A 57671-nucleotide genomic window follows, 5' to 3' on the forward strand; every position below is an offset into this window, starting at 1 on the left:
CTGTTTCATCGTTGGGGGCGAAGCCTTGCACGGCGAGACGCTGGAGCCCTGGCGCACGCACATGCCGGGATTGCTGATCGTCAATGAGTACGGGCCAACAGAAACCACGGTTGGCTGCTGCGCGCATTTTCTGCGCGCCGGCGACATTCGACCAGGCCCGGTGCCGATTGGCCGTCCAATTGCCCTCACGCGGTTGAATGTGTGTAACGGGTCCGGTGCGCCGGTCCCGGTCGGCGTGGTTGGCGAACTGCGAATTGGCGGTGCCGGCGTGGCCCTGGGCTATGTCGGCCAGGCCGGTCTCACCGCGGAGCGTTTCGTACGCGGACCGGACGGAGCCCTGGTCTACCGTTCAGGGGACCGAGTGCGGCATCGTCGTGATGGCACGCTCGAATACCTCGGCCGCGCCGACAATCAGATCAAGTTGCGTGGCCACCGTGTCGAGCCAGATGAGGTGGAGGCTGCACTGCGTACACACCCGGCGGTGGCTGAAGCGGCCGTGGTACTTTATCGCGCCGGTCCGGGTGATGACCGACTGCATGCGGCAGTGCTGCTTTCGCCGGGGTGCGACCTCGATCAGGCCGACTTGCCCGAGGCTTTTCGCAGCCATCTCCAGGATAAACTGCCGCCGTTCATGATCCCGAGCGCCTTCAAGATCGTCGAAGAGATCCCGCTCACCGCCAATGGCAAGGCAGACCGCGATCGTATCGCCGAGATGCTTGCCGGCGCCGCCCCGAGGCAGCGGCGGTGCGTGGCACCGCAAACCGCCCTTGAGACATTGCTGGTCAGGTGTTTTTGCGACGTGTTGAAGGTGCCGGAAGCTGGCGCGACCGACGATTTCTTCGCCGATCTCGGAGGCCACTCGCTCCTGGCTACGCGACTGGTTTCGCAACTGCGAGAGCTGTTGCAGATCGAGATTCCGCTGCGTCGCGTGTTCGAGGCCCGATGCGCACGCGAGCTTGCACGCGCGATTGCCCCTGACGAGTCGGCACGGCAGCGGCTGGAAGCGGCCGCAGCCATCGTGCTGCAGGTGCTTGAAATGAGCGATGCCGACGTACGCCAACAATTGCATGAGCAAGGAGATGGCGCATGCGTGTGATGCTAGATGTATTCTCCGGTCGTCCCAACCCGACATGGCAGGTGCCGCCGGCTTTGGCCCAGCATTTCAGGCAGCTGATGTCGCGCCAGGGCGGGCCGGTCTCTGCCACCCCGATGCCGGCGCTTGGCTACCGCGGTCTGCTCGTCGGGAGTGGTCCGGAAGACGCCGACGCGCCAGCAGCCTTTTATGTCGGCGTGCCACCGCTTGCGACAGTGGAGACCAGGGAGGAGCTCGTCTCCGCACGACGGGCGCGGCTGCCGGATGACGAGCGCGAGGCCGTTTTGGCGCTGTTGGAAAGCGCCCGACCGATCGTTGCGCGTACAGTGATCGATGAAGCAGCGCGCTCCGTCGAATGGCGGGGCGACGGGGTGGCGCCACGTGCTGGCCGCAGCGCCGCGCTACGCGCCAGCCACGCGGAGGCGGCCACAGCTGCCGAACAGCCGGAGGTCGGCCCGCCCTGTGAGCCGATCCTCGCCGCTTATAGCCCGTGGTTCTGGAACACAGCTTCCGTGCGCCTTCGCAACAATTGCTACAATTATGCCAGCAACTATGTTTCCAATTTCGTAGCGCAGCCCGGACGCAGGGTTGGCCGCCAGTATGACGAGTTCAGCTGCGAGGCGGTTGCGCGAGCTGCAATCGCCGATGGGTTCAGGGCCAACTGCGACGGCCCGGCGCGGCTGGCGGCGCTGGCTGTCTGGCCGGGACACGATTTCCATTGGTACCGCTCGCATGGCGCCTTCTGGGCCCACAAACTGGGCATCTACAGTGCCCGCAACGTCGACAACCAGGGCCGCGTCATCGCCGGCGCACTGACGCCGGCGACGTGCGACCGCGGCCCCTACACACAATTTTGCAGCTATCTGTTCGTACCGCCGGGCGTGGAGGTTTTGTAGTGCGCGTGGTGTTGGACATGTTCGCTGGCAGGCCGAATCCTTCGTTCGGGCTGGCACCAATTGAGGTCGCGGAACTGGCCGCCCGGGCGCGGGCATTGTCGGTTCCAAGCGCCGCGCCAGCCGGGCCTCAGGCGGGCTGGCGAGGGTTCGTCGTCCTGGGTGACGGCCTGCCCGGTTCGGAGCCGATCTGGATGCGCGTCAAAGAAAAGGTGGTCGAGATGCAACGTGGCGCCTGGCAGGACAGCACCGGTATCGAGGCATTGCTTGAGACGTCCGCGCGACGTCATGGCTATGGCGCGTTGCTGGATGAAGCGCGCAAACGGACCAACTCTGGAGCTGTGTCATGAACCCGGAGCAACAATCGCCTTGGCAATGGACCCATGACGGTCCCCAGCTTGACTTCGCCCGTGCTTTCGCGCGCTTTCGCGGCGTCCTGGAATCTGCCTGGACCTCGCCAGAGGATGGCGCGGCCGTTGCCGAGACCTTCGCCCGCTGTGCCGAAGCAATGCAGGAGCCGCTCCAGGCCCCCGAGGTGGCGGAACGCATAGCTCAGTCATTTGCCACCTATCACGAGGCGCTGCGTGCGGCGACACTGACGCCGGAAGCGCGAAAGATGGTGCGGGAGGCACTGCACGAATACGTGGCCGACCTCATCAAGGCCTGGGCTGCGGTCCCGCCTGACAATTTGGCGGCTGCGGATCTTGTGTTGATCGCGCAAAGCATGAGCTGGATCGCCAATGTGGCGGTCGACATCGAAAATGCCTGAGCCGCCGGACGTCGGCAAGGTCGACTTGTGGCTGCTCGACGTGCGGCCGTGCATTGCGGCGGAAGCCGATGCGCTGGAGCTGCTCGACGATGAAGAACGCGGGCGCGCGGAGCGGCTGCGTTGCCCCCGGGCGCGGGCACAATTCGTGCGCACGCGAGCGGGATTGCGCCGCATCCTGGCGAGTTACTTGGCGGTGCAGCCACAGTCCGTCCCTTTTGCGTATGGCGCTCACGGCAAGCCTCGGATGCCATGGGGACGGTTGCGCTTCAATGTTTCGCATGCGCGTGGGGCGGCGCTCCTCGCATTTGCATCTGAGTGCGAGGTCGGCGTCGATCTGGAACGCATCGAGACCATCGATGCCGCCGAAATCCTGACGACATGGGCATCGCCACGCGACTATGCCGCCTGGAGAGCCGCCTCCCCCGGCGACCGCCTGGCCGCCCTCTACCGCGGCTGGGTGCGCAAGGAGGCCATTCTCAAGGCGTGGGGTTGCGGATTTTCCGTGGCGCCTCAAGAGCTTGACGTACCCATGAGTGCGACGGCCGGGGAACATATCGTCGTCGGTACGGCCTTGCACCGACCCAACTGCCGAGTGCTCGATGTGCCGGTAGGCAGTTCCTGGACCGCGGCGCTCGCAGTGGAAGGCGGTGCACCTTGTACGGCCTCGTTCATTGTCCAGCCTGCGTAAGACCGACCCGGCTGTCTCGAAAGATGCCCAGCAATTTGGTTCTGGAGAACAGCTTTCCTTGACGGGAGCGGCTAAGCCACCAATGTACGGAGGCCCTCTTGTCTGCAGGAACTTTCGCTTATGACAGCCTCGATCTACGATATTCCGTTCAACCGCGCCGACGGCTCAGCCACAAGCCTTCGTGCATATACCGACAGCGTCCTTTTGATCGTCAACGTCGCCTCCAAATGCGGCTACACCAAGCAGTATGATGGGCTGGAGGCGCTCTACGGGTCGTACCGCGAGCGTGGCCTGGTGGTGCTCGGCTTTCCGGCCAATGACTTCGCCGGCCAGGAACCGGGCACCGACGCCGAAATCCAGGAATTCTGCCGGCTGACCTATGGTGTCGAATTCCCTGTGTTCGCCAAGATCGTAGTCAAGGGACCCCAGAAGCATCCGCTCTATAAAGCGTTGATCGAGGCGCTGCCGAAGGCTGTCTTCCAACCGGGTAGCACGCTGGCGGCCCGGATGGCGGGGAAAGGTGCCGCGCCCGAACCCGACGAGGTGAGTTGGAACTTCGAGAAGTTTCTGGTCGACCGCAAAGGGATCGTTGTCGCCCGCTTTGGCTCCGACACCGAGCCGCAGGACGAGGCGATCGTCGGCCCTGTCCGCAAGCTCCTGGCGGTGTGACGTAAGATACAGCCCGTTGGTGCGGCCCTTCCATGGCTGCGTGCTGCAAGGTTCTTGGCACCGCTGCGTAGAAGCTACAGTGGTAAAGCCACCCATCAAACCCGAGGAGAGTAGGCCATGGATCTGCAACTGGACGGAAAACGCGCCCTGGTCACCGGCGGCAGCAGGGGAATTGGTCGTGCCATCGCCCGGCAATTGGCCCTGGAAGGCGTCGATCTCGTTATCGCCGCACGCAACGTTGCCGATGTGGACATTGCCGCGCGCGAACTGGCTGCAGAGACCGGACGCAAGATCGTCGGACTGACCGTCGACACGCAGGACGACAGGTCGGTCAGAGCGCTGGTGGCCGCAACGGTCGCGGCGCTCGGCGGCCTCGACATTCTGGTCAACGCCGCGGCCAAGCCGGGCGGACAGGCACCGCCGCCGAAACTGGCCGAGATCACCGACGACCTGTTCTGGGATGACGTGAACGTCAAAGTGATGGGCTATCTTCGCATGGCGCGCGAGGCTGCTCCTCACATGGCTGCCGCGGGCTGGGGCCGAATTATCAACATAAGCGGCCTCGCGGCGCGCCAGACTGGCTCGATCATCGGCTCGATCCGCAATGTTGCCGTCTCTGCCCTGACCAAGAATCTCGCCGACGAATTGGGCCCGAAGGGGATCAACGTGACGGTGGTCCATCCTGGCCTGACCCGCACCGAAAAGACCGCTCCCCTGGTCGCCGCCCGCGCGGCTTCGGCAGGCGTTTCGCCCGAGGAGATCGAACAGCGTCTTGCCGCCAATGTCACGATCGGTCGCCTCGTCGATATGGCCGAGATCGCCGACGTCGTTGCATTCCTCGCTTCGCCGCGAAGCGTTGCCATCAACGGCGACGCGATCGCCTGCGGCGGCGGGGTCAAGGGGCCGATACACTATTAGCCGGCAACGGCCGGCGGCTGTTGCGGTCGGCTACTTGTGCATCAAAAATTCTCCAGCCAAGGCCGCAATTCGATCTCCCACGTCCAGGCGCTTCGATGCTGCTGATGGATCGCGAGATAGGCTTCGGCGATCGCGTCCGGCGAAAGCCAACGGTCGGGCGGGGTCGAGTCCGGCGACCGCACCGGGTCGCTGGATGCTATGCCGCCATCGATGACGAAATGCGCCACGTGGATGTTCTTTGGCGCAAGCTCGCGCGCCATCGACTGCGCCAGCCCACGCAGGCCAAACTTCGGCATTGCGAAACCGGCGGAATTGGCAAAGCCCTTGACGCTGGCCGTGGCTCCCGTGAACAGGATCGATCCGGCGCCTGCGGCCTGCAACCGACGTGCTGCTTGCTGACCGAACAGAAAGCCGCCATAGGCACCCACGAGCAGCGCTTTTTTCACCTCCTCCGGATCGAGATCGGCAATGCCGCCGCGTACGCGGCCGGCCGCATTGAAGATCGCCAGAGAGAGCGGGCCGATGCCATCCACCGCACGGAACAGGTTTTCCACCGATGCCGGGTCCGACACGTCGGTTGAGATCACGTCGGCGCCGGTCTCGGTGGCAAGCGCGTCGAGCTTCGCAACATTGCGCGCCGCCAACACCAGTTTGAATCCTTGGCCGCTGAAGACCCTCGCCAACGAGGCGCCAAGACCGGATCCCACGCCTGCGATAACGGCAACTTTGCTTGTCATGGTTTTCTCCGACGTTACGCCTTTGTGATGGGGATAAGCCCTCAGTCAGGCAGATGAATAGCTCGCTGGTTGTAAAGGATCTTGCGGATATGGGCCTGTTCCTCCGGCGTAAGCTTGCTCTGGTCGGTTGACAGGTCGGCGCCCACCGCAAGGCCGCGCTGCACGCCCGGGCGCGCGCCGACCTCCTCGAACCAGCGTTTGAAATGCCTGAACTCATTGATGTCCTGGCCCTGTGCCTGCCAGTTGACGGTCCAGGGATAGCTGATGATATCGGCGATGGTGAAGTCTTCACCTGCAAGGTAACGGCGATCGCGAAGTCGCATATTGAGTACGCCGTAGAGCCGGTTTGCTTCGTCGGTGAAGCGGCGCACCGCATAGGACTGGTCGCCTTCCCTGTCGCCCAGCCTGCGGAAATGACCCGCTTCTCCCAGCTTCGGCCCCTGGTTGGCCATCTGCCATATCACCCACTGCGCGACATCGTACTTGGTGCGCAGGTCCTGCGGCCAGAGCTTGCCGGTCTTCTCCGCAAGATAGAACAGGATCGCGCCGGACTCGAACACGCCGACGGGCGCGCCGCCGTCTTTCGGTTCGTTATCGACGATGGCCGGCATGCGGTGGTTGGGATTGAGCTTTAGGTATTCAGGCGTGAACTGGTCGCCATGTGAGATGTCCACGGGCTTCAGTGTGTAAGGCGTGCCTGTCTCCTCCAGGAAGATCGAAATTTTTTTGCCGTTGGGCGTCGGCCAGTAATAGAGATCGATCATGCTGCGTCCTGCCTGCGCTGTTGGGGAAGCGGCATCAGCTTCGCGCCATTCGCTCATAAGCAAGCTAGACGAAATCGAGATCCGGTTCACGAAGCGACGATCTACGGATGCACGATTTTGAGGAAAAATTGTCTGTATGAGGACGGAGGCTGAGCAAGCTCAGGACGCGCTTGACCGTGGCCCGCGAGCAGCTACGCCACCAGCGCCGCCTAAGCCGGAATAAACACCGTCAGCCTGATGCTGGATAATGGACAATTTGCTTACGTTAGTCGTGCTCGCGTCGTGCGTGGCGTGGCCAGGAGCAGGCTCGTTTCGCTGCCCGTTATGCCGGCAATCAATCGGATGCGCCGTAGCACAGCATCGAAATCAGTCAGTGATGCCGTCCCGAGTTCGACCACCAGATCCCACCGGCCATTGGTGGTGTGGATGGTCGAGACTTCCGGGAAGCCGCCCAGCGCCCGGACCACGCGGTCGGCGGCATGGCCCTCAATCTCGATGAGCATGATACCGCGGATGCGCTGATCGACGGCGTCGGCGCGCAGCACCACCGTGTAGCCGATGATGTCGCCGGACCGTTCCAGCCGCTCCATACGCGCCCTGACCGTAGCGCGCGAGACGCCGAGATCGATAGCCAGATCCGATACGCTGCGCCGCGCATCATGCCGCAGCAAGGTCACGAGCCGTTCGTCCAGCGTATCCATCAGCTTACCATTTTGAGCAGTTCTGCTGCCAACACGATAAACAATGCATTTCGAATTGCCAATTCTGCCTGTTCATATCGCCGGCTCGCCATGGTTCTCTCACGGCATTCGAACTTGGCCGTGGGAAAAACAATGCGTTGCAAAATCGTCGGGGCACCGGTGCAGGACGGCGCCGGCAGAATGGGCTGCGAAATGGGGCCGAGTGCGCTCAGGACCGCCGGACTTGTTGAAGTGCTGTCCGGCCTCGGCCACGCTGTCGAGGACATGGGTGCTGTCCAGGCGATGCCGGCGAGACGCATTTCGCATGGCAATCTGGCGCTGAAGGCCTTGCCCGAAATATCGGCGTGGACATCCGCCATTGCCGCGGCCGCCTACGCGGCGAGCGAGGACGCCATGCCGATCTTTCTCGGCGGCGACCATTCGATCTCGGCCGGGACCGTGTCGGGCCTCGCCCGCCGCGCCGCTGAGACCGGGCGGCCGCTGTTCGTGCTGTGGCTCGACGCGCATCCGGACTTCCACACGCTCGACACCACCGCCAGCGGTAATCTGCACGGCGTTCCGCTCGCTTACGCCAGCGGCCAGCCGGGTTTCCACGGCTATTTTCCGGATCTACCGGCAGCGGTCGATCCCAAGCGTATCTGCACGATGGGCCTGCGCAGTGTCGACCCGGCCGAGCGCAGCGCGCTCAACCAGGCGGGCGTGACCGTGCACGACATGCGCGCCATCGACGAGCATGGCATCGCGCCGCTGCTGCGCGCGTTCCTGGCGCGGGTGTCTGATGAAAACGGGCTGCTGCATGTCAGTCTCGACGTTGACTTCCTCGACCCCTCGATCGCGCCCGCAGTCGGCACCACGGTTCCCGGAGGCGCGACGTTCCGTGAGGCGCATCTGGTGATGGAGATGCTGTCAGATAGCGGCCTCGTCTCCAGCCTCGACCTGGTCGAACTGAATCCCTTTCTGGACGAGCGTGGCCGCACCGCAACGCTGATGGTCGACCTGACAGCGAGCTTGATGGGCCGCCGTATCATGGACCGGCCGACCCGCAGCCATTCCGGGAGTTTTTGATCATGACCACGGCAAAGCTGAACATCGTCCCCTTCGTCAGCGTCGACCGCATGATGAAGCTGGTGAATGTCATCGGTGTCGAGCGCTTCCTGACCGAACTCGCTGGCTACATCGAGGAAGACTTCCGTCGCTGGGACCTGTTCGACAAGACGCCGCGCATCGCCTCGCACAGCCATGACGGCGTCATCGAGCTGATGCCGACAAGCGACGGTCGCCTCTATGGCTTCAAATATGTCAACGGCCATCCGAAGAACATGCGCCAGGGCTTGCAGACGGTCACCGCCTTCGGCGTGCTCGCTGATGTCGGTAGCGGCTATCCGATGCTGCTCACCGAGATGACCATCCTGACTGCGCTGCGCACCGCCGCCACGTCCGCTGTCGCGGCCAAGTATCTGGCACCGAGCGGCGCGCGCACGATGGCCATCATCGGCAATGGCGCGCAATCGGAATTCCAGGCGATCGCCTTCAAGGCGCTGACCGGCGTAGATCGGCTGAGGCTGTACGACATCGACCGGTCCGCCTCGCGCAAATGCGCCAAGAACCTGGCTGGCATGGGTTTTGACATCACCATCTGCGAAACCGGGCAGGAAGCGGTCGAAGGTGCCGGGATCATCACGACCGTTACCGCCGACAAGCAGTGCGCCACCATTCTCACCGACAACATGGTCGGCTCCGGCGTCCACATCAACGCTGTCGGCGGCGACTGCCCCGGCAAGACCGAACTGCATAGGGACATCCTGCTGCGCTCCGACATCTTCGTCGAATTCCCGCCCCAGACACGCATCGAGGGCGAGATCCAGCAGCTGGATCCCGACCATCCGGTGACCGAGCTCTGGCAGGTGATTGCCGCCAAGGCGCAAGGCCGCCGAGACGCCAAGCAGATCACCCTGTTCGATTCCGTCGGCTTCGCGATCGAGGATTTTTCCGCGCTGCGCTATGTGCGTGACCAGCTGCAGGCGACTGGCCTCTATGAGGAACTCGACCTGCTCGCTGATCCGGACGAACCGCGAGATCTGTTCGGCATGCTGCAAAGAGCGGCCATGCAGCCGGCAGCATAACGAGGTTCGCCCCGAGAACAGCAGGTCCCTGCCTTGCCAGCCGAGCCAGATTTCCTTTTACGTTTGAACAGAAGTTTAGACGTTCAGGAAACTGGATCGAAGGTGCGAAAGACAATTCTTTACGATCCGTTAACCGCGTCGATACTTTGGCACAAATTTCCGTTACGGAAGCCAAAAACCAGGTGCATTGGTCGCCAATCCGTTTTAGTTTACATTCTATAAATGCGTTATTCGGCGAAGTTGACTTTGAGTTAGCCACGCTTTTTGTGGTGGGTCCTCGCTGTAACGATTCAATACAAAATTGATCTTGCAAAGATATTGCCTGTAAAGAGCGATGAGGCTGCCCCTTCGGCGGCCGGGGGGCTTTCGTGCATTTTCTTTTGCTCGTCTTGCTGAAGAGACCCGTCTTCAATCCAGCGATCATCTTGGCAGCGCTTCTTGTCTACGGCGAAGGAATTAACCTTGCCGCAGCTCAGCAAATCTGCGGCCAGGCGCTGTCACAGTGCGACCTGCAGACCGACTCCGCATGCCTCGAGCGCACCTATGCGTGCGGTGAATATGATACCGTTATCCAGTCGCTCTTCGTCGAGCGGTTCGAACCGACGCCCGACCAGAAATACTTCGTCGGCGCATCGTTCTATGGCCGCCACATTCGCGAACGCGCTGCCGGCGTGCAGTGCGAGATGGTGAAGTTCGCGCGCGAATACCTGACCGACTACCTGTCCGGCGTCGAGGCCGAGTTCACCACCAGCGGCTCGTTCGGCACGATGCGACAGATGGATCAAATCTATCATGCCGCGCAGATGCTGACCGACCTTGGCGACATCACCGGCTGCCCGGAATCGGCGCTGACACGCGCCACCGTCGAAGACATCGCCCGTAGCGAGGCCGTACGCTATGCACGCTCGGTGTTCCTGCAGCCGCCGCCGGAAGCTCGTTCGTCGTTCGAAACGCTGCAATTGGCGCTGAGAAGCTTCGTCAGTCGGGCGTCCGATCTCGAAACGGGGATCGCACTGCGCCGCGTCGAGATCAAGTCGGCCGAAACGCACCTGAAGGCGATCCGCGTCATTTTCGCTGATATCTTCGGACCGGTGACCGGGGCGGGCGCGACGCTGGTCGCCAACACCTCGATCCTCGACGGCTTGGCCGCGAAGACGACGCAGATGCTGCGCTCGGTCGAAGTCTCGGAGGGAGAATTCAAGCAGGCGCTCGGCAACGTCACGCCGGAGCAATACGCCAATCTCAATCGCAACACGGTCGCCAGCGCGGAGGATTTTCTCAAGGTCTCCGCCTTCCACATCAACATGATCGGAGTGTTGTTGCCGACCGATCCGGCAAAGCCCTTCTGGCGGCTGGACGCCGAGGTCCACGCCGACAACGCTGCCCAAGGCGCATTCAACGATCTCGCAAAAATAAAGGCGGACTGGAAGGCGCACGGCGCGGCGACCGGCATCTGCGCCCAGGCGGGCGCTGCTGACAGGGTGTGGTACTGCCGATGACAAAGCTCCGAGCCATCGCGTTGTCCCTGATCGTCAGTTGCGTCCTGGCCGACGCGGCCAGCGCCGGATCGATCCTGGAGCGCGCCTACACATCGGAGAAACTCGACGGTTTCTGGAACGCGACGCTCTCCAACGCGACGCCCGAGACGAGCCGGTTCAGCCTGCTCGCGCCCGGTCCCGCCGCCGTCGAACCGAGCCACGAGGCGACGCAGCCCGATTTCGGCCTGCCCTTCACCGGCGAGGTGGTCGGCGAGGCGTCAGGGGCCTCTGGCGGCAGCCGCAGCGTCGGCTTTCCGATCATCCCGCTTTCGGCCGATGACGCCTCTGTGCTGATGCGAAGGCTCGCTTGGTCAGAGATCTACCTCAGCCGCTACCGCTTCTTCGCCCCGATCTCGACCGACAGTGCCGATGAGCTCGCCGCGCTCGTCGGCCGACAATACGCCGCCGCCGTCGAAGCCTATCTGATTACCGGGCGGCTTTACTTCTCCGGGGCCGACCTGCCGGAGAAATGCCGGCACCTGACGCGGATGAACGAGATCAATGCCGGGCCTTTGTCGGGCGCCAGCCTGGATGCGCTGCCCGCGGCATGGCGTCCGCTGTTCCCGATCGTCGAGGCAGTGCGTGCTCGGCTCGGCTCGGACGCGCTGGCGAAACTGGTCTGTTCGGTCAAGCCGGTACGCGGGCGCGCCGAAACGACCGGCCTGATCGAGACGCGGGTGCGCGCGCAAATCGTCAAGGCGGTCAGGACGAAGGTCGACGACACGCTCAACCTGATGAACGCCGCTTCGACCGAATACCAGTCACTGGTCAACGAGATGGACGTGTCGATCAAGTCGGCCGAGGTGATGGAGCTGGAGCGTGTGCTCGGCAACGCGCAGGCCAACATGGTCCTCGTCAAGGAGGATCAGCTGAAAGCAGCCGAGACGATCGCCACGCTGCAGGCCGTCGACCTCTCCAGCCTCAACCAGCCGGAATCGCTGAAGGAGTTCGAAGACGGCAAGGCAAGGATGACGCAGATCGTCGGGCAGATTGAAGGCGTCATGACGGCTCTGTCCGGCCTCGCGCATGTCGTCGACGATCCGGCGATCACCGCCGAGCTTTCTTCCTGCGCAGGACTGGCCGGAGCGTATTCGAGGCTCGACCTCACGCTCGACACCGGCGCGCTGACCGCGACGATCAACGGCCCTTACGAGGACTGCATCAACCATGCCCGGGCGGTGGTCGGGCGTTTCCAGAATCCATCGCTTTCCAAGGCGCAGATGGCCGAACTTGCCCGGCACGTTCGCCAGATTTCCGAGGTCTTTCTGTCGACGGGGCAGCCATGAGACGGTTCTTCCTGCTTTGCGGATTGGTCGTCAGCATCGTTTTCGGCGCTGCGGGAATGGCGCGCGGGCAGGACTGCATGGCGCTCGACGTCGACGCGGCGGCCGGCCATGCCGGCCAGCTGACGACGCTGCTCAAGATCGCCAATTTCCGCGCCGACGTGAAATACATGGGCGAGGTCGCCACCGAACTCGAACAGTTCCTGACGACTTGCGGCGACGAGGCGACCGGACGGCTGGCGATCGTGTGCGATTTCGACTGCCACCTGCAACTAGGACGCTATCGCCTGTTCCTCGCCGCCGACATGCCCTTCCTGTCGTCGGCGAGCGGCGTCAGCCGCAACGACACGCCCGTCTCGCCGCAAGCGGCGCAGGAATTCGGCCGGCAAGGCATCGAGATCGTCGACCGAGGCCTTCGCATTCTCGCCCGACAACAAGGCGGTGACCAAGGCACCGCGGCGGGCGCAGATGCGAGTTACCGCACCTTCGTGCGGCAGCTGACGGCGCTGTCCTCGTTGAAGATCCAGCTGCTGATGAACACCGGGGACGTCTGGTACCAGACCGTCTCGGAGGCACGCGTCAAGGCGCTCGACTTCCTGGTCAACGATACGCTGGGCGCCGTCGGAGGCGCTGGCCTCGACAGCCAACCCAACCTCTCCAAGGCCTACACCAATTACGAGGCCGCGATGTGGGTGCTGGTCGAGACGCAGATGGATATTCCGGGCGAGTCCACCTACGACGACCTGCGCGCCGACCTGCTGCTGCAGCAGAGCGACCTCGATGCGCGCATGGACAGCGTGCGCAAGGGCTTCCTGTTCCTCAACATCGACCCGATGCAGTTCACGACGATCCCGTTCGAGGAACTGCAGCAGGCGTTGACCGAGAGCGAGCAGCGGTTGACCGAGGTCGAGCGCAATGTCGAGGCGCTGGTCGAGCGGTGGTACGCCAACAAGGAAGGCGAAGCGACGCGCGCGCTCGACGAGGAGCGGACGATCCGCAGCCAGGAAGTCAACCTGATCGCCCACAAGATCGGCAAGCTGGAGCACGAAGCGCAGACCTTCGCCACCACCGTCCAGCAAGAGATCAACGCGGTCGACGCCGAGAAGGACACATTCGGCTATCGCCAGCAGATCAGGTCGCTGGAGATCGAGCTCGGCACCAAGATCGCCGAGTTCGAGAACCAGCGCCGTCAGATCAACGACAGGCAGGAACTCGACCTCATCGTCCTCTCCAAGGAGGCCGAAGTCGAGCGCCGCAACGAACTGCGCTGGCTGCTGAACTGGGAAATGACGCAGATGAACCTCGATCTGCAGATTTCCTCGCTCGAGAGCCAGATCACCGAATATGCCCGCCAGACCGAGCGCAACGCCAACCAGCTCGAACAGGCGGTTCGCCAGCGGCAGATCCTTCAAACGCAGATCACCAACAACCAGAGTGCGATTGCCCGCGCCAACGACGCAATCACCGAACTGCAACTGCGCCAGACCGACCTCTATAAGCGCCGCCGGGCCGTCGACCGCGAGCAGCTTTGCGGCATCGAGAATCAGCTCGCCCTGATCGGAGATGCGGCCGACCATCCGTTCACGCCGCTGCTCGCGGGCGAACAGTTATGCCAGACCGTGACGCCTGCTTTCACGCGCAACCAATACGTTGCCCAGATGTGCGGGCCGGACGGTCAGTCGGGCCTCAGGGCCCAGCTCTTGAACTCGCAGACACAAGCTAAAGCGTTCCTGATGAAGTGCGTCATCGGCAGCGCCGACTTCGCCGATGTCGAGCCGCTGATCGCCGACCAGCAGATGATCACATCGAACATTTCGCTGCCGCAGGAACTTGCGAACGTCGATTGCGGTTCTTTTTCCCAGACGGAAACGGACTTCGCCAAGAAACTCTACGAAGCCGAGCGGGACCTCTATGCGAAGAGGAAGGCGGACCTTGAGGAAGCGCGCGACGAGGTCGACGGCCAGTTGTCGGAAGTGATCGCCTGGTTCGTCGCGTTCAACGGCACGACGCAGGCCGCGCAGATCATCCTGACGTCGGTGCATGCCGCCTACTCGGCCGCCGCGGCGGTCCCCGAAATCATCGTCTGCGCCTGCGGCTTGGCCAGCGGCGCCGGTACGAAGACCGACGTTTCGAAACCGGTCAGGGCGGCCTTGGAAGCGGCCCAATCGATCCTGTCGACGATCATCTCCACCGGCCAGATCACTCAGGCGAACATCAACGAAATCAATAGCATGAAACAGCGCCTCACGCAGTTGCGCCAGGCGATCGGGCAACTCGACCTCGACAAGGCGCTCAAGGCCCGGGCGCTGATCGACACGCACTTCCAACTCGCCGGCCGGCTGGCGCAAGGGGCCGAGGAGATCAAGGAACTGACGCTGCAGGGCTCGATGGCGGCGGTTGACTGCCAGAGCCAGGATCTCAGCATCGACGAGCAAGTGGCACGGCTCAAGTCCGACCATGAACGCATACTCGCCGGGCTCGATCTTCAGGCGCGCGAGAACGACATGCTGAGTTTCCAGATCACCGACCAGCAGCGCACGATCGACCGGCTGACCAACGAGATCGCGATCCTCAATCTCGAACTCGACAAGCTGTCCCTGTCGGAAGCCCAGCTCAACCAGGACAATGCACGTGTCGCCGAACTGGTCGCGGCAACCAACGGCCGCATCGACCGCGTCCGCGCCGCGCAGACGACAGTGACAGGCCTCGCCGAGGAATCAAATGCCTCGACCAACCTGATCAACGAACTGCGCGACCGGCAGAAGGACAAGATGCTGGCACTGAACGATGCCGAACTCGCCTTCGTCGAGCAGCGCATCACGCAGTCGCGCGGCAACACCGAGGAACTCGTCGCGGGTCTGAACCAGGCCAAGGATCTTGGGCTGAAGAGCCGCGCGCTGCAGGACAGCATCCTGAAGTTCCAGAGCAACGTTCAGGCCGAGGTGACAAAGCAGCAGGAGGACATGACCAAGCTCGTCACCCAGATCGACGATCCGGCGACGCGCAAGAATCTGTTCATCGCGACCCAGGACACCATCGCCGACCTGATGAAGGGCATTCCCGAATATCTGGTGACCAAGCGGCGCGTGCTCGAGACCGCCAACCGGCTGATGCACCTGATGCGCCGCCGCTTTGAAGTGGTGCAGGCCTTCACCGGCGACGCGGCGACAGTGCCCGCGGTCTATGTGCGCAACGCAACCCAGCTCCAGGCGATGATCGACGACATCGTCGCCAAGCGCTTCTTCGACGAGCGCCAGATCAACATCGATGTCGCCCAGATCGTCGTGCCCGCCAATTCAGGTTTCGCCCGCAAGCTGGCGCTCGACGAGAATGTCGAGTTCGAGGTTTCCCCTTTCGCGTCGACTGACGCGCTGATGAAGGCAAACGGCTATTTCGCGCTGTGGGCGCCCAACAAATTTCGCGAGCGCAAGAACCTGACCCTGATCGATGTCTTCGCCGGCACCGACTACCAGTGCACGGGGGCGCAGTGGAACCGCTTCGCCCTGCAACACCGCGGCAGCGGCTTCATCTTCAAGCCGCTGACCAAGGGGTCGAGCGAGGTCCGCGCAGACATTTCGGTCGGGCCGGAGCGCGTCGCGTTGCAGACCTTCTTCAACCAGGCCGACAGTGGCGACGAGATCAGCCGGATCATCCGCTACTGGGTGCAGGATCGCTACCAGGCGCGCAAATTCCCGCGCGCGCCCGGACCGTCGAACGACACCAGCCTGATCCTGCCTTATCTCGGCGCGCCGCTGATCGGCTCGTACCGGCTGTCGCTGCAGCCGAGCGACTGCCCGTTCGACGGCGCCGTGTTCACCCTCTATTTCATCTTCGCGAGCGCGCCATGAGAGCCGTCGTCGCCACAGCAGCGCTCGGTCTGGCGCTCAGCGCGACGGGAGCAGCCGCGCGCGACCTCTTCATCGACAATCTCGCCGGCTATACGATCGAATCGCGCGTTCTCGACGCTCCCAACTGCGAGGGGCCGGCCATTCCGGACGGCACGCTGAAGACCTTCGAGCAAGGCCTCTGCGTCTTCCACCGCCCGGCCCGCAGTCCGAGCGACAGCGAACGTGCGGCCAACCTGATGCGGGAGGCGCAGACACGCGGACTGCCGCCCGTCCACCAGCAACTCGCCGGGCTGATTTCAGGCTTGGCGACCTGCGCCGAGGCGACACGTCACCTCGACGCCTACCGCGCTTCCGGCAACCAGAACCGGATGGAGCAGACGCTCTTCTGCCGCGACCGGCGGCACAGCCAGGCTGACCTGAACGCGATCGAATGGAACCATGCGCTGTTCGAATATGCCGACGGGCTCGCTTCGAACCGAACGCTCGACCAGAGGCTGGCCGAGATGAGCGCCTGCCAGGCCGGGCCCTTGAGCGCCGATTTCGACGCCCAGTGCGGCCTGATCTCCAATCTGTCCGACACCGAGATCGATGCCTTCGCCGACGGGGCTGCCGGCAAAGTGATCGAGAGCTACTTCGCCAGCGTCGAGAGCCCGATCACGGCGATGTTTTCCCGCAAGCTGAAACGAGCCGAGGGCCTGGTGCAGAGTTCGCGCGCCGGCATCGATGACATCAAGGCGGGCGCCGACACAGTGAACAAGGAATACGCCGCATTGAACCAGGTCTACGAGGCGGCGCGCGACACCAAGATGGGGCCGATCTACAACGCCTACCGCGAGGCGATCCTGAGGGCGACCTCGATCCTCGACGAGTTCGACCGGTGGAAGGGCGGGCTGTTCATAACCTCGGAAAACATCAACCTGATGCCGAAGATCACCGAACGATCGGGTGAGATAGCGGGCGAGAAGACGCGCGTCGACGGCCTCGCCTTCGAGGCCAAGGCGAGCGCGCTGGTCGGCGACATCAAGCGCATCATCAATGCCGACGCCGAGAACCGCGCCGCGGTCGCCGCCTTCTGCCGCATCTATTTCTGCGAACTGACCAACCGCCGGGCGATGGCCGACGTCATCCGGACCTGCCGTCGGCCGGCGCTTGCCAACAACCCGCTGTGCGTCGGCCAGAACGGGCAGATCACCAATGGAACTCTTACGGTCGACTTCCAAGGGCCGCATTCGATCACGGTCAAGGCGCTGTGCCAGTCAGCCGGCCTCGATCCGTTGATGACCGAGGTCAATATGGACCCCGCCCGCGCCGCAAGCTGCTTGAGCGAATTGAGATGAGACAGGCGGTCGTATTGCTCACCCTGATCCTCGCGGGCGCGTCGGTGGCCCGCGCCGAGCCGCAGCTTGCCGCTTTCGTCACCGACCAGAACAACGACGTCTATGTCGCGCTTTTCGACGGCAAGGCGGTGGAACTCACCGGCTGCTCCAGCGCGGGCCAGGCGAAAAGGTTGCTGCACCTGCCTGACACCGCGCTTGTCTCGGAGGCGACGCTCGCCAAGCTTCAAACTGAAAACAGTTTTGGGACGCAGCCGCGGCTGCCATGCCCCGGGACGGCATTCAATATCGACTGGCCGGCGACGACCGCTATCTGGGCCGATGTCGAGGCATCCGGCAACTACTATCTCCCCTCCCCCTCGGGCACCGGCTATTTCGCCGTGCCCACCGCCTGCGCCGAGGTCAAGGCGGCACTTGCCATCCGCGAGCGGCTGCAACTGCCGGGGGTACTCCAGGGTTTTGCCGCACCGCCCGATGTCGGGACACCATTCGTACTCGATTGCGGGCGCGGCGATCTCGGCGGTCCATCGGACATAGCGGCGGCGAGCGTGGCCCGCTGGAGCCTGCACCGGTTCGAAACCTTCCTCAGCGCCGAAAGCATCGGCGACACGGTCTATGTCGTGCGTTACACGCCGCCGGGCGAAGGCGCTCGGCCCTCCTACCTGCCGATTGCGCGCCTCGACGGCAAGGCGACGCGCGACATCATCGCCGATGCGGCCGCGGCCGAAGCTGCGGAGACGAAGCTGCGGGCGTTCTTCGGCATCGACGAGGCCGAGGCGGTAACCTTGCTCGGCGCCGACGCGGTAGCGGCGCTTCGTTCGGCGCCCTTCGTCGACCTGTGTCTGTCGAACTGCGATGGCTATCAGCGCGAGCACGCGGCCTTTGCGCAGCCTGGCATCGACCTCGGCCTGTCGCCGCTGTCCGCTGGCCTGTCCATCACCTCGCTCGACCCCCTCGGCAACGCGCGGCTGGACTGGACCTTCGCGGAAAGCCGGACACTGTCCTTCACCGGTTGCCCACTTCTAACATCGGCGCTCGGCCTCTCCGCCCCCGGCATTGGCGACTGGATGGGCGAGACGGATCGCGCGCTTACCGCCGCTCCGCCGCCGGGTACCAGCTTCGACTGTCGGGGATCGGCCAGCGATACGTGCGTTCGCCGCGTCAATGATGGCGGTACGCTGACGCTGGCGCAATTCTCCTCCGAGGGCGATTGCGCCGGGCGGGCGAATCTCAGGCTCGAACTGCCCGCATCGGTCAAGACGCCACAGACGCTGATCCTGAAGGGACTGCCGTTCAAGACCGTGCATATGGCGCCGGCCCCCGGCGTCGCCCGCACGCGGCTCGTCGGCACCGCCAACCGGGTGCCGGCCGGCACGTCGTCATGCATCCTGTCCGCGACCGGGGTCATCATCGTCGCGGACGGGTTGCCTCGGCTCGAACTCGAGCGGATCGACCTGGCGCGGGCGGCCGATCAAACGACCGACGAGGTTGTCGCCGTGATCGCGCAAAACGGCGCGGTCGCGCTCGACGATGTGACCATCGGCACCGTGGCGGATGGACTGTCGCCGATGGCGCGCGGCGCGTCGCTGTGCCTGGCCGACCTTTATGCGCGCGGGCTCAGGGTCGAAGCGGACATGCTGGCGATCCAGGGCGTTCGGGCACGGCTGCTGATCTCTGCCCAAGCGCCGGTCCGCTCAACCCTTGTGCGCGCGCGTTTCGGCGCGGTGCTCACCTCCGACAGCCTCATGCGGATGGACTTCACCGACATCGCCGCAGCCAATCCGCTGGTGCTGCGCGGGGCGGTCGTGGCAGGCCGCTCGGACGGGCTCGCGCCGACGGCAGCAGGCCTTGCGGTCGGCTCCGCCATCCAGCTCGAGCGCGGTTCGTCGGCGAATTTCACCACCTCGACGGTGTCCGGCTTCCGCTGCGCGGTCAGTTTCGCCGACAGCGCCTCCAGCGTCAGTTTCCTGCTGCCGGGCAACGACATCGCACACGACAACACCAGCCGGGCCTGTGGGCCGGGCCGCTTCAGCCTCGTCGAATAAAGCGGAAGGAGGATTGGCAGATGAACCGTGTCGCCCGATTGCTGCTCCACCTGCTGGCGCTGCTCGCGGTGATCCAAGCCGGCCCGGCCCGCGCCGAGGAACCGAAGGTCGTCCTGCTGGAAGACCCGACGCTGAACGCCACCCGCTTGCACTATCCCCTGCTCATCTCCGAAGGCCGCGGCTACCGCATCCGCTGCAACGACCAGGCAGACGAGGAAGCGGTGATCCGCGGACTGGGCTTTGCCACCGTCCCCTCGCAAGTGCTGACAGTCGTCGACAACGCAGTCATCGCGGCCGACCCAGCCGCCAATCCGCTGTTGTGTCCATCGGGCGAGAACTACCCGATCAAGGTCTTTGCGCACGATGGCGGCAGCGGCATCGTCTACTATCTGCAGTTCCCGACCGATTTCGGTTCGCCATCCCTTTCCGACCAACTCTACATTCCCGGCTGCGGGCCTTTGGTCGAGGGACTGAAGCTCGACCTCAATCAGGCGATCGACGCCGACCCGACCCCATTTTTCGCCGGAAAGGTCCATACCATCGCATGCGTTGCGGGGCCGCCGGTTGTCGGAAGGACGACGACCTTCGCCAGTTGGTGCATCAAGGATGACCTTGATCCGGCCCAGCAGACGACGGTCGAGGAACTGCTCGACCTGACACCCGGCGGCGCCGCGGCCCTTGGCAATCCGGTGGCGTGTGCAAGCGCACAGGATTTTCTCGCGTCGAGCACGACGCTCGACCTGGCCGGGCGACGGCTGACAAATCTCGAGCCGCTGGCGACACTTACCCATCTGACGAGCCTGACCTTGTCCGGCAATGAAATTGCCGACATGCGCGACCTGGAAAAGCTGACCAAGCTTACGTTCCTCGATCTGTCGCGCAATCGGATCAGCAACATCAGCGTGACGGCGGTGATGAAGGATCTGGCCGAGGCCGACCTCAGCTCAAACCAGATCGCCGATCTACGGCCGCTCGCCTCGGCACGGGCGCTGACCCGGCTGGTTTTGGCCAGCAACAAGATCGTCGACGTGTCGCCACTACGGTTTCTGCAAGAGCTCACCGCGCTTGACCTGTCGAAGAACCGGATCACGGACGCGCGTCCCTTGATGAGCCTGACCAAACTCGCCGCTCCGAACCTGCGCGCAAACCGCCTGGCCACGGCGCAATCCGTCAGCGCCATCCTGCCATTCAATCCGTCGCTGGACGGCAATCCGGTCTGCATCAGTCGACCCGAGCAATCGACCGTGGCCTCCGGCAAGATTTTTGAAGCCTGCATCACGGCAGTGAAGGAGGCCGACGTGGTGCTGGCAAACATGCAGACCGGCAAGTGCCTGGCTGTGGCCGAGGGGCGCCTCGACAACAACGCCCCGGCCGTCCAGTTCAATTGCGACGGCGACCAGTGGCGTCGCTGGAAACTGGTCGAGACGGATGATGGTTTTCAGCTGCAGAACGTACGGACCGGAAAATGCCTGACGATTGCCGGCGGGGTCAGCACCGATAACAACGTCCCTGCCCTCCAATTCGACTGCGACCGGGACGCATCGCGACATTGGAAGCTGACCGCGACCGGCGACGGCTTCCAGGCTGAAAATGTGCAGACGGGGAAATGCCTGACCATTGCCGGCGGGGAGAGCACCGACGACGACGTCCCTGCCCTCCAGTTCAACTGCGACCGCCATCCGTCGCGATTCTGGAGCATCCGGGCGGCTGACCCCGAGGTCATGCTGGTGAACCGGCAAACCGAAAGGTGCCTGTCGGTCGCGGAAGGACGAACCGACAACAACGCGCCGACGGTGCAATTCGACTGCAACGGCAGTCAATGGCAGCGCTGGAGGCTGGTTGAGACAGGCGACGGATTCCAAGTGGCGAACGTCCAGACGGGCAAGTGCCTGACCATTGCCGGCGGGATCAGCACCGAAAACAACATCCCGGCCCTGCAGTTCAACTGTGACAGCGACCCTTCGCGCCGCTGGAACCTCGTCGAGACGCGCGACGGCGTTCAGGCGGAAAACGTCCAGACGGGCAAGTGCCTGACCATTGCCGGCGGAGTTAGCAACTTGAACAACATCCCGGCCCTTCAGTTCACCTGCGACCGCGATCCGTCAGGCTACTGGACCATCAAGGCGGCGGACGAGAGGTAGTGCTGCCAGTCGCCCGGGCTGATTGAGCCGCATCGATCAGCCTGAGCTCGAAAGGAGAGATCCGATGAACCGCATCGCCCAATTGCTCCTTGTTGTGGTCATGCTCGTGGCCGCCGGCACCGGCCCGGCCCGCGCGGACGAGCCGAAGGTTGTGCTGTTCGAGGATCCGGGGCTGGAGGCTAACCGGCTGCATTATCCGCTGCTTATCTCGGACGGGCGCGGCTACCGCATCCGCTGCAAGGATCAGGCGGACGAGGAAGCGGTGATCCGCGGACTTGGGTTCGCCACGGTTCCTTCGGAGGTACTGACCGCCGTCGACAGCGCGATCGTCGCCGCGGATCCCGCCGCCAATCCACTGCTGTGCCCGTCGGGCGACACATATCCGATCAAGGTTTTCGCGCATGATGGTGGCAGCGGCCTCGTCTACTACCTGCAATTCCCCTCCGACTTCGGCGCAACGACTTTTTCCGACCGGCTCTACATTCCGAGCTGCGCGCCCCTGGTCACCGAGCTGAAGCTCAATCTCGACCAGGCTCTGAACGCCGACCCAACGCCGTTCTTCGCCGGCAAGATCCACACCATCACGTGCCTCTCCGGCGCGCCGCTGGTCGACAAGCCGACGACCTTCGCAAAGTGGTGCGTCAAGGGCGACCGCACGCCGGCTGAAACCGCGACCGTGATGGCGGTGCTCGATTCAACGCCCGGCGGGGTCTCAGCGCTCGGCGACCCTGCCGCCTGCGCCGCGGCACAGGCCTTTCTGGAATCGATCACAACGCTGAACCTGAACGGCAAGGGCGTGCAGTCGATCGAGCCGATTGCCGTGCTGAAGAACCTCACGAGCCTGTCGATCGCCGACAATTCGATCGCCGACCTCGGGCCGCTGACCAAGCTCAAGACGCTGACCTTCCTCGACATTTCCGGCAATCACGTCGGCAACATCAACGCGCTGGCGCCGCTCATCGCGCTGACGCGGGCCGACGTCTCCGACAACGACATCATCGACATCCGCGCCCTGTCGGCGCTGGCGCTGCTCACCAACCTTACGCTCGACAACAACAAGATCACCAGCCTTGAGCCGCTGCAATTCCTGCAGGCGCTCTCGACACTGTCCATCGCCAACAATGGACTGACAGGCGACATGCTCGATCCGCTCAGCGCCCTCGGCGGCCTGACCAGCCTCAACCTCGCCAACAACAAGATCGAGACCTTCGCCAATCTCGGCAGCTTCCCCTCGACGCTGGCCATCAACCTCAGCGGCAATCCAATCGTCTCGGACGGCGGGCAGAGCTTCGTTGACCTGTGCGTGCTGCATCGCGACGCGCCGACCCCGCTTGGGCAGACCATCCGCGCCATGGTCGAATTGGAGGGCGGCGGCACGTGCGCCGCGGTCGGCAACAACTTGCTGGCGACCACGGCGCTCGACCTTTCGTCGAAGATCGTCAGCGACCTGCGTCCGCTCGCGACCTTGCCGCAACTCACCTCGCTCAACCTGTCGAGCAATGCCATCACCGACGTCGCGCCGCTTGCCGGCCTGACCAACCTCGGCATACTCAACCTGTCAAAGAATTCGATCGTCAATGTCAGGCCGCTGGCAGCGCTCTCGGGCCTGATCAATCTCGATCTTTCCGACAATCCCGTGCAGGCGACCGACTTCCTGTCGGCATGCCTGATGCGGAACCAGACCGACTTCCTGACGCCCGCGCAAGCGGCGGAAGTGAACGCACTGCTGTCGATCTCGGGTAAGGCTGTCTGCGGCAAAGCCTACGACGATCTCAGGTCACGCCAGTTCGCCGACGCGAAGAACCGCGGGTTGACCAGCGTCTCGCTCTTCCCAGTGATGGGCAATCTCACCTCCATCGACCTGTCCGACAACCAGTTGTCCGACGTCTCGGCGCTGTCGGCGGTACCGGGGCTGACGAAGCTTTGGATCCGCAACAACCAGATCCCCTCGATCCAGGGCGTCCTGCAACTGCGCCGCCTCGAACAACTGAGCATCGACGGCAATCCCGTGTCGAACCTGATCGGCATCGGGATGCTCAACAAGCTGACCAAACTCTATTTCTCGAACACACACGTGCAATCCGTGACGCCGTTGGCCGACCTGCCGCTGCTCGACGACGCCGGTATGCGCAACCTGCCGCTGCAATACGCCAGCTTCGCTGAATACTGCATCGTCTACCGGTTCGATTCGATCGCGCTCGGCGACGCGCGAGGCTTCATGGCGGCACTCGACAGCCGCATGCAGGCCGATCACGTCGATAGCGCCGACTGCAGCGCTGCGCAGAGCTGGGCGCAGTCACTGACCAGCCTCACGCTGAACAAGAAGTCGATCATCGCCGTCAACCCCGTGGTCCATTTTCGGGCGCTGGGAGAACTTAACCTGTTCGACAATGTGATCACCGACGCGTCCCCGATCGCATCGCTGACGGGGCTCCAGAAACTGAACCTCGCCACCAACCGGCTGTCGGCGATCCCGCGCTTCAGCTCGAGCGGGCTCAAATACATCTATCTGAACGACAACCAGATCACCGATGTCGGCAATCTGTCGAATATGCCGGCATTGTCGAATGTCGATCTGCGCAACAATCGGGTCTTCAATGCGCTGCCGCTTGGCTCGCTTCCGGCGCTGTCGATCGTCGATCTGCGAGGCAACCGGATCGAGAACTTCGTTCACGTTCATCCGGTGATCGGAAAGTCCTATCTCGGCAACAATCCGATCTGCTCGTTCCCGCAGCCGCTCACCCCGCAAGTCGCCGAAGCCTGCAAGCGCGAGCCGTCGCGCATCCTGGACGTCAATATTCACGTGTTCGATGAGATTGCCGTCCAGCCTTTGGTCGTCTGTCCGCATCCCAACTGCCTGCAGCTCCAGCCCCACGTCATCGTAGGCCCGCTCATTCACCAGTAATGCCTGCACCCGGAGGTAGTCCCATGTTCGCCAAGACCCTTACCGCCCTCGCAGCCCTGACCGCTGGCGCCGCAGTACTCGGCTCCCCGGCTCGCGCCGAAGACAAATCAGCGACCTCGATCGTGCAGTTGCCCGCCGCGGGCGGCACCGTTACGCAGGAGGAAGGCAGCTTCTCGCTGAACAACAATACAGGATCGGCGAACTTCAGCCTGCCACTTCCGACCCTGCCGACGCGTGGCCAGTTCGGGCCGCAGATGAGCCTCACCTACAGCCAGTTCGCGGGCGATACCGGCAACGGGCTGGGCATCGGCTGGCGGTTCAATACCCAGGAGATCGCCGTCAACGATGATCTCGGCACAGCCGTGCCCGGCACCAAGCCGGGCGGCGATTTCTTCTCCCGCCTGTCCTACATGGGCACGCGGCTCGTGTTTCTCGGAAACCAGAACGGCGTCTGGGAATACAAGCCCGAATACGCCGAGGATTTCGTCAAGATTCTCTATCACACCGGGGCGTTCGACGTCGTTTCGCTCGACCTGTCAGGCGGTCTGCACACCGACACCATCCCCTCCGGCTTCGAGGTGACCAACGCCGATGGAACGCGGCTGATCTTCAGCGGCGATCCCTCCGTGGCGGAGGGCAATTTCGACATAGCCAAGCCCTACGTGACGAAATGGCCGCTGGTCCTGCAGCTCAACGCCAACCGCGAAGCCGTCCGCTACGACTACCAGCGTTTCGGTGGACGCAGCTACCTGACAAAGGCCAGCTTCGCCGGCGGTCAGAGCAGCTACCAGTTCGACTTGATCGAGACACAATCGACCCTCGTCAGCCACACCAATGGCAGCAAACAGGAGAACGCCCGGCTTTACGGCAAGGTGACGGCGAAATTCAAGGACACCGTCTACGCCCAATGGTGCATGGGATATGTCGGCCGTGACACCAATGACACCTCGAAGTTCGTCGTCAGGGCGCATCCGGACTGCCTGGCGAAGGCTCAGGCCGACCTGACGCCGCTCATCGACACGCAGTCGGTCAATGTGCTCGACCAGTTGCGGGTGCTCTACCGGTATGGCGACACCGGCGGCGGGGCGCTGGCGCAATCGACGCTGAAGTTCCCGGACATCAATTTCGGCTATTCGTCGTGGACAAGCGCCGAACTGGCGTCGCGCCCCGTCGTGTTCGAAGCGCCGAAGATGGCGTTCGCCGGCGACATCCCCCCTCAGAATTTCGAATTGGCCGACCTCAACATGGATGCACTGGTCGACATCGTGCAGACCAAGGATGACGGCGCGACTGTGCATCTCGGCAGCGGCGACCTGAACAGCGCCTTCGGCGACACCACCCAACTCGTGCTGTCGCGTCCGACCGAGGCTGGACTGATGCGCCAGATCGCGCCCCGGCTCACCGACAATCGCTTCGCTTTTGCCGACATCCTCGGCGACAGCTTCGTCGATATCGTCGAAATCGAAGACGGGCTGATGCACGTCTATGACGGCAAGGCCGATGGGACCTTCCCTTATCTCGGCCGCTCGATCCCGCTGCCCGGCGTCTCGCCGACGACATTCGCGGGCGGCAACGGCCGCTTCGCCGACGTCAATATGGACAGCATGTCCGACATCGTCACGACGCGCCTCAACGCTGATGGCCGCACCGAATGGCGGATATTTCTCAATCTCACCCGGCGCCAGGCCGATGGCGGTTACAGCGTCAATTTCGGCGCGCTGACCAAGGCGTTCCCATTCAACAGTCAGGACGGCCAGATCCTCGGCCGCAACAATGTGCGGATGGTCGACATCAATGGCGACCGGCTGCCCGATCTCGTCGTCATCCGTCCAGCCGACCAGGGCTTCTGCCTTTACGAAAACCAGGGCAACATCTTCTCGACGGACCCGAATGCGCTCCTGTTTGGCGACGCCGCGATCAACGATCCGGTCTGCGGTCACGGCACCTTCTCGAAGATTGGCGGCATGCAGCCCGGCGAGAACCTCGCCACGATGTGGTACATCGACGCCAATGGCGACGGCATCATCGATTTCGCGTCGATGGGCGAGCGCACCGACCAGATGCGCATCTGGCTCGGCTTCGGCGACGGGACCTACCTGAAGGATCCGCTCAACATCGCGCTCAATCTGCGGGTTCAACTCGGCACGTCGACACAGACCTTCGCCTCGCGCGTCGCCGACATCGACGGCGACGGCCAGACCGAAATCATCGTGTTCCAGAAACCGTCCGGTGACGAGGTGAAGCCCGTCGTCATCATCGACTTCAACCGAACCGCAACCATGCAACTCGTCAAGGCGAACCTGTTGACGGTCGTCGACTTCGATTCTGGACGCCGGCACGACATTCGCTATGCGACCTCGATCGATGAGATGCTGCGCGACCGCGCCAACGGCCAGCCGACGCGCAACCTGCATTTCCCTGTTGTCGTCGCCAAGCAGCTCGTCACGTCGCAGGGCATACCCGGTCAGGTTCGCGCCCAGGTGCAGACGGACGAATATTTCTACCACAATCCCTTCTATGACGTGATCAATCGCCGCTTCATCGGCTTCTCGGAGGTCGAGAAGGTCGCTTACGGCGATGAGAACGCGGCCGGCCAGCGCGTCACGCAGCGTTCCCGCCTCGATCGCGAACAGTATTACACCTTCGCGGAGAGGGCGGCCGACCTGAACCTTGCCGGCAAGCTGAAGATCCGCAAGACATACGAAGTAAAGCCCGAGGCGACGCTCGTCGCGAGCGCTGAGACAACCGAGACGCTCGATCCGTCGGCGGCGGCGCTGCACTCGCTGTCGACCGCTACGCGCAGCCAGAAGCTGCCGACGACCGGCATGATGCTGAAATGCGAATCGTCGGTATGGGAGGCATTTTCGCGTGGCGACGGTTCGTCCTATCTGAGGAAGGTCAAGGACACGCTGACCGAATCCGCAGGTCAGGCCGAGCAGCAGGATCCGGCCGATCCCGAATGCAAGGATCCGGTCAAGACCCAGTCCTATGCCGACTTCGACGCGTTCAACATGGCAGCGTCGGAGACGGTCCGGGTGCGAGACGTCCCTGGCCCGGAGAACCTTATTGTTCCCGGTTTCAGCCGCACGACCCAGACAGACTACGCTCAGTCGCGCACCGATCTCGCGGCGCTCGGCATCGTCAATGCCGCGTCCGAGCGGCGTATCCTCGCCGGGACGCGGCTGCTCAGCCGCGAGAGCTTCACCTACCTGCCGAATTCCGGCGGCAGGATGGGATCGCGCTCGCTTGAGGTCCTTTCAGGCCTGGGCGCGCTGCCGCCCGCACTGGAACAGTTCCGCAGCGCCAGCCGCAAGCTGGCGAAGACGATGGGTTATGATGTTTTCGGCAACAGCATTTCGGTTGCCGACGAACTCGGAACGACCGAGCTTGCGGTCTACGACGCCACCGGCACGCTGCTGCTTAGCCACACCAAGCCGTCCGGTGTCGCAGCAGAACTCGACCAGACGACGAAGATGACCTACGACGGCCCGCGGCAGGGTGCGGTCGCGACAACTACTAGCCCGCTGGGAATGGTCGTCACGACCAGCTACGACGCGCTCGGACGCAAGACCCGGGAAGCGGCCGCAGACGGCGCCGAGAAGTTCTATACCTACAAGATCGGCGAGAATGGACGACCGTCGCTGATCCTGACTGCCCGCCGGCGCTACGCGAGCGCTGCCGAGACACCGGAGGGCGAGAGCGAGTTCATAGCCGATCTCGCCGCCTATGATGCGCGCAGCCAGAAGATCGCCGACCTCGAGAACGTCGCGGAAGGCGGCGTGCGGGTGTTCCATTTCTCACTCTACAACCGCAACGCGAAGCAGGTCTTCCGCTGGACGCCCTTCGTGGTGAAGAGCTTCGGCGGGGTCGACGACTTGAACCTGCAGAAAGTTTTCGATCTTGGCGAAATTCCGCGCCCGGATCACGAAGTCGGCAACGCATACACCTACGACGCAGCCGATCGGATGGTCCGTGAAACCCACCCTTCGGGAAAGACATCCGACATGGATTTCGGTCCGTGGGGCACGCACACCGTCACAACCTACAATGATCAGTTCGACGGCACCGTTCACAGCGGTGAGTACTCCTTGCGCAACGAGAATGGTGTGACTGCCTTCGTCGCCACCGACGGCAATGGTACGACACATATCTCCCGTTTTGTGCGCGATACATTTGGCTATTTGAGCGAGATCTGGCTACCAGGCGAAGCAACGCCTCGGAAGCTTATCTACAACTCGGTCGGCGATATCGAATTCCAGGCGATCCCCGGGATGGGCGACCGATACGCCTTCTATGACGGGCGCGGCAGGCAGTCGGTGATCGCTCGCGTGGGAACCAATGGCGAAAGCTCGATCCAGACTTACACCTACGACTTCCTCAACCGAAAACTCACCGAAGTGAACGACGGCGTCCTTCACCTCGAATATCAGTACGACAGAGGTGTCCAGGTCGCATCCGCGGCCGGTTTCGACACGCCGATCGATCTACCGCTCGGAGACACGACGCAGATTACCATTCACGATCCCAACGGCGCGTTCGATGCGATCCAGCGTTACGCGTATGACCGGAACGGCCGGATGGTGACGCATGAAGTGGAGATTAACGGCGCGAAATACGCCGACCATTTCCACCATACGCTCGACGGACGCATCGATTCGTCCGAGGGTCCGCGCGGCCTGGCGTCGAAATTCGCGCTGGGGCCGGACAAGAACCTGCGGTCGGTGACGGTCACGCATCCCGATTTTTCGGAGTCCCAAAAAATCATCGAGAATATCACCTACAATGCCGAGTCGCGCATCGAGCGGGTCGATTACCGCCTCGGCGCATTCACGCAGATGTCGTACGATCCGGCGACCCTGTTCCTCACCCACATCGTAACGCAGGCCGGAGACAAGCCGTTGCAGGATCTGACCATGACCTTCAACGGAAATGGATCGATCACCCAGATCGTCGATGGACTGCCGCAAGGCGCAGGCGATCAGGGGCATGTCGACCGGTCTGGAACGTTCCACTACAATTTCAAGAACGAGCTCGTCCGCATCGATCGCTACGGCCAGCCGGCTGAATTCGCCTATTCACCCGCCGGAACGTTCGCGCGCAATGACGAGTTGGAACCTGGCGCGCCAATCGCGCCAGCGACCGGTTCGGCGACAGGGCTCATACCGACTGGAACCGCGGCAAAGCCCTATGCTTTCGACGGATTCGCGCAGTTGGCAAAATCGCCGACATTGACCGGGACGGTGTTCGACATCAACGGACGGCTGATCCGCGCGCAGACGGCAACGAACGAAGTGCTCTACGGCTACGACCAGACCGGTCGTCGCCTCTACAAGAAAGTGACGCCGACGAATGGGCCGGAACAGCTCTATCTCTACCCGGTCGAGACGTTCGAAATCGGCCCCAAAGGCGAGGAGAGCTACGTCAACATCGCCGACTCCAAGCTTGTGCGGCTGGAACATGGCACAGGCAAGTGGTTCTACTACCTGAAGGATCACATTGAGAGCAGCGACTACGTCATTGCTTCAGACGGCGTCCCGGTCGAGCAGATGCTCTACAAAGCCTACGGCACGGAACATAAGCCCGAGATGCTGTCTCCCGCCTGGGCGACGCATCTGACGGACGTCGCGGCCGACCTGCCGCGTGAAAAGACCCATCATCGTTTCACCGGCAAATATCTCGATGACGACACAGGCCTCTACTACTATGGTGCCCGATACTACGATCCGGCGCTCGGACGCTTCATCTCGCCCGATCCGCTGTATGTCGGTGATCCAGAGCGATGCACGAGCAACCCAACGTCGTGCAATCTATTCGCCTACGCCAACAACAACCCGATGGCCTTCGTCGACCCAACAGGTCTCAAGGAGATCGTGGCCGACGATGCTGCCTACAAACGCCAGGTGGAGCAAGATCTACAGCGAACCGACCCAACTGCTCGTGTCGACAGCAAGACCGGCGAAGTGTCGCAAAGCTTCCTGCATGGCGTTTGGCTGGACGTGAAGAGCTTCGTTACCGGGTCGAATTCGTTCGACGCGGGCCGCGAGCTCACGCGCCGGGTGATCGACGACCCGCAGACGACCACGATTACGAATGTCGCTGGCCACACTGAAGCCGACGTGAAGGATCCGAAAACCAACCCGGAGACGACCGCCGGGGACGTCGTCATCAGGTATGACCCGGCGACAGCGAGAACTCGAACCTCGGATGAATTCGACAAGTCGACGGGCAAAGTTGTGCTCGATGCGCCGGCAGATCCGGGTATCGTGCTGGCGCACGAACAGATTCACGCCACGCACATGATGGCCGGTAAGGACACCGGCATGGCAGAAGTCCGGTATACCGGTGTCGACGGCAAGCCATACAAAGCCCCTGACGCCGAAGCTCGCACCGTCGGAGTCGGCGGTACGATGCGGACGGACGACATAACAGAGAACCAGTTGCGGGACATGCTCGGTATCAGGCCGCGCAACAACTACTAGTGGTGGCTGGTCGCCATAGAGGAATGGAGGCATGACATGCTCAAGAACCGATGGCTTCCGGCCATTCTCGCCGGGGTCACACTCATGACCGCAGCGACAGTTTCGACGCAATCGATGGGCGAGGAAGTTCGACCGCCGGCTGCTGTGCCATTGGACTTCCTGGCCTGGATCGATCGCGATCGGGCCTGGCTGGAGCAGCAGATTCTCGCGATCAGCGGCTCCAGCAGTATCAAGATCGGCGCTACCGCACTTGAGACCACGGACCTTGACGCGCTGAAGGCGGCCAACCGCATACGGACCTTCGCCTACCTCGCGGCCAAGGGGCTGCGGCCCCCCTATTTCGATCTGCAGGTGGCGGCCGCGGATAGAACGGTCCGGTGCATTACAAAGTATCCGACTAGCATTGCCCCTGACATCGGGCCGATGGACTTCGCGAGGGCGTCGTTTCCGGCGGAGGCCGCCGACCAAAGCGAACTGAAATCCTGCACGGTCGCAGGCAAGGGCGGAGACTATGCCGAGCTTAACCGGGCGGCCTTTCGCGATCGCTACTTCAACGCGTCAGGAACATTGAAGCCGGAATTCCGGGACCTGCGCGACGATTCTGCTTTCAAGGCCAAGGCGATCGACGAGGGCTTCTTCCTGACCACGGAGGACTATAGCGGCCTGCTGCAGCTGGATCTGCGGTAGGCGGCTAGGACGTAGCAGGCACAATGGCCGCGCCGGTGAAGGCAAGCCGGACGGCCGCTCTGTCCCGCGGCCTGGCTGCTGAGCAGCCAGGCGTCACATCGCGAAAGCTGAGCTCCGTCATGATTTGGGTGTCGAGCGCCAGCCGCCCGTTGCGTGCGCCGCCGCGGCGATTGTCTGATGCCTGAAAGAGACTTGGTTGCCCGAGGGAGGCTTGGCGTAAGAGTGTCTACTCCACGCCTGTGGCCGGCACCCCGAAGACGCACCATACCCCGGCCTTCTTGGTCGCTTCAAGCGGATGCACCACAGTCGTGCGTGCGCTGAACGTGACGACCGCGAAGGAGCCTGCCGCCCCCGGCCATTCAGTGCGGGTCCAATAATCGGTTTCGCTGCGCTCGAGCGGTGGCAGCTTGTATTCCGCGAACGCGTCGTGCTGCCTTGGCCAGTCCGCCGAATCGAGACTCGTCAGTTCCGCCATCGTCGGAAGCTGCCAGCCCATGTCGCCGTTCGGACCGCCTTGTCCGAGGGTAGCACAGTGCCCCATCGCATCGCTCAGCGTAAGCGGCTGATCAAGCCTGTCCAGCCTGGCGACAAGGCATGTGCGCTGGTCGACAAAGGCCTTGCCCTCATGTTCAGCGAGCAGCCAGAAATTCTGGTCACTCAGCGGCTGGCGGGTCAGTTTGTGGACGGTGCCACATGGTTCGGCTTGGGATGGCGGCACTGACACCATGGCGAAAAGGGCAAGCGCCGCGTTGAAAGTCGCAAGAGACGCGATCCGAAACATGCCTTCCTCCTCGCTGGTTTGGCATCATGACGGGCGTTCGATATGGCAACCGGATAAGTATACTTTAAGCAGCTAACAATGGAAAGTCCTATCACTTCCCAATGCGTCAACTTTTCAGGCAGATGTCAGCCCGCAGGCTACTAATTTAAATTAAATCACAACGAACAACGGCGCAGCCACTACCCCAAACCAATTACGAAAAATCAAGAATCTGATCGGCTCGACTTCTCTGCCGATAATCGATCCGCCCTTCAACGTAAAGCGCCAGGCACGAAAATCTCGTCGGCGTCATGGTCACGATGACAAGACAAACTTACTCTAAGTTTGGCTCTGGTTGATCAAAGAATGGTCGTCGACGGTCACGGCGTTCGTCCTTAGGGTGCGACCGAACAATCCCACAATCATCCTTCTGGCTGGAACCTCGGCCAGATGCAGTGCGGTTGATGCGGCGAGAACCGTAATCAGAAAGACCCCAATCGCCGTCCGCTGCGACACCCCTTCCAAGATCTGTGGGTGCATGACAAAAAACCTGATGACGAGTTGGTGTGTCAGGTAAATGGCGAACGAAATCTCGCCAAGGAACCTCACGGGGCGGCAGGCGAGCACCTTCGCCAACGGCCCGGTGCTCGATGCGAGAATAATGAGCAGCAAGGCCGCCGGCACGACAGGGGAAAGTGTCTGGACCGTCCAATACTGCATCGCACCCGAGCGCATGAAGGGCTGCAGGATCGCGTTGATCCAGCCGGATCCCCAAATCAGCAGCAGGACGCCGATCAATTCGATCGCGGCCCACGTGCCAAATCCAAGATGGGCAAGACCGTCGCGGAAGCGCGTCCACAGCAACGCCGCCGTCATGCCGAGGCAAAATTCGAAGACCCTTGCGACCGGGTTGACCATCACGATGCCCTGGATGACGGCATCTTTTCCGCCACTGTAAAAAGGCAGTCCGAGTTGCCAGGCAAGGAGACCCATCGCCGAAGAGGCGACAAAGCATGCGGCGAGTTTCCAAGGCCATGTCGATTCGAAATTGCGGATCAGAAACGGGAAAACGAGATAAAAACTCATCTCGGTAGAGATGCTCCAGCTGACCGCATTGTAGCTGAAAAAATAGTCGCCGGTTGGAAACCAGCTTTGCAGCAACAAGGCATTTGCGAGGAAATACGGAGCCGCAAATGGCACGCCCAACGCGACTGCCGCCAGCAACGTCACCAGATGAGTCGGAAAAATCCTGGCAATTCTGCCGATATAGAACTGACGTGTTTCGCCCGGCTTGTTGAGAGCAGGATAGGAATAGGTCAGTACGAACCCTGATAAGACAAAGAAAACGGTGACGCCATTGGCGAGGTTCCAGCCTTGAAACGCAGTGGGCGATACACCGAAACTCCCCTGGATGTGATGGAGTACAATGGCAAAAGCGGCGAAGAACCGCAGTCCAGTGAGCGGAAAGATCAACGCCTTCGGATGTATTTGTCCGCCCATACTCGCTCGCATCAACTTGCCTGGCTGGTTCGAACGGACAGCGGCGCGGTCACCGGTCGATTTTGCAGTGCGAGAATATCATGATGGTTATCCCACGCTCGTTCACTCATCAGGACCAGGCGAGTGCCCTCTAGCCGTTCCGCCAGCGAACTGGCCCAACTTGGCTTCGAGAGCGAGATCCCATATGCGTCCTGACCAGGATAGTCGGCGTAGCCATAGCCTTCTGCAAGATACTGCCTCTCGATTTCCTCCCACCCAGAGGCGACGCCATAGTAGTTGAACTGAGGGCCCCGGAAATGGACAAAACGCCCATGCAGGCTGACGATAAGGAGGCCGTCTGGTCGCAGCCATGAAAGCAGCTTCCTGACCAGACGCTCGGATATGTTCGCGGACAGGTGCGTCAGAACCGAGCCGACCCAGATCACGTCGTAGCGCGAGGGAGCGTCGAGGCCGTCGACATCGGTGCCAGACAGCCACGTCCGCGCACCAAACTCGCGTGCACAGAATTCGAGATCCTCAGAGCGCTTGTCTGTCACCGAAATCGCGGCACGCGCGTACGCGGCCCGCAGCCAACGGGTGACGCGTCCGGCACCAGCCCCGAAATCGAGGATTTCTTTTGGCTCTATTCCAGCCAGGCCGACCGCCGCCGCGATAACGTTCAGCGCTGATCCCCCACACGTTAGATAATGCCGGCCGTTCCCATGAAACATCCCGTCGCTCTCATGGAGGTTCAGCGACACCATTTCATGCAGTGTCGCAGCGAAACCGCTGAAAGCAGCATGGTCCTGTCGGTCCAGGTTTTGCATTTTGGCGCGAAATCGCCGCTCTCCATAACCGCTGACGGCATAGCACGCGAAACACCTGGTATCTAGATTAGTAAATTATGAACAAGTAAACTATCAACAACCTGCCCGCGAGGGCGGTGCGGGCGATGCACTTAATCCGACGCTTCCGCCCCGGCGCATGCTCTGGCTGGTAGGCGCCAAAAGTCGTCATCTACGGCAAAGCCGAACAAATGCTGAGCGCAATAGCAACACATCCTTTCCGTCAACCCGATAAGCTTTGACGCACTCACGAAGTCAGAGTACGGACCTACGTGGGAATTGCGGTTCGCTATTCTGATTCCCCAACCGCAGTTAACCGTATTCGGGAGCGGCCGAGCATATCCGGATGTCATCCAAAACAGAAAAATCGGACATCGTCGAACGACATCTGATTCTTGGTGGAAGCGGCTTCATTGGCCGACACGTTGCTGCAATCCTGGTGCAAAGCGGGTGTGAGGTCGTTTTAGCCGGGCGCTCACTTTCGAAGCCGACATTTACCCCTGCACTTGACGAGCGAGTCGCATGGCGCAGTTTCGACCTTGCCAACGCGCAATGGGATAGCTTGATCGACGGGATCACCGTCATTCACCATTATGCATGGTCATCCGTGCCTGCCACCGCCAACAACGATCCCACCCTTGATTTGTCGACCAATGTCGTGCCGACGCTGGGTTTGCTGGATGCGCTTCGGAAAAAAGGCGCGGAGGCGCCAAGGCTGATCTTCGCTTCGTCCGGCGGTACGGTTTATGGCAAACTGCTGCGCGTTCCGGTGCATGAAGACCACAGTTTAAACCCGATTACCGCCTACGGCGCTGGCAAAGCCGCTGTTGAACTGTATCTGGGTACCTATCGAGCTCTCTACGGACTCGATTGTCGTGTCGCGCGTCTGGCTAATCCTTTTGGAGCGGGGCAGAATTTGGCAAGAGGCCAAGGTGTTGTAACGACGTTCCTGCACCACGCATTGTCGCAACGGCCTATAGTCGTCTGGGGAAATGGCGAAGTCGTACGTGATTTCATCCATATTTCCGATGCCGCAGCAGGCTTGGTTGCACTGGCACGCGCAGCACCGCTCGACGGCCATCAGGTTTTCAACATCGGCAGTGGTGAAGGCGTCAGCCTTAACGGTGTCATTGCGGAACTTGAAGCAAAACTCTCCCAAAGATTGCACGTCCGCTATGAGCGCGGACGGAAATTCGATGTTCCAGTAAGCGTGCTCGATATCTCGCTCATTCGGGAGGCGCTGGGGTGGCGACCTACTCTCTCATTTTCTGAAGGCTTGAGCCAAACACTCGCGGATCTTGGTGGTAGCGTAGTGCATCGTGACAGGTCAGCGGTAGGTGGCTCCGCACACTAGACCAGCGAGAGGAATTGGCGACACTCAAATGGGAGAAATATTCGAACGGGTCCTGCCGCGGCAAGCACTTGAGTGGACCGGCGAACGGTTGACAACCGCTACGGCGGGTCAGGTGGAGATCGAGCACCTTCATCGCTATTTTCTTGCCCGGGCTCTTTGCCGCGACCTTGATGTTGTCGATGTCGCTTCAGGCGAAGGCTACGGCTCCGCTCTTCTGGCCCAGGTCGCGCGATCGGTTGTCGGTATCGAGTTGTCCGAGGAGGCCGTAGCGCACGCCCAGCGGGCCTATGTCGCTCCCAACCTTCGCTATCAGCAAGGAGACGCTCGCAAGTTGCCGTTGGAAGATGCGAGTGCCGACGTGGTCGTGTCGTTCGAAACGCTAGAGCATTTTTTTGAGCATGATCTGTTTATCGCAGAGGTTCAGCGCGTTTTGCGGCCAACCGGTTTTCTCATCCTTTCGTCGCCTGAACGAGATGTCTATTCCCCACTCGGAAGCCCTGCCAATCCCTATCATGTGCACGAGCTCTCGCGTGTGGAGTTCGAGGCCTTGCTGAAGGGGGCGTTCCGCCACGTCTTGATACTCCTTCAAAGACCGCTGCTCGGATCAACGCTTATCGCGGATGACGAGGCCGGAATATCGAGAACGATAACGTTCGAGCGACGAGGAGAGACGCACTACGAGGTCAGTCATGGCTTGCCTCGACCGCCTTACAATATTGCGATTGCGTCCCAATCAGAACTTCCGACTATTCCTAATTCGTTGTTCATCGAAACAAGCGAGATCGGTGAAATCCTGGCGCGAGCAGAAAGTGGCGCTGCCGCTCACGCGGAGCTTCGCAATCACATGGAGCAAACGGAATTGCTGGCTTCCGGGCTCCGACGCGAAATTGAAACGGCCAGTGAAACCATCAAAGCTCAAGTCGAACGGGCCGAAAAAGCGGAAGCCGCATTGGCATTGGCTCAGTCTGGAAGCCATGCCGCTAGCGCAGAGCTCCGCAGTCACCTGGAGCAGACGGAATTGCTGGCTTCCGGTTTCCGCCGCGAAATTGAAACGGCTAGTGAAACCATCAAAGCTCAAGTCGAACGGGCCGAAAAAGCGGAAGCCGCTCTGGCCTCAGCTCAATCGGGAAGCCGTGTTGACATTGAGGGGCCCCTGGGCACCTCCGGACCTGCTGAGGACAAGCAGCACCCCACCGGGACCTTTGATGCGACGGCAACCGAAATTCAGTCTTCGGCGTCGGCACGCTGGGCTGAACTCGAGCGGCTGCGGTTCGAGTTGGCGCAAGTACGCTCCGAACTCGCTGCGGCAGCTGTGCAGCGAGACGTATTGAGAACGTCTTTCCGGAGCCACGCAAGCCTCCTCACGGAATCGCGTCTTAGGCAAGATGCCGAGACCAAAGAACTGCGACAGCGAAATGCTGAATGCGAAGCCAGGATTGCGGAGTTGGAGCGCAAGGCTGCCGAATGGGAGCAACGCTACTTGGGCCTGCGCAGCCGCCTCGAGGCCATTTTGAAACGCTTTGGGATACTAGGCGCGTCGCGGCTCTTTCCTCGCCCGCTTCGCGCCTTTGTCCGCAATCGTGTTCTTGGACCGGGACGCACACAATGAATAGCCGCGAGAGCGCAATGGCTGATGAAATTCGCCGTGAATTCGTCGCTATGCTGGAAATGACCGGGTTCGTAGATGCCGACTATTATCGTTCCTCCCTTAACCGGCCGGAGCTGCGGGATCCAGTGGGGCACTATGCCGAAATTGGCTGGCGGATTGGATTGGAGCCAAATGCGCGATTCAACGGCGATTTCTTGCGTCCCTTCTACGAGACGGCAGGGATGTTCAAGCCGCCTGCTTATGTCTGGCTAGAACTTTCGGCTCTCGGGGAACCGCTGCCCGCGAACAAACACGAAGCCGAAGAACTTGCTGCAGCCTTCCGACGGTCGCCGTGCTTCGATGCTGAATTTTACGCTGACCGTTTGCCCGCCGGTATGGACCCAGCGTTGCACTATGCAGTGGTCGGTGAGCCGATGGGCTGGCGCGCATCGCCTCTTTTTGATTCGGCTTATTATCGGGAGCGTTATCCTGATGTCGTGAGCGCCGGGATGTCGCCTTTACTGCACTACCAGCACGATGGCAGGCGCGAAGGTCGGCGAGGAGTTTCCGTCGTCGATAGGCTAGAGTTTTCGCCCTTGCCGCAGTCCGAAAAGCCGGTTGTGCTTTTGATTTCGCATGAGGTTTCGAGAACCGGCGCGCCTATGTTGGGCTGGAACCTTGCACGGGAACTCGCGAAAAGGGCAACGGTGGTTTCCCTGATGATGCGCGGTGGAGAACTGGAAAGCGACTTCATCGCCGTTGCCGCCTCGTCCGTAGGTCCGTTGACATGGGAGGACTGGAACTGGGTGGATGCGGCCCGGCTGGCCAAGCGGATCACAGAGGAATTCAGGCCGCTTTATGCCATCGCCAACAGCATAGAAACGCAGATTATGGTACCTGCCTTGGCGTCTTGTGGAGTGCCGAGCGTTGCTTTGGTGCATGAGTTTGCCGCCTACACGCGCCCTGTGGCCAAGATGCGAAACGTTTATGACTGGGCGCAGCATGTCGTTTTTCCAGCAGAGATCGTCGCGCAGTCTTCGTACGATGCCTTTCCTGGCCTCGAAAGGCGCCCCGGAATTCATATCATGGCGCAGGGGCGCAGCGATCCGCCGCCAGCGTCCTCAGCCGATGAGCCGGCTGACAAAAAAGGAGACGAGTTCCTGCTTCGTTTGCGGCCCGAGGGTGAGGAGGCCTCCTTTCTAGTACTCGGCGCCGGTATGGTGCACATTCGTAAAGGCGTCGATCTTTTCATAAGCGCAGCTGCCACGGCGAAACGGCTGCGACCGAATGTTCGCTTTCGATTTGTCTGGATCGGGGATGGGTACGATCCGGAGAATGACAGTGGCTACTCCGCGTATCTCGCCTACCAGATAGCCCAGTCGGATCTGGGAGATAGCTTGGTGATGCTTGATCCGGTATCGGATTTGGAGCCCGCATATGCCGTTGCAGACGCCTTCTTGCTCAGTTCCCGCCTTGATCCGCAGCCAAACGTGGCCATCGATACGGTTGTGCGCGGGATACCGACCGTGTGCTTCCAGGGAGCTTGTGGAACGGCGGAAATCTTAGGGGCCGACGCTGCAACACGTCCTCTCATTGCACCTCACCTCGATACCCATGCCGCAGCCGTCATCTTGTGCGGGCTGGCAGACGACCGCGACAAGGCAAAGGCCTTGGGAGCGGAAGTGGCGCGAGTAGGACATGCGGCCTACAACATGAGTGCCTATGTTCAACAAATCGATGAATGGGGCAAAACATCCGCGGCAGCACTTCATGACGAGGATCTTGCCACCCTGATCGCAGCCGCTGCTGTCGATATCGAAATGGTTCTTCCTCCAGGTATGGCGCCAATTGCCGAGTTGGAGGCCGGGCGGCGCACGCTCCAGCAATGGAGCATCATGGGCCTTTCGGGCGATTCGACAGCCAATCCACAGTTCCGTCGTCCTTGTGCAGGCTTCAATCCGCAAAGCTATGCGCAAGCCAATCCAGACGAGTGCGGACCGGGAAAGGCTCATCCCTTAGCCCATTGGCTCCGCGCCGGGCGCCCCGCCGGCCCCTGGTCCCGGGACGTTTTCAATCCTGTCAACGGCACTTACCGGCCGTCGGAGCAGCGTGTGGCCCTTCATGCCCATTTTTACTATGAAGGTCTGGCTGATGATCTGGCCTCCCGGCTCAAGCGCAACCGCGCGCGCTGCGATCTGTTCCTGTCCACGGACACCGACGCCAAAGCCAGACATCTTCGAGCGGTGTTTGACGACCACCACGGTTCCGTTGAAATGGCAATCGTTCCCAACAGGGGGCGCGATGTCGGACCGCTTCTTACTGAATTCCTGCCACGGCTGCTTGATGGCCGCTACGACCTGATTGGCCATGTGCACGCCAAGAGGAGCGTGGGCACGGACGCGGCTATGGGGGAGGCATGGCGGCACTTCCTTTGGGAGAACCTGGTTGGTGGCGAACACGCGATGCTCGATCTCGCTGCCGAGGTCTTCGCATCGAAACCGGCGATAGGTCTTTTGATGGCCGAGGATCCACACCTCGTCGGTTGGAACGACAACAGGGAAATCGCTGAAGATTTGGCAAGACGGATGGGCATCGCCATGCCGCTGGCGGACTTTTTCGATTTCCCGTTGGGAACCATGTTCTGGTGCCGTCCAGGCGTATTGCTTCCGCTTAGCGAACTGGGTCTTGATTGGAATGATTACCCATCGGAGCCCGTTCCTTATGACGGCACCGTCCTCCATGCGATCGAGCGCTTGATGCCGTTCGTTGCGCGCAAAGCCGGATTCGATACTGCTGGTTTGCGCGCGCCCGGCACGAGTTGGTAACAGGAATGGAGCTGGCAGCAGAAAATGCCTTCATCGAGGGTGTTCAACGGGCGGACTGCGTCATCGCCCCATCGCTACTGGTTGATGAGCCTGCTCTGAGAATGAGGGGAGTGCCCCGGTTTGTATTTTGAGGTGGGATAGCGTTCCGGTAGAGTAGATCGGATCAACCCTCAACGTCATGCCGGCAAAATCCTCCGGCAAAACAAGCCAGAAGTCGCGCGCCCCCGGCGCGTCCGTGAGCATCAACGAGAACCCCTCGAAGTATGGCCCGTTCTGATTGACCTGGTCTTTGATCGGCAAATAGACATAGGTGTTCTGTCTTACAGCAGTTTCGAACGAGATCCGCACGCAAGGCCGGCCATGTTCTGCCAATCGTACAAGGATCTGAGGATCGACTCCCGCGGTGAAATCACCCGATGACTGGTTGGTCAGGTTCTCGAATTTCAGCCCATCTTCCGCTACGTCCGACATTCTGCACCCGCCAGCGGCCTTTGCGTTGGCGTCCATAAGCGCTTTGCCGAACACCCCTGTCCAGGACAACTCGCCGTGGAGAATTCGGGACAGCATGTTCCGCTCGACTAAGTTCACCAGGACATGCTTCGGGGACTTCGCGAATGCATTGGGGACTTCCACTTCGATATTCTTGCTCCCGTAGGATACAAAAAGAGGGTTCAGGAAGACGCGCTTTATCAAATCATAGCTTACGCCATAAAATGAGTCGTGAAGTATAAATGTATCTGGAATCTTTTGATCGCTATCATCCGTAAATGTCCGAGATGCGTAGTCGTCATAACTTGCTTCAGCTTCTTTGTGCTCGATTCTTAACAACCTGTTCGGTATATCGGTGGCGTGCATGATTTGGCCGCTTGCGAGGATCGGGCCATCCACTTTTCTGCCGGTCAACTCGAAGACGAGTTGCCTGACGGCTTTGAGTTTCCCAAGCTCGTTCCAGTGGGTATCCGTTCTGAAGTAGAGCAGGTCATCGGCTACGTCGTGACCCATCACATCGAAATGGTCTATTATGCTCGATTTGCTGGTCTTTGCGATGCGGCGCCACAAACGCGATGAAAGGATCTTACAGCCGGCAGCGGACGCAGCGGCAGGCCCGAGTTTCTCGGGATACACAACCTCCTTGTCTGGCGAGACCGACATACGAAAGTCTATGCCGATCCCCTTCGCTATCATTCGCAACGCTTCAACATGCGCCAGCATGACGCCAATATCGTGCTCTGACATACATGCGCCGTTCTGGAACCCAGGCTTGTAAAACAGCCATCCATCCACGCCGGAGATGACTTGGGATGTATTGACAAAGCCGAACACCTTGACATCCAGGGCATTCTTCGCGCGGATGGCGTCCATTCCGACAGGAGAACTGCTGACAAGCCTTCTGGCTACGTCGTTCCGGTACTTCTCGTCATTTGGCGTCAGCAGTTTAGCCGAAGTGAGTTCGGTCAAGGTGATCGCTCTTTCGGCGGCCGGGTCGGGTCCCATCAGGACGAGGCTGCCGACGGGCGCAGCCAGAAAGGCGGCGAAGGCTGCGATGGTTGCGAGATTCGCCAGTTTCATACTCAGAACCTGAAATAGAGGAACGGCGAGAAGGCCTGAGGTACGATGTAGATCGCACAGATGACTGCTGCGACGCTGACGAAGACAAGCCGGGCGAAGCGCGCGGCACTGCCCGCTGCCCCGGCTACGACCACACCCAAGGGGCTGACCTGCCCCTGGATGACTATGAGGAGGCACGCCAACAGCATAGCGACTTTGCTCTGGGGCGAAAGCGCGAGCTCCATCGACCCGGGCAACCCGAACGCCCCGTGCGCCAGCGGCAACAGCATGGCGCGTACATGGTTGGCGAAGACTGCCAGGTCGTTTGCGCGGAACAGGACCCATCCGAAAATCACGACGGGAAAGAAATAGGTCATCCGAACGACCTGAGACGAAAACGCCCTTCCTCCGAGGATCAGGCGTTCCGCTATGAGAAAGGTTCCGTGGTATGCGCCCCACAGGACGAACGTCCATGCCGCCCCATGCCATATCCCGGTCGCGAGGAACACGATCATCAGGTTTGCGTAAGTTCGCACCGGGCCCACCCTGTTTCCCCCCAGAGGGATATAGAGGTAGTCGCGGAACCAGCTCGACAGCGAGATGTGCCAGCGACGCCAAAACTCAGTGATCGTCGACGCGGCGTAGGGGTGGTTGAAGTTCTCCTTGAACCGGATTCCGAACATCATGGCGAGGCCGATCGCCATGTCCGAATAGCCAGAAAAGTCGAAATAGATCTGGATCGAATAGGCGATTGCCCCGAGCCAGGCAGAGGCAAAGGTTTGCTCCGCGCCGGCAAGGGCAAAGGACGCGTCCGCGACGCCCGCGACACTGTCCGCGATAAGGACCTTTTTGCAAAGGCCGACCATGAACCGACCGGCCCCGGCGGCAAAGATATCGGCATTGAGATCAGGATGGTGAAAGTCCTTCTCGACGTCCCGATACCGTACGATCGGGCCGGCAATCAGCTGCGGGAAGAAAGCTTTGTAAGCGCCAAACACCACCAAGTTGCGCTCAGCCTTCACCTCGCCACGCCATACGTCGATCACATAGGAGATGCCCTGGAACGTGAAAAACGAGACCCCTATCGGGAGAATGATGGTTTGCGCGAAGTGTTGCAGACTCTCGGACCCGAAGAAACCGACGGAGCCAAGAAGGAAGGCCGTATACTTGTAATAACAGAGGACCAACACGTTCAGAGTGACGACGGCGGTGACCACTAGTTTGTGATGCCAACGTTCCACCGCGATCGCGCCCGCGAAATTCAGCACTATGCTGAAGAGCAGCAGCAGAACGTAAATGCCAGAAGACCAGTAAAAGAAGATCAGGCTGGAAAGAAAGATGAATGGCGAGAACAATCTCGTTCGACTCAGGAGCGAACCTAGCAAGAGTGTGATCGGCAGGTAAAGGAAGAGAAATGCCTGGTCGGAAAATACCATTGTGCGCCGATCGGTTTCGCCCACTTGTCCTTCCGGATCGCAAATGGACGGAATGAAGTCAATACGCAGGACTTGGCCTGGATTCCTTCCCGAACCAGCGCCGCGCTCCCCAGTGACAACGGGCTATCTGTGAATTGAGTTCGGCAAGTTGACCGGCGCCGCTTGGGAGATGCCGCGCGATAACGCCCGCTGGGCGGAATGAGGTCCACCACAGCGAGAAAATCGTTGACTTGCTGGCGCGGTGCATGACGATTTCGCGCCGCAGCACGATTGGAGTCGACGGCGCGGGCACCGCAGGATGATGGCGATAGCCTGGTCCAGTGGCGAATTGCTACTATTATTCGTCTCGCCCTGTGTGCGAATGCCCTGAGTCCGTGCCTTATGGAGGATCCCTTTGTTGGTGTGCACAGTTTGCGGGAATGATGAGTTTCGGGACAGCAAAGTTCTTTGGCCTCGACTGATCGCTGAGTGGAATTTATCGTTGGCCGAGGTTGCCTATATCGACCGTCAGCAAGGCACGCAATGCACGCAATGCGGCTCAAATCTAAGGGGGGTTGCCTTAGCCAACGCAATTCGCGAAGCCGTTCCTACCCCCAACACTTTGGTCGAGTTTGTCAATACAAGTGAAGCGCGCCGTCTCCGCATTCTCGATATCAACGGCTCGTCATTGTCTGCGACACTTTCGGTTCTCCCACTGTATACCCGTGCCGACTACCCCTCGGTAGATATGCAGTCCATGCCCTATGAGGACGATCAGTTCGATCTCGTCATTCATTCCGATACGCTGGAACACGTGCCATTTCCGATTGAAGCTTTGAAGGAATGCGGACGCGTCCTCTCGGATGAGGGATGCTTATGTTATACTGTCCCAACAATTGTCGGTCGTTTGACGCGCGACAGAGAGGGGCTTCCGCCAAGTTACCACGGGGATTCGAACCAAGGGGGATATGACTTTATGGTGCACACCGAGTTTGGGGCCGACGCTTGGACATTTCCAATTCGAGCTGGCTTCACATCGGTCAATGTAAATACGGTTTCATATCCAGACGCCACGGCAATAACTGCCCGTAAAAAACTATTTACTGCGTAGTATTACTTCTAAGTTCGTATAGTCATTTTCCTCATGAGACATCCCGTTTGTACGGCAGCTTATTGATCGAGCTTGCGGACGACATAAAGGTCTTGGTGCGCCCACCAAAACGCCTGCTGGAAGCGGATCAACTCGGCCCCTTCGATGTCGGACACTGCTTTTTGAACATAACCGAGGGAAACGGCGCTTGTTCCATAGTCGCGAGCGTCCAGATCACGCTGGTCGCTCTTCGAGTTCCAATAAAATCCGGTGTCATCAAATTGCGCAGACACTCCCCCAGCTCTGATATTTTGGAGAGTGACGGCTCCGTGAGTCGTGAAAATAAAGATACCCCCCGGCTTCACTGCAGTGAAAACGCGAGAAAGCCAAGGCGCGAAGGTGGCGTCTGGCATGTGCGAAAAAAACGATAGGGCAAAGACAACATCAAACTCGTCGTCGATGCTCCAGTCCTCCGGTTTTGTCGACGAGAGGTGTGCCCTAACGCCGATCTTGTTTGATAGGAATTCAACGGCATTAGGGTGAACGTCGCTGGAAACCCATGCTGCATCCGGCAGAACATGCATCGCGTAGCGCGCGACGCGCCCATAACCCGACGCGAACTCGAGGACGCTGGATGGACCAGAAGAAAGGTGTTCGCGGCAAAGGTTGGCGAAGCGCTTGGCGCAATCTTCTCCCCCGGTGAAATAGGCTTCGATCGCTTTGCGGTGATCTGTCGGAAACACGGCCCGGACGAAGAAATCGAGCAGCATGTCATCCTTGCTGATCTCATAGACGACCTTTTTCGCTTCGGCGATCGACCGGGCGAGTGGTTCATGCTCTGCCAGTATGCTGGCAATATCGATATCTGACATCGATTCTCTCTGAGCCGTCCGCCGCCAACCCACAAGCCGCCTGCCGCCAACTTACAATCTAGAGACAATTAAACAATCTGCAGCCTGCTTTTAGGTCGCGTTTGTGCCCGCATGCCTGGCGTGGAGGAGCTCCGACACGAATTTGCGTCACGGCGAGTTCGGGGCATCCGAGCGCTGCGGAAATCGCTTATCGGTCCAAGCGTAGCGCGAGAACGGACAGGCAGAGTGGACCGTTGCTCAACCGGGCCGACTAGGCGTAGGAAGAGTGAACAAGTCCTCCATAGAGCTGGCATTCATGCCCAGGGCAATCCTTCATATCGGCCTCGCCAAGACTGGAACCACGTTCCTGCAGAACTGGCTCCGATACAACAGTGTTGTCCTGCGACCGGCCGGCTTTTACGTCGCTCCTGACATGGCCTCTCATCAAGTCGCGGCAAGCCTGGTCCAGGACGTGTCGCGGCGCGCCTTGGACGATATCAGGGGTCTCGCCAACCTTCCTGACGAGAAGGAGACGCTGTTCTCGTCCGACCCCGATCTGGTGTCGATCATATCGTCAGAATACTTTCATATCTGCGAGCCGCTGCATGTGGCGGAATATTTCAGGCAGGAGAATGTGGACGTCGTCATGATCGTCTGTGTCCTGAGGCGGCAGGACATCCTGTCAGCTAGCGGCTATGCGCAGGACATTAAGTCGCTGGGGCGCAGCGATATTGTGGACGGCGCCGAATATCTTCCCCATCTTGACTGGAATTGTCTCTACGAGAGCTGGGCCGGCGCATTTCCCGATGCCGCCATGCGGATGATCAACTATAGCCCACGTTCGCTGCTGAGCGCGTTCAAGGTGCGGCTGGGTATTTGCATCGAAACGATCGATCAGGTGCAGGAAATTCATGCCAACCGGAGCCTTAACGCCGAAATGACCGAGGTTGCGCGAATGCTCAACGAGCGCGGTCTGCCACCGATGTCAGAAGCGCTTTTGGCTCTTCAACGACACCTGCCAGGGCCGTCGTTCGGTTTGCCGGCATATGTCGTAAGACAGTTTGAAGACGCCTATCTCGTTTCCAATCGCAAGCTGGCCGACCGGCTGCGGGATCCTGAATTTGAGGAAATGTCGCGGCCCGGATGGCATACGGACGGAGTCTACATGGCCGGGCAGATTGACAACGCCAGATTCGCCGAAATCATCAAACTGGCAGAGCGGGAAGGCGCTGGCATTGGGCATCTCCAGACATCGACTTGAAATTCGGTCGAGCTTCTTTGCCTTCCATTGATACTCGGATTTCTCACAGGCAATTGCTATCAGACGCTCTAATGCGCACATCGGCGTTCCGCGAGAGCCGAAGGTGCCAATTGTGCCAGGTCTGAGTCGGCCTCGGACGTCGTCAGGCAGCGTGCCCATCACTTATGCGGCGACAGCGACAACAGCGTCGACAAAAGCCTGCGGTGCTTCCTGGTGCAGGTTGTGGCCGATGCCTCCCTTGATTAACCGGTGCTCGTATTTGCCCGAAAACATCTTGGCGTACGTGCTTGGGTCCGGATGAGGCGCCCCATTGGCGTCACCCTCGAGCGTAATCGTGGGGACTCTGATCACGGGAGCCGCGGCGAGCCCCTTCTCTAGGTCATCGTACTGTGCTTCGCCCTCTGCTAGCCCAAGCCGCCAACGGTAACTGTGGATCGTGATCGCGACATGATCGGCATTGTCGAAAGCTGTTGCCGACCGCGCGAAAGTGGCGTCGTCGAACTTCCATTGCGGCGAGGCAAGTTCCCAGATCAGGCGCTGAATACGCCTGGGTTGAAACGTTGACTGCCGCCACGGCCCGGTTCACGCTCAGAATCAACCCTTGGCCGTAGGGCAGACAATTGCCAGCGCACCCTGATCGAGGACTACGCAAAAATGAGGCGGAAGATATTGTGAGGCAGCCCGCAAAAAGCGGCCAACAGCATTTTATCGCGGCGGAACTGATTGCGGTGTTGGTCGCGGTGACGATTGGCCAGCCGCGCGTCATGACCATCGAGCGTGGTCAATCCCTGCCTTCCGGCCCATTCGAACTTGGACATCGTTCCCTGCAGTCGGGCCTTAGGGATTGGGTCGAACAGCAGACACGCCACCCGTTGGGCTATATCGAGCAACTCTACACTTTCGCCGATCGCGACAGGACAGCAAACGGGAGCGCGCAACGCGTGGTTTCCATCAGCTATCTCGCCTTGACCCGGGAGGAGCAGGCTGCACCTGCCGACAAAGCCGCCTGGCGCAACTGGTACGACTATTTCCCTTGGGAAGATCATCGTGCGGGTGTTCCCTCTACATTACCGGACGTGATCGTTCCGCGCCTGAAGGCATGGGCGGATGCCGCGGACGATCATCAAGTGCGTCTCGATCGCCGGCAACGAACCGCGATTGCCTTCGGTCTCGATGAACATTCATGGAACGAGGAGTTGGTGCTGCAACGCTACGAATTGCTCTACGAAGCGGGTCTTGTCGGGGAAGCGCATCACCAGCGAGGGGAAAACGGCACGCTATCGGCCTTCGGACTGGCAATGGCGGCCGATCACCGCCGTATTCTGGCCACAGGCATCGCAAGGTTGCGCGCCAAGATCAAATATCGTCCTGTCGTTTTCGAACTCATGCCGTCGGTCTTCACGCTCCTGCAACTCCAGCGCAGCGTCGAAGCACTGGCCGGCCGGCTCGTCCACAAGCAGAATTTCAGGCGGTTGGTGGAGCAGCAGGAACTTGTCGAAGAGACTGGCGCGTCAACAACCGACACTGGCGGCCGACCGGCCAAGTTGTTTCGCTTCCGGCACGGCGTGCTGGCCGAGCGGGCGGTCGCCGGGACGAAATTGCCACTTTCGCGTGCTTGACATCCCTTATACTCCATATAAGCATATGCCCTATATATACTCATAGCGAGCATATGTAAGGGGCGCAAATGACGCTGAGTTCCACGCTGTACGATCGAGTACGGACGGTCATTCCGGCCATCGAATGGCCGGTATTCGCCGATGATATCGAGGCCATTCTCGATCTGAAGCGGCAGCGAAACGCCGTCATCCTGGCGCACAATTATCAAACACCGGAAATCTTCCACTGCGTCGCCGACATCGTCGGCGACAGCCTGGCACTTGCCCGCAAGGCGATGACGGTCGAAGCGGATATCATCGTGCTCGCCGGCGTGCATTTCATGGCCGAGACGGCGAAGCTGCTCAATCCGCAAAAGACAGTGCTCATTCCTGACCTGCAAGCAGGCTGTTCGTTGGCGGACTCGATCACCGCCGACGACATCCGGCTGCTGCGGCAGCGCTATCCGGGCGTGCCGGTCGTCACCTACGTCAACACCTCGGCCGAGGTGAAAGCCGAGTCCGACATATGCTGCACCTCCGGCAATGCGAAGGCCGTGGTGGAGTCTCTGGGCGTTCCGCGGGTGATCATGCTGCCGGACGAGTATCTGGCCCAGAACATCGCCGCCCAGACCGATGTGAAGATCATCGCCTGGAGAGGGCATTGCGAGGTGCATGAGCGCTTCACGCCTGCCGACATCCGCCAGTTGCGCGAGGACCATCCCGGGGTGAAGGTGCTGGCGCATCCCGAGTGCCCGCCGGAGGTCGTCGCGGAAGCTGACTTCTCCGGTTCGACTGCTGCCATGTCGGATTATGTCGGAAAGCAAAAGCCGCCCCGCGTCGTGCTGATGACGGAATGCTCGATGAGCGACAATGTCGCGGTCGAACACCCCGAGGTCGAGTTCATCCGGCCCTGCAATTTGTGCCCGCACATGAAGCGGATAACGCTCGCCAACATCCGTACGGCTCTCGAGCAGAACCGCCATGTGGTAACCATAGAGCCGGAGATTGCCGGGAGCGCGCGACTGGCCGTCGAGCGGATGCTGGCGGTATGAGCATGGACGTCCGCGATCTCGCCGGGCGACCGGTCATCATCGGCGGCGGCATAGCCGGGTTGATGACCGCGCTGCACTTGGCGCCCGAACCGGTGCTTCTCCTGTCCAGGACGCCATTGGGTGCTGACGCGTCAAGCACATGGGCACAGGGCGGGCTGGCCGCAAGCCTCGGCGACGACGACGATCCGGCACTGCATCTGGCCGACACGCTCGCCGCAGGCGATGGGCTCTGCGACGGGGACATGGCGAACCGCATCCTCCAAGCCGCGCCCGGTGCGATCGAGACGTTGGCGAGCTTCGGGGTCCGCTTCGACCGCACGCCGGAAGGGACGGTGCGTCTTGGACTGGAGGCCGCGCACAGCCGACGCCGCATCGTTCATGCCGGCGGCGACGGCAGCGGGCGCGAGATCATGCGTGCCCTGGTTGCGGCCGTCCGCTCGACACCGACAATAGAGGTCGTTGAGGAGTTCGAAGCGCGCCAACTGGCCGTGGACGACGGCAAGATCGCCGGTGTTCTGGCGAGCGGTCCGACGGGCCGGGTGTTCTTCACCACAGGACGGGTTGTCGTTGCCACCGGCGGAATCGGCGGGCTGTTTCTCGACAGCACAAATCCTCTGGGCAGTTGCGGACAGGGCCTGGCGCTTGCGGCCCGCGCGGGGGCTGTCCTTGCCGATATGGAATTCATCCAGTTCCACCCGACCGCGCTTGATGGATCGAACCGCCCCATGACACTCATCAGCGAGGCGGTTCGCGGCGAAGGCGCAACCATCGTCGACGAGACAGGGCGGCGTTTCGTCGACGGTTTGCGAGGTGCGGAACTCGCGCCACGCGACATCGTGGCGCGCGCCGTCTGGCGGCATCTTGCCGACGGCCATCGGGTCTTTCTCGATGTGCGGGAAAAGCCCGGCCCGGCATTCGGGCGGCAGTTCCCGACGATCGCATCGGCCTGCGGCAAGGCGGGCATCGATCCGACGCGTGATCCCATTCCCATCCGGCCGGCGCAGCACTATCACATGGGTGGTGTGGCAGTGGATCTGGCCGGGCGCACATCAGTTCCGGGACTTTGGGCTTGCGGCGAAGCCGCCTCGACCGGGCTGCACGGCGCCAACAGGCTGGCCAGCAATTCGTTGATCGAGGCCGTCGTCTGCGCGCGCTGGGTCGCCGAGAATGTTGCCGGTTCGCCCGGAGATGGCGGAAAGCCAGCGATGGCACCTCGCCTGTTCGCCCCCGATCCAAGGCCCGTGCGTCCTCTCCTGTCCCGAGCCCTCGGCGTCATACGGGATGGCGAAGGGTTGAAGGAGGCCGTACGGGCCTTGTTGCTGCTGTTGCAGCGGCGCGACATGGCGTCCGATCCTGCGGCCGTCGGGCTGATGATCGCGGCTGCCGCCTTGCAGCGCCGGGATAGCCGAGGGGCTCATTTCCGGACCGACTTTCCGCATCATGCGGCTCTCGCCCGCCGCTCCCAAATCACGCTCGACGCGGCCATTGCCGCGGCGCGGGAACTCACATCCTCCCCAACTCTGGAAAGCGTCTCGTGATGAGCCTCTCGCCACTCCCCGCAATCATGCTCGAGCCTCTGGTGCGTGCAGCTCTTCTCGAAGATCTCGGAAGGGCTGGCGACGTGACCTCGGATGCCGTCATACCGAAAGACCATCATGCGATAACCGCGCTGACAGCGCGCCAGGCCGGGACCGTCGCCGGGCTCGATCTGGCCATGCTCGCCTTCCGGCTCATCGACCAGAGCGTCGACATGACCATACATTATGCGGATGGCAGCGAAGTCGAGGCCGACGAGATCGTTGCAACGGTGAGCGGTCCGGCCCGGGCCATTCTTACCGCGGAACGGACGGCGCTCAATTTCCTCTGTCACCTGAGCGGCATCGCCACCGCGACGGCATCGGTCGTCGCGGCGGTTTGCGGGCACGGCGCAAAGATCGTCTGCACCCGCAAAACGACACCCGGCTTGCGAGCTGTCGAAAAATACGCCGTGCGTGCCGGTGGCGGGTCCAATCACCGCTTCGGCCTCGACGACGCGATCCTGATCAAGGACAACCACATCGCCATCGCCGGCGGAATTCGCCCCGCAATAGAACGCGTGCGAGGCAGCGTGGGCCATCTCGTCAAGATCGAAGTCGAGGTCGATACGCTGGCCCAGCTGGAAGAGGTTCTGGCGCTCTCTCCCGACGCGGTGCTGCTCGACAATATGTCGGTCGACGAGCTTCGCCAGGCGGTGGTACTGGTTGCCGGCCGGACAATCACCGAGGCATCTGGCAGGATCACCACCGCGATTGCGCCAGCCGTTGCCGCAACCGGTGTCGATCTGATTTCCATTGGCTGGTTGACTCACAGTGCGCCGATCCTCGATATCGGTCTCGATTACCGTGAGCTTTGATGGTGAGACCCTGACCATCTACATTCGACCCAGCTCCTCTCGACGCGTCCGCCAGTTTGAAGGCGCCCATGTCGCCACAACGCAAGGAACAGGATGGAAATGCACGCAGCGATTTCGGAAAAGACCATGTCTGAAGCACAATCCTTCAACGGCGGCCGGAAGTGGACCCTGGAAGAGGCTCGGGCGCTGCATGACGCGCCTTTCAATGACCTGTTGTTTCAGGCACAAACCGTTCACCGCCAGAATTTCGATCCCAACAAGGTCCAGTTCAGCCGGCTTCTCAGCATCAAGACCGGCGGCTGTCCGGAGGATTGCGGCTATTGCAACCAGTCGGCCCATCACGAAACTGGCCTGAAGGCGTCGAAGCTGATGGAGGTCAGGCGCGTCATCGCCGAAGCGACCAAGGCGCGCGATGCCGGCGCCACCCGCTATTGCATGGGCGCCGCCTGGCGCAATCCCAAGGCGCGCGACATGGATGCGGTCGTAGCGATGGTCGAAGGCGTCAAGGCGCTGGGCATGGAGACCTGCATGACGCTCGGCATGCTCGATCTTGAGCAGACCGCTCGCCTGAAACAGGCTGGTCTCGACTATTACAACCACAACATCGATACGTCGGAACGCTACTATAGCGAGATCATCAGCACGCGCAGCTTTGCTGACCGGCTCGAAACGCTCGAGCTTGTCCGCCAATCCGGCATCAAGGTCTGCTGCGGCGGCATTGTCGGCATGGGTGAAGAGCCGGTGGACCGGATCGACATGCTGGTGACGCTGGCCAATCTGCCGGAACATCCGGAAAGCGTTCCGATCAACATGCTGATCCCGATCGAAGGCACCCCACTTGCCAACGCCAGGCCGATCGAGCCGATCGAATTCGTGCGCGTGATCGCGCTGGCGCGCATCATGATGCCGAAATCGCATGTCCGACTTTCGGCCGGCCGCACCGCCATGACCGACGAGATGCAGGCGCTGTGCTTTTTTGCCGGAGCCAACTCGATCTTCGTCGGCGACACGCTGCTGACGGCGGACAATCCTGGCGAGGACAAGGATACCCTACTGTTCCGGCGTCTCGGCATCGAGCCGATGGACCTTGAGGTGCAATGAACGGGGCATATCTCGCCCGCTATGACGCGACCTTGCAGGGGCTGGTGCGCAAGGACCGGCTGCGGACACTGTCGCCGCGCGCCGGGCTCGACTTCTCGTCGAACGACTATCTCGGGCTTGCCGCTTCGAGAAGGCTAGGCGAGGCGGTTGCGGCGGCGATCGCGCAGGGCACGCCGGTCGGCGCGACCGGATCGCGGCTGTTGCGCGGCAATGCGCCGGAACACGAGGCCCTGGAGGCGGACGCTGCCGCGTTCTTCGGAGCTGAACGCGCGCTGTTCTTCGGCAGCGGCTACATCGCCAACTTCGCTTTGCTGACCGCCCTGCCGCAGAAGGGCGACCTTTTGGTCCTCGACGAACTCGCCCATGCCAGCATGCATGAGGGGGCCCGTGCTGGCCGCGCCGAGTTCAAGCTCGCAGCGCACAACGACGTCGATGCTTTCGAGGACGCGATCACGCGCTGGCGCGCCGAAAGCGGCATGGGGCGCGTCTGGATCGCGGTCGAAAGCCTCTACAGCATGGATGGCGACAGCGCGCCGATGGAGAGCCTGGTCGCGCTTGCCGATCGGCACGAGGCATTCATCGTCGTTGACGAGGCGCATGCCACCGGCGTCTGGGGACCCGAGGGCCGCGGCCTTGCCGCCGCATTCGAGGGTCGCGACAACATCGTCGCACTTCACACATGCGGCAAGGCGCTCGGCGCGTCCGGCGCACTCGTCACCGGGCCGGGACTGCTGTGCGACTATCTCGTCAACCGCTGCCGGCCATTCATCTATTCCACCGCGCCATCGCCGCTGATGGCAGTGGCAGTGCGCGAGGCGATTGCCATTCTGTCCGACGAGCCGCTGCGCCGCGTTCAGCTGCATGAACGCGTTGCCTTCGCGGGTCGCCAATTGGCCGAGCGCTGCGGCGTGACGCCGAGCGGCTCGCAGATCCAGCCCTTCGTCATCGGCGATAACAGGCGCACCATGACGGTGGCGGCAGGGCTACAGGCGCGCGGCTTCGACATTCGCGGCATTCGCCCGCCGACCGTGCCCGAGGGCACGTCGCGCCTGCGCATTTCATTGACACTCAACGTCGATGAGGCTGGCATTTCCACCATGGTCGAGGCGCTCGCCGAAGTGTTGGCAACGGCATGACCAAGCGCATCGTCGTCACCGGAACAGATACCGGAATTGGCAAGACAGTATTTTCGGCCGGGCTCGCCGGCCTGCTCAATGGCTTCTACTGGAAGCCGGTGCAATCGGGCCTCGACGAGGAGACCGACAGCGAGGTCGTTGCCCGGCTTTCCGGCTTGCCTGCTGGGCGCGTCCTGCCGGAAGTTTACCGTCTGAGGATGCCGCTTTCGCCACATCGATCAGCCGAAATCGACGGCGTCGCGATCGAGGCGGCAAAGCTCTCACTTCCAGTCCTACCGGGTCCGCTCATCATCGAAGGCGCCGGCGGGCTGATGGTGCCGCTCAACCGGCAGACAAGGTTCATCGACATATTCGCGCAATGGCAACTGCCGGTCATCCTTTGCGCGCGCACCGCGCTCGGCACCATCAATCACACCCTGTTGTCGATCGAGGCGCTGCGGGCCCGCTCCATCCCGCTCATCGGCCTCGCCTTCATTGGCGAGGAGGTGGCCGATACGCAAAAAACAATCGTGGAATTCAGTGGCGTGCCACAGCTCGGCAGGCTGCCCCTGCTCGATCCCCTGACGGGTGAAACGCTGAGGGATGCGATGGTTGCCGGCTTTGACCTCGCCTCGATTGCGGGAGGCGAATGATGTCGCAGTCCAGTGTGTGGCATCCGTTCACGCAGCACGCGCTTGAGCCCGTGATACCTGAAATCGTCCTGACGGAGGGAGCCTATCTCCAAAAGGCCGACGGCACGCGCATCCTGGATGCCATCTCCTCCTGGTGGGTCATCACCCATGGCCACCGTCATCCCCGTATCATGAAGGCCATCGAGACGACCGCGTCGGCGCTCGACCAGATCATCTTTGCGGGCTTCACGCACGAGCCGGCAGAGCGCCTGGCCAAGGCACTTGTCGGCCTCGCTCCCTCCGGTCTCGAGTGGGTGTTCTATTCCGACAGCGGCTCAACCTCCGTTGAGGTCGCGCTGAAGATGGCGCTTGGCTATTTCCGCAACATCGGCGCTCCGCGCTCGCGCATCGTCGTCATGGAGCACAGCTATCATGGCGACACCATCGGCACGATGAGCGTCGGCGCCCGCGGTGTGTTCAACGCTGCCTACGAGCCGTTGCTGTTCGAGGTCGATACCATCCCCTTCCCGGCCGCCGGGCGCGAGCAGGAGACGCTGGATCGGTTCGAGGCCGTCAGCCGCGACCGGCACGCCGCCGCGCTGATCGTCGAGCCGCTGGTGCTTGGCGCCGGCGGTATGCTGATGTATCCGGCCTCGGTTCTGACCGAACTGAAGAAGATCGCCGAAGCTTCGGGCACGCTGCTGATCGCCGACGAGGTGATGACCGGCTGGGGCCGCACCGGAACCATGTTCGCCTGCGAGCAGGCATCCATCTCTCCGGACATCCTGTGCACCTCGAAGGGCTTGACCGGAGGCGCCATCCCGCTGGCGGCGACGCTTGCCACCGACACCATCTTCCGGGCCCATTTTTCCGACGACCGCAAGAAGACCTTCTTCCATTCGAGTTCCTACACCGCCAATCCGATTGCCTGCGCGGCAGCGCTCGCCAATGTCGAGATCTGGCGCGACGAACCCGTGGCCGAGCGAATCGCGGCCTTGAGCGGGATGCAGGCCGCCGGGCTTCAGCGCTTTCGCGACAATGCCAACTTCACCGACAGTCGGGTGACCGGCACGATCGCGGCCCTCGATCTGCACGCCGGCTCAGCCGGCTATCTGGCCGAGATCGGGCCAAAACTGCGCGCTTTTTTCCTCGAGCGCGGACTGCTGGTGCGTCCGCTCGGCAATGTGCTCTATCTTCTGCCGCCCTATTGCATCACCGGCGACGAGCTCGACGGGCTCTACGACGCCATCGCGGAGGCCGGCGAACGCTTCGGCTCAAAACCATGAGCCGATCGTCGCGCATTCTCGGGTTCGGCCATCATGCGCCGGCGCGCAAGGTCGAGAATCAGGAGATCGAAGATCGTCTCGGGCTCGAGCCAGGCTGGATCGAGAGGCGCACCGGAATTCGTTCGCGCTTCTGGGCGACAGATGAAGACACGCTGTCCGGCCTTGCCACGCAGGCTGGCGAGATGGCGCTGGCGAACGCCGCTATTGACCGAAGCGACATCGGCCTGCTGTTGCTCGCCACCTCGACGCCTGATCACCTCCTGCCGCCGAGCGCACCCCTGGTCGCCCATCGACTGGGACTGACACGCGCAGGCGCGGTCGATCTGACCGGCGCCTGCGCCGGCTTCATCTATGCGCTGATGTTCGCGGATGGCTTCACCCGCCTGCACGGCAAACCAGCGCTGATCATCGCCGCCAACATCCTCAGCCGTCGCATCAATCCGGCCGAGCGCGCAAGCTCGGTCCTTTTCGCCGATGCTGCCGGCGCCCTGGTGATCGGTCCCTGCGAGGACCCTGATCGGGGCATTCTCGGCGCCTCGGTGGATTCGGACGGCTCGCGCTACGGGCTGATCCAGATCCCGGCGGGCGGAAGCAACATCCCGTTCCAAAGTGGCCTGGATCTCGGGCAAACCCGAATGACGATGACCGACGGCCGCGAAGTGTTCGCCAGGGCCGTGGACATGATGACTGCATGTTCAAAGGACGCGCTCGCCGCAGCCCGAACGCAGCCGCAGGACATCGATCGGTTCGTGCCGCACCAGGCCAATGCCCGCATTTTCGATGCGGTCGGGAGGAGCGTCGGCATTGCAGATGAAGCAATCGTCAAGACAATCGCCGAATACGGCAACTCTTCCGCCGCGACGATCCCGCTCTCACTGTCGCTCGCCCATCGCACGGAACCGTTCCAGCCGGGCGAGAGAATTCTTCTGGCGGCAGCGGGTGCGGGTCTCAGCGGCGGTGCACTGGTAGTCGGAATCTAGCCGAGCCACCGACAGCGTGAACCGACTGATCATGAATGGTGGATAGGACAAAGGCCAATGCGAAAAATAGTCGCCGGCAAGCTGCACGGCATTCACGTCACCGAAGCGAACCTTTGGGTCGGCGGCTGGACATGCGGCAGACGTCGCGTGATTGCAAGTGCCCAACACGAGTTTGGCGCTTTGTATGGTAAGCCACCGAAGCACAATCGGACACGGTCCTCAGTGCCAGTGACCCCCCACTCGGTCGGCGCTGACATATCTAGATGATCTAGATATTTCAGCGTGGCCCATATGGCCTCCGGATAGGGGCGCGGCCCTTAGCGAGGCGCCAGCAACGAAGGAAATGCCGGGCCTATCCTCCTCGCACATTCTTGCGAGATAGCAGTGCGGACGTGATGGAGGCATTGCCAACCATGGAAGCGAAGCGCGCGCCTCTCCGGCTAATTCGGCAGACCTGCCAGCCGCAAGGCATCGGTAACCTCACCTAGAATACCCGGGGCAATTCCGACAGCCGCTGACCAGCGGCCGATGGAGAAATGCGGGTCAAGCGACATAAGCCGAGTGCCCGCCGCCTTTGCCTCGTCGAGCCGCCCGAGACTGGCAAGCGGTGCCGCCAGCCATCCGTGCAGGATGCTGAACCCAGGATTCAGTTCCACGGCCCGCCGTCCTGCCGAGACAGCTTGCTCGTGCCGGCCGGACAGGAAGTTGCCGAAGCCGATAATGCCTTGCGGCACACAGCTCATGGCGTCGAGCGGGCTGAGCCGCATCGCCTGCTCGCACCAGTCGATCGCCCGCGCCGCGTCGCCGCCATAGGCCACCGGCACGCAGCCGAAGGTGTAGACGAAGGCGCAGGAGGCGCTGAGAGCCAAAGCCTGCGCAAAGGC

At 61.6% G+C, this 57671-nt stretch carries 42 protein-coding genes and 1 pseudogene (2 of these 43 cut by a window edge); 32 read left to right on the forward strand and 11 right to left on the reverse strand.

The window, feature by feature from the left end; translation table 11 throughout:
- The 7 genes from AC0ZT5_RS28550 to AC0ZT5_RS28580 form a co-directional block, all read left to right on the forward strand.
- A protein-coding gene (locus AC0ZT5_RS28550) for an amino acid adenylation domain-containing protein (RefSeq protein ID WP_488499145.1) crosses the window boundary here: on the forward strand, nt 1–1096 show its 3' end. Its footprint begins 2255 nt before the window's first position; only the last 1096 of its 3351 coding nucleotides appear in the window; the start codon falls outside the window, past its left edge; it ends in the stop codon at nt 1094–1096.
- Entirely contained in the window at nt 1087–1989 is a 903-nt protein-coding gene (locus AC0ZT5_RS28555) for a hypothetical protein (RefSeq protein ID WP_488499146.1), read from the forward strand. Before AC0ZT5_RS28550 ends, AC0ZT5_RS28555 begins: the two co-directional genes overlap by 10 nt.
- The gene (locus AC0ZT5_RS28560) at nt 1989–2336 is read left to right on the forward strand and encodes a hypothetical protein (protein WP_488499147.1); all 348 of its coding nucleotides are present in this window, start codon (nt 1989–1991) and stop codon (nt 2334–2336) included. The genes AC0ZT5_RS28555 and AC0ZT5_RS28560 overlap by 1 nt, the downstream gene beginning before the upstream one ends.
- Complete coding sequence (locus AC0ZT5_RS28565; protein WP_488499148.1) at nt 2333–2755, forward strand: hypothetical protein; 423 nt, start codon at nt 2333–2335, stop codon at nt 2753–2755. The genes AC0ZT5_RS28560 and AC0ZT5_RS28565 overlap by 4 nt, the downstream gene beginning before the upstream one ends.
- Nucleotides 2748–3443: a 4'-phosphopantetheinyl transferase family protein gene (locus AC0ZT5_RS28570; protein WP_488499149.1), complete on the forward strand. Its 696-nt coding sequence runs from the start codon at nt 2748–2750 to the stop codon at nt 3441–3443. Before AC0ZT5_RS28565 ends, AC0ZT5_RS28570 begins: the two co-directional genes overlap by 8 nt.
- A 120-nt stretch (nt 3444–3563) precedes the next feature.
- Nucleotides 3564–4112, forward strand: a complete 549-nt coding sequence (locus tag AC0ZT5_RS28575) for a glutathione peroxidase (protein ID WP_488499150.1) — start codon at nt 3564–3566, stop codon at nt 4110–4112.
- 117 nt (nt 4113–4229) lie between these two features.
- Nucleotides 4230–5030, forward strand: a complete 801-nt coding sequence (locus AC0ZT5_RS28580) for an SDR family oxidoreductase (RefSeq protein ID WP_488499151.1) — start codon at nt 4230–4232, stop codon at nt 5028–5030.
- A 41-nt stretch (nt 5031–5071) separates the two neighbouring features.
- Here AC0ZT5_RS28580 and AC0ZT5_RS28585 read toward each other — a convergent pair whose 3' ends face one another.
- From AC0ZT5_RS28585 to AC0ZT5_RS28595, 3 genes are all read right to left on the reverse strand, one after another.
- Nucleotides 5072–5767 (reverse strand): SDR family NAD(P)-dependent oxidoreductase, encoded by a 696-nt coding sequence (locus tag AC0ZT5_RS28585; protein ID WP_488499152.1) that lies wholly within the window; start codon nt 5765–5767, stop codon nt 5072–5074.
- A 41-nt stretch (nt 5768–5808) separates the two neighbouring features.
- On the reverse strand, nt 5809–6531 hold the full coding sequence (locus AC0ZT5_RS28590) for a glutathione binding-like protein (RefSeq protein WP_477288283.1): 723 nt from the start codon (nt 6529–6531) through the stop codon (nt 5809–5811).
- 260 nt (nt 6532–6791) lie between these two features.
- A complete protein-coding gene (locus AC0ZT5_RS28595) occupies nt 6792–7232 on the reverse strand; it encodes an Lrp/AsnC family transcriptional regulator (protein WP_095197976.1) in 441 nt (146 codons plus the stop codon).
- A gap of 132 nt (nt 7233–7364) precedes the next feature.
- Between AC0ZT5_RS28595 and rocF the strand changes: the two genes are divergently transcribed.
- From rocF to AC0ZT5_RS28650, 11 genes are all read left to right on the forward strand, one after another.
- Nucleotides 7365–8297, forward strand: coding sequence for an arginase (gene rocF / locus AC0ZT5_RS28600; protein WP_457151213.1), 933 nt, complete (start codon nt 7365–7367; stop codon nt 8295–8297).
- A gap of 2 nt (nt 8298–8299) precedes the next feature.
- Nucleotides 8300–9355 (forward strand): ornithine cyclodeaminase, encoded by a 1056-nt coding sequence (gene ocd / locus AC0ZT5_RS28605; RefSeq protein ID WP_488499153.1) that lies wholly within the window; start codon nt 8300–8302, stop codon nt 9353–9355.
- A gap of 368 nt (nt 9356–9723) precedes the next feature.
- Complete coding sequence (locus tag AC0ZT5_RS28610) at nt 9724–10854, forward strand: hypothetical protein (protein WP_488499154.1); 1131 nt, start codon at nt 9724–9726, stop codon at nt 10852–10854.
- Nucleotides 10851–12179: a hypothetical protein gene (locus tag AC0ZT5_RS28615; RefSeq protein WP_488499155.1), complete on the forward strand. Its 1329-nt coding sequence runs from the start codon at nt 10851–10853 to the stop codon at nt 12177–12179. The genes AC0ZT5_RS28610 and AC0ZT5_RS28615 overlap by 4 nt, the downstream gene beginning before the upstream one ends.
- Nucleotides 12176–16024 (forward strand): coiled-coil domain-containing protein, encoded by a 3849-nt coding sequence (locus tag AC0ZT5_RS28620; protein ID WP_488499156.1) that lies wholly within the window; start codon nt 12176–12178, stop codon nt 16022–16024. Before AC0ZT5_RS28615 ends, AC0ZT5_RS28620 begins: the two co-directional genes overlap by 4 nt.
- A complete protein-coding gene (locus AC0ZT5_RS28625; RefSeq protein ID WP_488499157.1) occupies nt 16021–17361 on the forward strand; it encodes a hypothetical protein in 1341 nt (446 codons plus the stop codon). Before AC0ZT5_RS28620 ends, AC0ZT5_RS28625 begins: the two co-directional genes overlap by 4 nt.
- Nucleotides 17358–19403, forward strand: coding sequence for a hypothetical protein (locus tag AC0ZT5_RS28630; RefSeq protein WP_488499158.1), 2046 nt, complete (start codon nt 17358–17360; stop codon nt 19401–19403). Before AC0ZT5_RS28625 ends, AC0ZT5_RS28630 begins: the two co-directional genes overlap by 4 nt.
- Before the next feature lie 20 nt (nt 19404–19423).
- Nucleotides 19424–21544 carry an RICIN domain-containing protein gene (locus AC0ZT5_RS28635; RefSeq protein ID WP_488499159.1) on the forward strand — a complete coding sequence of 707 codons (2121 nt, stop codon included), beginning with the start codon at nt 19424–19426 and terminating at the stop codon, nt 21542–21544.
- Nucleotides 21545–21608: 64 nt separating this feature from the next.
- Nucleotides 21609–24449 carry a leucine-rich repeat domain-containing protein gene (locus AC0ZT5_RS28640; protein ID WP_488499160.1) on the forward strand — a complete coding sequence of 947 codons (2841 nt, stop codon included), beginning with the start codon at nt 21609–21611 and terminating at the stop codon, nt 24447–24449.
- Between the two features lie 23 nt (nt 24450–24472).
- Nucleotides 24473–30928 carry an RHS repeat-associated core domain-containing protein gene (locus tag AC0ZT5_RS28645; RefSeq protein ID WP_488499161.1) on the forward strand — a complete coding sequence of 2152 codons (6456 nt, stop codon included), beginning with the start codon at nt 24473–24475 and terminating at the stop codon, nt 30926–30928.
- A 36-nt stretch (nt 30929–30964) separates the two neighbouring features.
- Complete coding sequence (locus AC0ZT5_RS28650; RefSeq protein ID WP_488499162.1) at nt 30965–31615, forward strand: hypothetical protein; 651 nt, start codon at nt 30965–30967, stop codon at nt 31613–31615.
- A 226-nt stretch (nt 31616–31841) separates the two neighbouring features.
- Here the strand turns inward: AC0ZT5_RS28650 and AC0ZT5_RS28655 are convergent, their stop codons facing one another.
- The 3 genes from AC0ZT5_RS28655 to AC0ZT5_RS28665 form a co-directional block, all read right to left on the reverse strand.
- Nucleotides 31842–32396: an Lcl domain-containing protein gene (locus AC0ZT5_RS28655; protein WP_477288260.1), complete on the reverse strand. Its 555-nt coding sequence runs from the start codon at nt 32394–32396 to the stop codon at nt 31842–31844.
- Between the two features lie 318 nt (nt 32397–32714).
- A complete protein-coding gene (locus AC0ZT5_RS28660; RefSeq protein WP_488499163.1) occupies nt 32715–33875 on the reverse strand; it encodes an acyltransferase family protein in 1161 nt (386 codons plus the stop codon).
- 11 nt (nt 33876–33886) lie between these two features.
- Entirely contained in the window at nt 33887–34681 is a 795-nt protein-coding gene (locus tag AC0ZT5_RS28665) for a class I SAM-dependent methyltransferase (RefSeq protein WP_488499164.1), read from the reverse strand.
- A gap of 364 nt (nt 34682–35045) precedes the next feature.
- Here AC0ZT5_RS28665 and AC0ZT5_RS28670 point away from each other — a divergent pair, with 364 nt between their 5' ends.
- Genes AC0ZT5_RS28670 through AC0ZT5_RS28680 form a run of 3 tightly spaced genes read left to right on the forward strand, consistent with a single transcriptional unit; the run spans nt 35046 to nt 40466 of the window.
- Nucleotides 35046–36053 (forward strand): NAD-dependent epimerase/dehydratase family protein, encoded by a 1008-nt coding sequence (locus AC0ZT5_RS28670; RefSeq protein WP_488499165.1) that lies wholly within the window; start codon nt 35046–35048, stop codon nt 36051–36053.
- A 28-nt stretch (nt 36054–36081) separates the two neighbouring features.
- Nucleotides 36082–37662, forward strand: a complete 1581-nt coding sequence (locus tag AC0ZT5_RS28675) for a class I SAM-dependent methyltransferase (protein WP_488499166.1) — start codon at nt 36082–36084, stop codon at nt 37660–37662.
- A 17-nt stretch (nt 37663–37679) separates the two neighbouring features.
- Nucleotides 37680–40466, forward strand: coding sequence for a rhamnan synthesis F family protein (locus tag AC0ZT5_RS28680; protein ID WP_488499167.1), 2787 nt, complete (start codon nt 37680–37682; stop codon nt 40464–40466).
- Nucleotides 40467–40526: 60 nt separating this feature from the next.
- Here AC0ZT5_RS28680 and AC0ZT5_RS28685 read toward each other — a convergent pair whose 3' ends face one another.
- Both AC0ZT5_RS28685 and AC0ZT5_RS28690 read right to left on the reverse strand, forming a co-directional pair.
- Nucleotides 40527–42035, reverse strand: coding sequence for an alginate O-acetyltransferase AlgX-related protein (locus AC0ZT5_RS28685; RefSeq protein WP_488499168.1), 1509 nt, complete (start codon nt 42033–42035; stop codon nt 40527–40529).
- 2 nt (nt 42036–42037) lie between these two features.
- Entirely contained in the window at nt 42038–43474 is a 1437-nt protein-coding gene (locus AC0ZT5_RS28690) for an MBOAT family O-acyltransferase (protein ID WP_488499169.1), read from the reverse strand.
- Between the two features lie 457 nt (nt 43475–43931).
- On the opposite strand from AC0ZT5_RS28690, the gene AC0ZT5_RS28695 reads away from it, so the two are divergent.
- Entirely contained in the window at nt 43932–44540 is a 609-nt protein-coding gene (locus AC0ZT5_RS28695) for a class I SAM-dependent methyltransferase (RefSeq protein WP_488499170.1), read from the forward strand.
- Between the two features lie 59 nt (nt 44541–44599).
- On the opposite strand, the gene AC0ZT5_RS28700 is transcribed toward AC0ZT5_RS28695, so the two are convergent.
- Nucleotides 44600–45391: a class I SAM-dependent methyltransferase gene (locus tag AC0ZT5_RS28700; protein WP_488499171.1), complete on the reverse strand. Its 792-nt coding sequence runs from the start codon at nt 45389–45391 to the stop codon at nt 44600–44602.
- Nucleotides 45392–45656: 265 nt separating this feature from the next.
- Here AC0ZT5_RS28700 and AC0ZT5_RS28705 point away from each other — a divergent pair, with 265 nt between their 5' ends.
- The gene (locus AC0ZT5_RS28705) at nt 45657–46631 is read left to right on the forward strand and encodes a hypothetical protein (protein ID WP_488499172.1); all 975 of its coding nucleotides are present in this window, start codon (nt 45657–45659) and stop codon (nt 46629–46631) included.
- A 162-nt stretch (nt 46632–46793) separates the two neighbouring features.
- Here the strand turns inward: AC0ZT5_RS28705 and AC0ZT5_RS28710 are convergent.
- Nucleotides 46794–47168 (reverse strand): annotated as a pseudogene (locus tag AC0ZT5_RS28710) (alpha/beta hydrolase); the annotation flags it as partial.
- Nucleotides 47169–47299: 131 nt separating this feature from the next.
- Here AC0ZT5_RS28710 and AC0ZT5_RS28715 point away from each other — a divergent pair.
- The 9 genes from AC0ZT5_RS28715 to AC0ZT5_RS28755 all read left to right on the forward strand — a co-directional run bounded on the left by AC0ZT5_RS28715 (nt 47300) and on the right by AC0ZT5_RS28755 (nt 56787).
- Nucleotides 47300–48250: an NUDIX hydrolase gene (locus AC0ZT5_RS28715; protein WP_488499194.1), complete on the forward strand. Its 951-nt coding sequence runs from the start codon at nt 47300–47302 to the stop codon at nt 48248–48250.
- Nucleotides 48251–48318: 68 nt separating this feature from the next.
- Nucleotides 48319–49281 (forward strand): quinolinate synthase NadA, encoded by a 963-nt coding sequence (gene nadA / locus AC0ZT5_RS28720; RefSeq protein ID WP_488499173.1) that lies wholly within the window; start codon nt 48319–48321, stop codon nt 49279–49281.
- Nucleotides 49278–50819 carry an L-aspartate oxidase gene (locus AC0ZT5_RS28725; RefSeq protein ID WP_488499174.1) on the forward strand — a complete coding sequence of 514 codons (1542 nt, stop codon included), beginning with the start codon at nt 49278–49280 and terminating at the stop codon, nt 50817–50819. The genes nadA and AC0ZT5_RS28725 overlap by 4 nt, the downstream gene beginning before the upstream one ends.
- A complete protein-coding gene (nadC, locus tag AC0ZT5_RS28730; protein WP_488499175.1) occupies nt 50819–51673 on the forward strand; it encodes a carboxylating nicotinate-nucleotide diphosphorylase in 855 nt (284 codons plus the stop codon). Before AC0ZT5_RS28725 ends, nadC begins: the two co-directional genes overlap by 1 nt.
- A gap of 126 nt (nt 51674–51799) precedes the next feature.
- The gene (gene bioB / locus AC0ZT5_RS28735) at nt 51800–52774 is read left to right on the forward strand and encodes a biotin synthase BioB (RefSeq protein ID WP_488499176.1); all 975 of its coding nucleotides are present in this window, start codon (nt 51800–51802) and stop codon (nt 52772–52774) included.
- On the forward strand, nt 52771–53910 hold the full coding sequence (locus tag AC0ZT5_RS28740; RefSeq protein WP_488499177.1) for an 8-amino-7-oxononanoate synthase: 1140 nt from the start codon (nt 52771–52773) through the stop codon (nt 53908–53910). The genes bioB and AC0ZT5_RS28740 overlap by 4 nt, the downstream gene beginning before the upstream one ends.
- Complete coding sequence (gene bioD / locus AC0ZT5_RS28745; RefSeq protein WP_488499178.1) at nt 53907–54542, forward strand: dethiobiotin synthase; 636 nt, start codon at nt 53907–53909, stop codon at nt 54540–54542. The genes AC0ZT5_RS28740 and bioD overlap by 4 nt, the downstream gene beginning before the upstream one ends.
- Entirely contained in the window at nt 54542–55807 is a 1266-nt protein-coding gene (locus AC0ZT5_RS28750) for an adenosylmethionine--8-amino-7-oxononanoate transaminase (protein WP_488499179.1), read from the forward strand. The genes bioD and AC0ZT5_RS28750 overlap by 1 nt, the downstream gene beginning before the upstream one ends.
- A complete protein-coding gene (locus AC0ZT5_RS28755) occupies nt 55804–56787 on the forward strand; it encodes a beta-ketoacyl-ACP synthase III (RefSeq protein ID WP_488499180.1) in 984 nt (327 codons plus the stop codon). Before AC0ZT5_RS28750 ends, AC0ZT5_RS28755 begins: the two co-directional genes overlap by 4 nt.
- A 440-nt stretch (nt 56788–57227) precedes the next feature.
- Here AC0ZT5_RS28755 and AC0ZT5_RS28760 read toward each other — a convergent pair whose 3' ends face one another.
- Nucleotides 57228–57671, reverse strand: partial view of an Arm DNA-binding domain-containing protein gene (locus tag AC0ZT5_RS28760; RefSeq protein WP_488499195.1) — the 3' end only. It continues 543 nt past the right edge of the window; 444 of the gene's 987 nt are visible here — the last part of the coding sequence; the start codon falls outside the window, past its right edge; it ends in the stop codon at nt 57228–57230.

It is taken from the genome of Mesorhizobium sp. CNPSo 4670 (genome assembly GCF_057784235.1).

Excerpts from the sequence above, each read along its gene's own strand:
- AC0ZT5_RS28555 (WP_488499146.1), top strand. The coding sequence starts at position 1,087 with ATGCGTGTGATGCTAGATGTATTCTCCGGTCGTCCCAACCCGACATGG.
- AC0ZT5_RS28565 (WP_488499148.1), top strand. The coding sequence starts at position 2,333 with ATGAACCCGGAGCAACAATCGCCTTGGCAATGGACCCATGACGGTCCC.
- AC0ZT5_RS28570 (WP_488499149.1), top strand. The coding sequence starts at position 2,748 with ATGCCTGAGCCGCCGGACGTCGGCAAGGTCGACTTGTGGCTGCTCGAC.
- AC0ZT5_RS28575 (WP_488499150.1), top strand. The coding sequence starts at position 3,564 with ATGACAGCCTCGATCTACGATATTCCGTTCAACCGCGCCGACGGCTCA.
- AC0ZT5_RS28580 (WP_488499151.1), top strand. The coding sequence starts at position 4,230 with ATGGATCTGCAACTGGACGGAAAACGCGCCCTGGTCACCGGCGGCAGC.
- AC0ZT5_RS28585 (WP_488499152.1), bottom strand. The coding sequence starts at position 5,767 with ATGACAAGCAAAGTTGCCGTTATCGCAGGCGTGGGATCCGGTCTTGGC.
- AC0ZT5_RS28590 (WP_477288283.1), bottom strand. The coding sequence starts at position 6,531 with ATGATCGATCTCTATTACTGGCCGACGCCCAACGGCAAAAAAATTTCG.
- AC0ZT5_RS28595 (WP_095197976.1), bottom strand. The coding sequence starts at position 7,232 with ATGGATACGCTGGACGAACGGCTCGTGACCTTGCTGCGGCATGATGCG.
- rocF (WP_457151213.1), top strand. The coding sequence starts at position 7,365 with ATGCGTTGCAAAATCGTCGGGGCACCGGTGCAGGACGGCGCCGGCAGA.
- ocd (WP_488499153.1), top strand. The coding sequence starts at position 8,300 with ATGACCACGGCAAAGCTGAACATCGTCCCCTTCGTCAGCGTCGACCGC.
- AC0ZT5_RS28615 (WP_488499155.1), top strand. The coding sequence starts at position 10,851 with ATGACAAAGCTCCGAGCCATCGCGTTGTCCCTGATCGTCAGTTGCGTC.
- AC0ZT5_RS28620 (WP_488499156.1), top strand. The coding sequence starts at position 12,176 with ATGAGACGGTTCTTCCTGCTTTGCGGATTGGTCGTCAGCATCGTTTTC.
- AC0ZT5_RS28625 (WP_488499157.1), top strand. The coding sequence starts at position 16,021 with ATGAGAGCCGTCGTCGCCACAGCAGCGCTCGGTCTGGCGCTCAGCGCG.
- AC0ZT5_RS28630 (WP_488499158.1), top strand. The coding sequence starts at position 17,358 with ATGAGACAGGCGGTCGTATTGCTCACCCTGATCCTCGCGGGCGCGTCG.
- AC0ZT5_RS28635 (WP_488499159.1), top strand. The coding sequence starts at position 19,424 with ATGAACCGTGTCGCCCGATTGCTGCTCCACCTGCTGGCGCTGCTCGCG.
- AC0ZT5_RS28640 (WP_488499160.1), top strand. The coding sequence starts at position 21,609 with ATGAACCGCATCGCCCAATTGCTCCTTGTTGTGGTCATGCTCGTGGCC.
- AC0ZT5_RS28645 (WP_488499161.1), top strand. The coding sequence starts at position 24,473 with ATGTTCGCCAAGACCCTTACCGCCCTCGCAGCCCTGACCGCTGGCGCC.
- AC0ZT5_RS28650 (WP_488499162.1), top strand. The coding sequence starts at position 30,965 with ATGCTCAAGAACCGATGGCTTCCGGCCATTCTCGCCGGGGTCACACTC.
- AC0ZT5_RS28655 (WP_477288260.1), bottom strand. The coding sequence starts at position 32,396 with ATGTTTCGGATCGCGTCTCTTGCGACTTTCAACGCGGCGCTTGCCCTT.
- AC0ZT5_RS28660 (WP_488499163.1), bottom strand. The coding sequence starts at position 33,875 with ATGGGCGGACAAATACATCCGAAGGCGTTGATCTTTCCGCTCACTGGA.
- AC0ZT5_RS28665 (WP_488499164.1), bottom strand. The coding sequence starts at position 34,681 with ATGCAAAACCTGGACCGACAGGACCATGCTGCTTTCAGCGGTTTCGCT.
- AC0ZT5_RS28670 (WP_488499165.1), top strand. The coding sequence starts at position 35,046 with ATGTCATCCAAAACAGAAAAATCGGACATCGTCGAACGACATCTGATT.
- AC0ZT5_RS28675 (WP_488499166.1), top strand. The coding sequence starts at position 36,082 with ATGGGAGAAATATTCGAACGGGTCCTGCCGCGGCAAGCACTTGAGTGG.
- AC0ZT5_RS28680 (WP_488499167.1), top strand. The coding sequence starts at position 37,680 with ATGGCTGATGAAATTCGCCGTGAATTCGTCGCTATGCTGGAAATGACC.
- AC0ZT5_RS28685 (WP_488499168.1), bottom strand. The coding sequence starts at position 42,035 with ATGAAACTGGCGAATCTCGCAACCATCGCAGCCTTCGCCGCCTTTCTG.
- AC0ZT5_RS28700 (WP_488499171.1), bottom strand. The coding sequence starts at position 45,391 with ATGTCAGATATCGATATTGCCAGCATACTGGCAGAGCATGAACCACTC.
- nadA (WP_488499173.1), top strand. The coding sequence starts at position 48,319 with ATGACGCTGAGTTCCACGCTGTACGATCGAGTACGGACGGTCATTCCG.
- AC0ZT5_RS28725 (WP_488499174.1), top strand. The coding sequence starts at position 49,278 with ATGAGCATGGACGTCCGCGATCTCGCCGGGCGACCGGTCATCATCGGC.
- nadC (WP_488499175.1), top strand. The coding sequence starts at position 50,819 with ATGAGCCTCTCGCCACTCCCCGCAATCATGCTCGAGCCTCTGGTGCGT.
- bioB (WP_488499176.1), top strand. The coding sequence starts at position 51,800 with ATGTCTGAAGCACAATCCTTCAACGGCGGCCGGAAGTGGACCCTGGAA.
- AC0ZT5_RS28740 (WP_488499177.1), top strand. The coding sequence starts at position 52,771 with ATGAACGGGGCATATCTCGCCCGCTATGACGCGACCTTGCAGGGGCTG.
- bioD (WP_488499178.1), top strand. The coding sequence starts at position 53,907 with ATGACCAAGCGCATCGTCGTCACCGGAACAGATACCGGAATTGGCAAG.
- AC0ZT5_RS28750 (WP_488499179.1), top strand. The coding sequence starts at position 54,542 with ATGTCGCAGTCCAGTGTGTGGCATCCGTTCACGCAGCACGCGCTTGAG.
- AC0ZT5_RS28755 (WP_488499180.1), top strand. The coding sequence starts at position 55,804 with ATGAGCCGATCGTCGCGCATTCTCGGGTTCGGCCATCATGCGCCGGCG.